Below are 57,671 nucleotides of genomic sequence, written 5' to 3'. Positions count from 1 at the left end.
CTACCCTGCCGGGGTGGGGCCACGGCAGCGCGAGCGCACCCTCGTGGTGTGCGCCGCCTTCGACGCGGGCCTGGAGGAGTCGCTGGCCGCGGTGCGCCGCTCGCTGCGCGCCGCGGGGGTGCGCGCGCCCGCCGTCCCCCGGCACCGCCCGCACCTGACCGTCCTGGGCGCCGGCTGCCCGCCGGAGGGCACGGCCGCCTTCACCTCCTCCGTCGCCGCGGCGGCCGCCGCGCTGCCGCCCGTGCCCGTGGTGCTGGACGAGGCCGGCACGTTCGGGCGCGGCGCGGTGCTGTGGGCGGGCTGCCGCGAGGCGGGCGCGCTGCGCGACTGGCACGCGGACGCCGTCGAGGCCCTGACCGCCCACGGCCTGCGCAACGGGTTCGCGACGTCCGCGCCGGGCCGCTGGGTGCCGCACTGCACGCTGGCGCGGCGGGTGCGGGCCGCCCCGGCGCTGGCGGCGCTGGAGCCGCTGCTGCCCCTGGCCGGGCGGGTGGAGGCGCTGGCGGTCGTGGAGGTCGGCGGCACCGGGGACCTGGCGCTGTCCGCGCTGGGCGGCTGAGGCCATCCTGGGGCGGTGCGCGCGGCCCGGTTGCTGACGATGGCGATGCTGCTGCAGACGCGGCCGCTGGTGACGGCGCGGGAGCTGGCCGAGCGGCTGGAGGTGTCCGAGCGGACCGTGCAGCGCGACGTCGCCGAACTGGTCGCGGCGGGCGTGCCGGTGGTCTCGGTGCGCGGCGTGGCCGGGGGTTACCGCATCGCCGACGGCCACCGGCACCGCACGAGCGGGCTGTCCGCGGCGGAGGCGGAGGCGGTCACGTTCCTGGGCCTGGGCGGTGTCGCCGAGGACCTGGGGTTCGCCGACGTGGTGGGCGGCGCGCAGCTGAAGCTGCTGGCGGGCACCACCCCGGAGGGCCGCGAGCGCGCCCGGCGGGTGGCCTCGCGCTTCCACCTGGACACCGACCGCTGGTTCGGCACGGCGGAACCGGCGCCGGCGCTGCTGGCGCTGGCGCGCGCGGTGTGGGACGAGCGCCGGGTGCGGGTGCGCCACCACCGCCGTACCGGGGAGCGCACGGAGCGGGTGCTGGACCCGCTGGGGCTGGTCCTCAAGGGCGAGTGGTACCTGCTGGCGCAGCGCGAGGGGGAACTGCGCACCTACCGGGTCTCGCGGCTGGCCGACGTGGAGGTGCTCGAGGACCGGGCGCGGCGGCCGGCGGGTTTCGACCTGCAGCGGGCCTGGCGCGAGCACCTGGCGCGGGCGGAGGCGGCGCGCGAGGCGCTGGAGGTGACGGTGCGGGCGCAGCCGTCGGCGCTGCCGGGGTTGCGCCGGGTGGCGTCGGCGGCGGCCCAGCCGCACCTGCCGGTGGTCGCCGACGGCCTGCCGGTGGACGCGGCGGGCCGCGTGGAGGTCCGGGTGGCCTTCGACGCGCGCGAGTGGGCGCTGACGACGCTGCTGGGGTTCGGCGCGGACGTGGAGGTCCTGGCGCCGGCGGACGTGCGCGAGGCCGTCGCCGCGAGGGCGCGGGCGACGGCCTCCCTGTACGAGCAGGGCCCCCCACCGCCGCAGCGGTGAGGGGCCCTGAACGCGGTGGGTCAGCTGGTGCGGGTGCGGTCGCCGGCGTGGTCGAGCCCGGAGCGCACGTCGCGGGTGTCGTCGTCACCCTCGACCTCCTTGGCGAGCAGGCCGGAGCCGATGGCCCAGATCGCCGCACCGAGGATGCCGACGTAGACGCCGATCTCCGGGGTGAGACCGTCGCCGCGCTCGAGGCCGCCCATGGGGTGCAGCGCGAAGGCGATGCACTGCAGGGTGGTGGCCAGCGCCACGGCCATGGAGGCCAGGGTCAGCCCGCGGTGCTGGCCGCGGCGGGCGCGCTTGCGGGCGTAGGCGAGCGCCAGCAGGAAGCCGAGGCCCAGGTAGGCGACGAAGGGGACGAGCGAGTCGGTCTCGTAGCCGACGCGCGCCTGGTCGGTGCCGTCGAACTGCACCCAGTCCAGGAACGGGGAGACGTTGAGGACGACGACGCCGAGGGCGGCGACGCCCAGGCCCTTGCCGCTGGAGCGGCGCGTGTCGTGACGGACGTCGAGGTCGTGCGAACCGGTGGTGGCCAAAGAGGGCTCCTGGGTGTCGGGGTGCCGCACCGCGGCGCGGTGGGCGGATCTGATCGAGGTGGAGCGCGCCGTCGCTGCCTGCGCGGCGGGGGTCGCGGGGACCGTGTCCGGCGACACCGTCCTCCGACTGCCCGCACCACCGCGCCCGGCAGCCGCTCAGCGCGGCCACGTCCTCGGACGGGCGAGCGCCCCCTGCCGGTCCAGCGGGTGTTCCACCGTGGCCGGGGCGTGTGCTCCACCACCAGTTGAGCACGGCACGAACCGGACGGCGACTCGAAGTGCCCGGCGAGCGCTGTCAGGACGTCCTGAAACACGACAGGAACTGACGGGTACCGCTCCTACTGTCGGCGTCGTCCCGCACGACGCGGGGCTCCCGCCCGACGAGGAGGACACCGTGACCGAGACCCCCACCTCCCCCGCTCCCGCGAGCACCGCCGCGGGCACCGACGAGCGCGCCGTCTTCGTGCTGGCCGACGAGGCGCTGCTGGCCGTGGTGCGCCAGGTGCGCGAGGACCAGTGGGACCTGCCCACCCGCGCCGAGGTCACCACGAGCGACCCCGACAGCGACCCGACGCTGCGCGAGCTGCTGAACTACCACGCCTACGACGACGCCTGGGTGCCGGCGATGCTGGCCGGGCGCACGATGGCCGAGGTCGGCGAGGACGCCCACAGCGGCGACCTGCTGGGCGCGGACCCGGTGGCGGCCTTCGAGCGCCTCGTCGAGGACGCGGTGGCCGCCGCGCAGGGGCTGGACGACCCGGACCGCACCGTGCACTGCTCCTTCGGCGACTACAGCGCCCGCGACTACCTGTGGCAGGTGATCTCCTTCCGGGCGCTGCGGGCGGTGGAGATCGCCCGCCTCATCGGCGCCGACGACCAGCTCGAGCCGGAGCTGGTGGAGGCGCTGCTGGCGTACCTGCGCGTGCACGCCGAGGAGTGGCGCTCGTACGGCGTGTTCGGCCCGGCGCTGCCCGCGCCGGAGGGCGCCACCGCGCAGGAGGAGCTGCTGGCGCTGACCGGCCGCCGCCCCCGCTGAGCGGCCCCGCTCGAGCACGCGGGGAAGCCTGGCGGGCCGGTCGTGGTTGCAGCGGGCATGAGCACTCAGGCACTGACCCTGGAGACGCACGACGAGACCGTCAAGGACGGCATCGTGCTGATCGACTTCTGGGCGGAGTGGTGCGGGCCGTGCCGCCAGTTCGGCCCGGTGTTCGAGCGGGCGTCCCAGAAGCACGAGGACATCACGTTCACGAAGGTGGACACCGAGGACCAGCAGCAGCTGGCCGCCCGCTACGGCATCACGTCCATCCCGACGCTGGTGGCGTACCGCGACGGCATCCCCGTGTTCGGCCAGCCCGGCGCCCTGCCGGAGACCGCGCTGGAGCAGCTCATCGAGCAGGTCCGCGCCCTGGACATGGACACGGTGAAGCAGCAGTACGCCCAGGCGATGGAGCAGCAGCGCGCCCAGCAGCAGGCGCAGGCGGCGCGGGGGGCGCAGGAGCAGCGCACCGGCACCGCGGTGCGCGCCGGCACCGACCCGGCGGCGTTCTGACGCCCTGAACGTCCCACGCACCGCGAACGGCCCCGCACCCCCCTCCCGGGGTGCGGGGCCGTTCGGCGTCGCAGGGTGCTCAGCGGCCGGCGCGCGCCCGCTGCTCGGCCGGCACGGCGCGGCGGGTCACCGCGTACAGCACCACCCCGACGGCGAGCAGGATCGCGGCCCGCAGCCACACCCCCGCCTCCTGCTGGGTGAGCAGCGCGACGCAGGCGACGATGCCGAGCACCGGCAGCGCGGTGGGTGCGCGGTAGTGCCGGTGGGCGACGTCGTCGCGGCGCAGCACGAGCACGGCCACGTTGGTGGCGATGAAGACGAACAGCAGCAGCAGCACGACGGTGGCGGCGAGGTCGGCGAGGTCGCCGGTGGCCACCAGGGCCATGGACACCAGGGTGGTCACGATGATCGCCACCCAGGGGGTGCGGCGGTTCGGCAGGACGCGGCCCAGCACGCGCGGCAGCAAGCCCTCGACGGCCATGCCGTAGGTGAGGCGGCTGCACATGATGGCGGTCAGCAGGGCGCCGTTGGCGACGGCGATGAGCGCGATCAGCGAGTACAGCCACCCGGGCAGGCCGACGTCGGCGACGCGCACGACCTCCAGCAGCGGCCCGGAGGACGAGGCGATCTCGTCCGGCGCCACCGCGGTGGAGACGGCCAGGCCGACGAGCACGTACACGACGCCGGCGACGGCCAGGCCGCCGAACAGGGCGCGCGGGTAGGTGCGCGAGGGGTCCACGGCCTCCTCGGCGATGTTCGCGGAGGTCTCGAAGCCGACGAAGGAGTAGAACGCCAGCACGGAGGCGGCGAGGATGCCGGTGACGGCGGACTGGCCGGGCGCGAACTCCAGGGTGCGGCCGGCGTCGCCGTCGCCGCGGCCCAGGATGACGACCGCGAGCGCCACGATCAGCAGCAGGCCACCGACCTCGATGACCGTCATGGCGACGTTGGCGCGCAGCGAGTCCTTGATGCCGCGCATGTTGAGCAGCGCCACCAGGGTCAGGAAGACCAGCGCGGCCGGCAGGGCCGGCACGTCCACGAGCGCGCCGAGGTAGTCGCCGGAGAACGCGATCGACAGCCCGGCGACGCTGGTGACGCCGGCGGCGAGCATGGAGAAGCCGACGAGGAAGGACACGACCGGTCGCTTGAAGGCGCGCTGCGCGAAGACCGCCGCTCCCCCGGCCTTGGGGTACTTGGTGACCAGCTCCGCGTAGGAGGTGGCCGTCAGGGTCGCCAGGACCAGGGCCACGACGAACGGCACCCAGATGGCGCCGCCGACCTCCCCGGCCAGCACGCCGACGAGGGCGTAGATGCCGGCGCCGAGGACGTCGCCGAGGATGAAGAGGAACAGCAGCTTGCCGCTGATCGCGCGTCTGAGGCCCGTGGTCTGGACCTCCGGGGTGGTCCCCGCCTGTGTGCTCACCCCGAATCCCTACCCCAAGCCCGCCCCCGCGGCACCTCGACGCCACTCCTGCGGGCGAGGGCTCCTCACAGCCTGAAGGCCTCCCGGGGCCGGGCGACGACGAGGTCCACGGCCGTCTCCGCGGCCTCGTCGAGGGTGAGGCGGTGCTGGGCGACCAGGTCGGCGAGGTAGCCGCACTCGACGCGCCGGTTGGTGTCGTGCCGGGCGGGGATGGACAGGAAGGCGCGGGTGTCGTCGATGAAGCCGGAGGTGCGGGCGAACCCGGCCGTCTCGGTGACCGCCCGGCGGTAGCGGGTGATCGCGTCGGGGGCGTCGATGAACCACCAGGGGGCGCCCACGTACACGGAGGGGTAGAACCCGGCCAGCGGCGCCAGCTCCCGCGAGAACGTCGTCTCGTCGATCGTGAAGAGGACCACCTGGAACCCCGGTGCGGTGCCGAAGGCGTCGAGCACGGGGCGCAGAGCACGGGTGAACTCCACGGTGGTGGGGATGTCGGCACCGACGTCGCTGCCGTACCGCTGCGCGGTGGCGGGGTGGTGGTCGCGGCACACCCCCGGGTGCAGCGTCATGACCATGCCGTCGTCGGCGGCCAGGCGGGCCTGCTCGAAGAGGAGGTGCCGGCGCAGCGCGTCCCCCTCGGCGGGGGTGACCCGCCCGGCGCGGGCGGCGGCGTAGAGCCGTTCCGCGTCGTGCGGCTCCAGCGGTTCGGCGCGGGCGTCGGCGTGGGCGTGGTCGCTGGAGACGGCGCCGTGGGCGCGGAAGTGCGCGCGCCGCTCGACCATCGCGGCGACCCAGCCGGCCATGGTGCCGGTGTCCACCCCGGCGACGGCGCCGAGCGCGTCGACGCGCTCGGCCCAGCCGGGCCGGCCCGCTTCGAGGTACGCGTCGGGCCGGAAGGTGGGGACGACGCGCCCGCGCCAGTGCGGGTCGTCGAGGAGGGCGCGGTGGTGGCGCAGGTCGTCGCACGGGTCGTCGGTGGTGGCGAGGACCTCGATGCCGAAGCGCTCGAAGAGCGCGCGCGGGCGGAACGGCGGGGTGGCCAGGCGCTCGGCGATCGCGTCGTACACGTCGTCCGCCGTGGCGGCGGAGGGCACGACGTCGACGCCGAAGACCTCCACGAGCTGCGCCTCCAGCCACGTCTTGACGGCCGTGCCGCGGAAGACCGGCCAGTGCGCGCACAGCAGCCGGAACGCCTGGCGCCGCTGCTGCGGGGTGGGGTCCGCCACCCCGACCCCCAGGTCGGCCAGGCTCACGCCTTGCGCGTGCAGGAGGCGGGTGACGTAGTGGTCGGGCGTCAGCAGCAGCGACGTCGGGTCCTCGAACGCGGCGTCCTCCGCGAGCCAGCTCGCCGGCACGTGACCGTGCGGGGAGGTGATCGGCAGGTCCTCGACCGCCTGGTACAGCTCGCGCGCGATGCCGCGCGTGGTGGGGTCGGCCGGCAGGAGGCGGTCCGGGTGCAGCGTCAGCGCGGTCACGCGGCCATCCTCGGCGGCGGCTGCTCCGCGCCACAACCGGTCGCCGGGGTGCTGCGACCCCTGCGCAGGCCGTGGGCGGGGCGGCTAGGCTCGCCCCGCGGGCGACCGCGAGGGCCTCTAGCTCAACTGGCAGAGCAGCGGACTTTTAATCCGCGGGTTCAGGGTTCGAGCCCCTGGGGGCCCACACGGCGTCTGACCTGCAGCCTCACCCCCTGGGAGGGCTCCTCGCCGTGATCGACTTCCTGCGGCCATGCCACGGCCACATCCGCCGCCCTGGCCCTCCGCGCGTACGCCACGGCGGCCGCGATCGCGTCGGCTGCTTCCCGCGCCACCTCGGGCACGACGTGCGTGTAGAGGCTGCTCGTGCTGTTCGCCGTGGAGTGGCCCAGTCGGGCGCTGACGACCTTGATGTCGACGCCGGCGGCCAGGGCCGAGCTGGCGTGCACGTGCCGGAGGTCGTGCAGTCGGATGCGCCCCGCACCGGCCTCGGCCACAGACCGGTCGAACAGGTGGGCAACGAAGTCGGATCGCAGCATCTTGCCGTGACGATCATGGTGGCACCCTCACGTCCACCGGCGCGCAGCGGAATCCCAGGCCGTCCCTACCCCGCCGTCCACGAGCGGGTCGGCGAAGGTCGTCACGTCTGCGACGACATCGGCCAAGTTCTCGGGGAGGTGCCGGCCATCGGCGGCCAGCGACGATCGGTAGGTCGCGTGGTTCCGGGCGCGGAGGGCCACGAGGTCGGCAGTGACCGTCGACAGAGCTACGAGTTCGGTCCCGCGGTGGCCAGCTGTGGCGGCCAGGGCCTGGGACACGGCCTGCCTCTCGAAGGCGTGGCGGCCGGTCAGCGTTCAGATGTCGGCGTAGTCCTTCATCCGGGAGTTGGCGTCGCCCAGGACGATGGCGGTGCAGATCTTTTCCGCGAACACGGCCTCCAGCGAGTAATCCAGGACGGTCACGGGCGCACTGCCCGGCCGCACGGACGGCAACTGCACCAGGCGGGGCCCGGGAGTGACGGGGTCGCCGAAGTTGATGTCGAGGCTCACCTTGATCTGCGCGGTCGCGAGCTCCGCGGTGAACGTGACCCGGACGCCCGCGTACAACCCCTCCTCGCGGATGGTGCGAGTTCGCACGCTCGACGCTTCGAAGGTGATCCCATCGGCCCCGTCGGGATCCGGCTGGGTCGCGATCCCGACGACGGCCGCGGCGATGGTGTCGTGGTCGGCGGGGCTGGTGCGGTCGACGGGGGTCACCGAGCTCCGGCGATGTCGAGGGCGGTCAGGGTGATGGTCGCGATGCGAAGGGCGCGGGCGTAGCGGTAGACCTCGGCTCGGCGCGCGTCCGGGCGTGCGAGGTAGCGGTTCAGTGCGCTGTAGGCGACGTCGTGGCCGAACCGGTGGCGCAGGCGCAGGAGGTCGACGACGGTGCGGGCCGGGTCGTAGACGGGCACGAACTCCCCTGGAGCGGCCTCGACCTCGGTGACGCCCAGCTGGTGAGTGGCCGGGTCGAACCGCAGCACGGTGGTCGGGGGCTGGGTGATCCGGGGCGGGTGCGTTCTGCTCGAGACCGCGATGTGCACCTCGAACGGTGCGACGTCGGTGAGGTCGTGGACGGCGGCCGCACTGAGGGTGCAGACCACGGCGTTCGGGGCCCGGAGGTTGACCGCGAGCAGGTCCGGGTGCGTCGGCGGGGGCGCGTCGGCGTGGCGAAACACCCCGCGGGACAGCTCGACGACCTCACCGGTGTCGCGCCAGCGGTACAGCGCACGGGTCGAGACCCCGGCCGTCCGGGCCTGGCCGGCAGTGAACGTCGGCGGGAGCGTGTCGATCTCCACGAGACAAAAGCGTACACTGGTTACGCGGCAGTGTATGGATTTGTCTCGGACTCACCCTCCGAGGCGGCCACGTTCAGCAACTCACAGGCCCGGCGCAGGACCGTCGACCGCGTGACCGGCACCCCTCCCCGGTGGCGAGCTCACGTCGAGGCGGCGTTCCGTGCGATGCCCACTGAATCCGGAGGACACGGGGAGCCCTGATGTGCCGATGCGCAGTCGAGACGCGAGTGCCCAGGGGGTCGGCCGATCGACCCGCAGGGCCCTGTGGGGTTCAGGCCCCTGGGTCTGCTGCACGTGCCGAGGGAGCAGCACCCCCGCTCCGGGCGTCAGCGCCAGTTGGGGTCCATCGTCAGCGACGCCAGCGGGTCGGCCATCCACGCGTCGAACTCCTCGACCGTCACGAACAACGGTCGGCCGGAGAAGCACCGGGTGACCTCGCTCAGCCGCTTGAGGGCCTCGTCAGGGCCGGCGCTGGTGACGGCGATCAACGCGTCGTCCAGCAGTGGGCTGACGGTCGAGGTGACGTAGGCGTTGCGCTGCTCACCGAGCGCGCACTCGGCCTGGCCGAGCAGGAGCGCCGTGGCGACCGCGGTGGCTGCCTCGTCGTCCAGGACCTGCATCCGCTCGTCGTCGAGGCGCTCGGTGCGGGCGGCGGCGAGGGCGGTGCGCAACCCCTGGGTGATGAGGGTCGCCGCCGCCTGCGCCACGAGACCACCAGCGAGCGCCCCCACGACCGGCACGGGGATCACCGTCTGGGCGACCGCGCCGCACACCCCGGTCAGCGTGGCGCGCAGGGCGGCCTCGCAGCAGCGTGCGGCGAGCTCGCCGGAGTCGATGTCGCCGCGGGCGAAGGCGATCCCGGCTTCGGTGACCTCGACGACGGCCTCCGCCGTGGAGGCCGGTGACGATCCCCTGCCCAGGGCGGCGGGCAGGGTCCCGGCCTTCGCGGCGATGCCGATGCTCTTGCCCACGCCGGCGACTGCACCGGAACGCACCGCGGCGCGTGCGGCGGCCCCGGCGGCGCTGGCGGCCGCAGCGGCCGCCGACGTCTCCCCCGCCCGCACCCGGGCGGCGTGGCCGGCGGCCTCCACGAGGCCGGCGAGAGCCGCTCCTGTCGCGGCACCGGCTGCCACCGCGGCGCCGACCTCGCGGGACGCGGCGGCGGCGGCCTGCCGGTTCCCCCACCTCACGGGGTCCGCGGCCGCCCGGTACGCCTCCTCGGTCGACACCGGGCGGCTGCGCACGTCCCCGGCGTGCAGGGCGTCCGTAACGTGCGCGCGGGCGTCGACGTAGTCGGCGTAGCCGATGCCCTCGGCGTCGAGGGTCAGGCGCCGGTCGAGCAGGTCCTCGACGGCTGCGAGCTGGTCCTGGGCGATGAGGCGCTGCATGCCCTCGTAGCGGTCGCTGGCGATGCTCCTGGCGGTGGTCGTGGCGCGGCCCATCACCTTGGCCTGAGCCGCGGCCAGCAACCGCCCGCCGTCGACGACGTGCAGGTCGGCCGCTGCGTTCTGCGAACCGCCGACGGCCCACTCGGTGGTGGGGGCACGCACCGTCGAGCCCTGGGCGATCGCGTCCCGGTTGAAGGACGCCTCGTGCATCACCTCGAACAGGTGCCCGGCACGCTGGGGCAAGCCGGTGTTGCGGTACCGCTGCGCGACCTGCTGGGCGATCCCCCGGATGCGCAACGCCTCCGCGGTCTGCTCGGCGAGCTTGCGCGTCGAGGCGTTGACGAGCGCCCAGGTCGCCGCGTCCACGCCGCTGCGCCGGAGCCTGCGGCGTCGTCCGGCGGGCTCGTCAGGACCGCCGGGCACGCTGGGGCCGTCGGGGTTCACGGGACGGGCCCGGTGGCCGGTGCGTCACCGGCGGGTTCGGGACCATCGCCCACGAGGTCCTGCAGGCGCTGCCTGGCGTCGTCGACGACCTGCCCGGACAGGTCGGTGACCGTCCCGTCCTCGTCGGTCAGCGGCGTGGACATGATCGAGATCGTCGTCGTCACCAGGGACACCACCGTGGCCACCCGGGCGCGCTGGGCCGGGGAGTAGGTGGCGTAGTCATCGTCGGCCTCGACGAGGGCCTGCAGCTGCGGCATGTGCGCACCGGCTTCGGCGCGCAGGTCGCCCAGGACGGCGCGCACCTGACGGCTGCGGGCGATCACCGCCGCGGTGCGCTGCTCGGCGCGGGTGAGATCGACGTCAGCGCGGCCGAGCTCCTGCGCGGTCTGCTGCTGCTTCCTGCGCTGCCGGCGTCCCTGCCAGGAGACCACCCCGACGGTGGCGAGCAGCACCGGCGCCGCCACCAGCCCGCCCAGGACGACGGTGCCCGCGGCCACGCCGCCGCCCCCCGCCGCGAGCGATCCACCGCCGAGCCAGGCGAGCGTGGCGCTGGTGGCGGCGGCCCCGGAGAGGGTGGAGATCGCGGTGCCGGTGGAGGCGGCCGCGAAGGCGCCCACGGTGGCGAAGGCCGTCGCACCGGCCCCGGCGCCCGCGGTCAGCCCACCGGCCAGCGCGCCGACCGTGCGCAGGGCGCTCAGCCGCACCTGGACGACCTCGACCTGCGGTGCCGAACCCGTGGTGGGCAGGTCGATGCCCGCCAGCTCGGCCAGGTCGACGTTCTTCAGCCGCGCGAAGACGTCCCGGAAGGGCACCAGGACCTCGTCGTAGACCTCCCGCCGGCGCTGCTCCTGCGCGGTGCGCTCACGCTCCGCGCGGGTGAGCAGCGCCGCGTGGCGGTCCTCGAACTCCTCGGCCTGCGCCCGGTTGGCGCGGGCCAGCCGGGCAGCCTCGACGAGAGCGATGGCCACGCTGCCTCCTTCCTCCGGTGTCAGTCCCCGACCGCACCGGCGCTGGATCCGCCGTCGTCCCCCGGCTCGTCGCCCGCGTCGTCGGCCGGGGGCATCCCGGTGGCGTCGTCGGGCAGCTTCGGCGCCGGCGGCACCCACGGGCGCAGCGGCTGCACCACGGCGCGGTAGAAGTCCTCCAGCGCATCGGTGACGGAGGGGATGAACGCTCCCCGCACCCCCGAGCGCTTGGTGCCCATCGATGTGGTGCGTGTCAGGGTGAAGGCGGCGACCTGCGCGTTCTTGTCGGGCAGCAGCATCGCCGGGGCATCGCGCACGTCGCGCAACTGCTCGCACGTGCTCTCCGCCCGCCCGGTGAAGTGGGTGTCGATCAGCAGATCGGCGGGCGCGTCGCTCAGCTGGCGCAGCAGCCAGCCGATGCGCCGCTGCCCACCACCTTCCTGCGGGGCGGCCACGCGCACGGAGGTGCGCACCCGACTGGTGCGCAGGTCGGCGACGACGGTGACCGGGCCGACGGCGCCGGGGACCCGCAGCGTCGCCTCCAGCTGCCCGTCCTCGGCCAGCTGCGCGGTGGTGGCCTTGATGCGCGCGGCCGGGTCGTTGGCGACCTTGCGCGGCAGCACGTGCGCGACGGCGACGCCCAGCTCCGCGGTCAGGCGCAGGCGCAGCTGGCGCACCAGGCGGATCCACGCCTCGGCCACCGCCGGCGCCTTGCGGTCGCTCGGGCGCAGGGTTCCCGCGGCGACCGCTTCGCGCACGGCCACCCACGCCGGGCCCATGTCCTCGAAACCCGAAGCGCCCGAGCGGGGGTGCTGCAGGTAGCGGATCAGCTCGTTCAGCAACCACGCCTGCTGGGTGTCGGCCACCCCGCGGTGGGTCAGCGTCATCTGCGCCTCGTGCACGACCTCGGCCCAGGACAGGTGGTGCAGGGCGACCTTGCCGCGCAGCTTGCGCCGGTCGACCTCCACCGGGTGCTCACCGGCGCCGGGCGAGATCTCGTTGGAGAGGGTGATGACGGCGTCGAAACCCTGCTCGCGGGCGACGTCGAGGTAGTTCTCCACCTGCGCCCGGCGCAGCTGCCCGTCCCCGGTCTTGACCTCCAGCAGCCCGGTCCAGGTGCGCCCGGCGCGCGCAACGCGGATGACGCCGTCGGGGATGACGGTGTTCTCACCCAGCGGGAAAGGCACCTCCAGGTACGTCTCCACCGCCCCGCCGGGGGCGTCGAAGTAACCGGTCAGGCTCCGGGCGAAGGCCCGCACCCCCATCATCGTGGCCAGCAGCGCGGAGGTGGCGCGCTTCTCCTGCTCCTCACCGGTGCCGACGCCGGAGATGGAGAAGACGCGGGCCGGCTGCCAGGAATCGTCCAGGCGCAGCCGCAGCGGCGGCACCGCCGGGCGGGCGGCCTTGGCCTTGCGGGTGCGCACCTCCTTGGCCCGGGCGGGCGCGGTCTCGGCGGCTGGTGCGGAGGGCACGACGGGCGGGGCGGGGTCTGTGCTGCCGTCTGCCGTGCCCGGCACGTCCACCGCCTCGGACGGTTCTGCCGGAGGTGCGCTCGGCGCAGCACCGGTCACCGGGTCCGCCGGCTCGTCCTCCTGGGGCTCGAGCACCTCGACGAGGTCGTCACCGCGATCGCCCGCGTCGTCGTGAGCCGCGCTCAGCACCTGCGGGCCCGCGGCGAGCGCACCGCTCCGCTCGGCCGGTGCCTGCCCGGTGACCTCCACGGACAGCGCTGCGGCAGCTGAAGAGGCATCGGCAGCGAACTCGTCGCCGGCCTGGTCGGCGTCGCCGGGAGCACCGTCGCCTCCGTCGACGGGTTCCCCCGTGTCGGCGCTGTCGGTCACGTCGACGCCGAAGTCCTGCGCCAGTCCGGCCAGGCCGGTGTCCCAGCCCTGCCCGACCGCACGGACCTTCCACTCCTGGTCGCGCCGGTACAGCTCGGCCAGCACGTACACGGTCTCGTCGCCGGCCTCGGCGCCCGCCACCCGCGCCAGGACCTCTCCTCCGCCGCTGAGCACCAGCCGCAGGCCCGGCACCTGCCCGAAGGTGCCCTCGTTCACGCTGGCGGTCAGCACCACGAAGGCGGCATCGTCCGGGACCTCGTCCAGGTCGACGCTGACGCGCTCCTCCGCGCCGGTCTCGGTGCTGGTGCGCCCGAGGTGGCGCACGGCGCCTTCCGGCGAGGTGGTCTGGTTGTAGAAGACGAAGTGCCCGTCGCTGAGCACCCGGCGGTCGGCACCCAGCAGCAGCGCGGAGGCGTCGATGTCCGCCGCGCCCTCCTCGCTCTCGTCCCAGCTGAGCACCGCGCGCAGGCGCCGGACCTGCGCGGGCAGCGCCCGGTTGGCACCCCGCGGCAGCGTCGTCCCCTCCACCCCTGCAGTCTCACCCAGTCCCGCGGTTTCCGCAGCGAACCAGCGCAGGACGTGCGTCTTCGAGCACCGGTGCTGCCGTCGAGCGCCGACGGCACCTCCTCCACGACTGCGGCGAAAACGCCCCCCTCGACCACCACGAGGCGTGACAATGGCGCTCTCCGGCACACACCTGAAGGAACGGCAGCATGGCGATCTTCCGTAGGCGGTCCCCGCTCGAACAGGCCCGGCACCTGCACGACGCGTGGCTGGCCGCCGCCCACGCCGAGCGCCGCTACGCGCACAGCAGCGACACCCGCGCGGAGGAGCGCACCCGGGCCCGCCTCGTCGCGCACCTCGACGCACACGGGCTCAGCGGTGGCGCCTACGACCCGCGCGGCCAGGAGCGCGACTCGCGCCCCCTGCCTGCACGCAGCAGCGTCCCGCCCGCACCGGTTCCGTCGTCGGAGCCCGAGCCGTCGGCGACCCTCCTCGTGGAGGCACCGTCCACCCCGCTGGCACAGCCCCTGAAGAGCGCGTGAGCCTGCGCCGCTGACAGCCGCCCCGCTCAGGGGCGGTCGGGCTGCTCCCGGTGGCGGGTGCGCTCCGTGGAGGTGACGTCGGCCGTGCGCGCACCGCCCTCCGCCGCGTCGGCCGTCCCGCCTGGCCCGGTCAGCGGCCTCGCGCCCTCACCACTGCCGGTGAGCACGACGCCCTTGAGCAGCGGCTGCACGCCCTCGGACTCCTTCACCGAGGAGATCCACACGTCCTCCGGGTGGGTCTGCTCGCCGGCGTGGACGTCCTCGGCGGTGCGCAGCTTGGCGACCTTGTGGATGAGGACGCCGAAGCCGACCTTGGCGGCGATGTCGGCGAAGGAGAAACCGACCTGGATGGTGGTGGTCCAGCCGGCGCCGGGGAGCCAGTTGTGGATGGCGTAGGCGATGGGGTACCAGCCCCACACGCTGAGCAGCACGATGGCGGCGTTGCGGTACGACGCGTACGCCTGCGCGCTCATCGAACCCTTCGAGGAGCGCAGCACGCGGATGAGCAGGACGTACAGGGCGGCGTAGAAGGCGGTGCTGACGAGTCCCCAGACGAACAGTTCCGTCTGGTCCGTGCCGGCGCCGTCGACCGTGGCGCCCAGGTACCCGGTGAAGATCATGAGGAACGCCGCGGCGACGAGGGCCGCCCGCATCGAGCGCGCGCGGGCGCCGACCAGGCCGGAGACGGCCAGGAACTCCACCATCAGCAGCGGCACCGTGACCGACCAGTCCATGTACCTCGGCGTGAGGGTGTTCAGCGCCTCCGCGTTCGGGAAGTACGTCCCGTCGGCGTACGTGTAACCCTGGTCGAACTTCAGCACCAGGTAGGCGTACGACAGCGCCGCCACCGCTGCGATGGCCAGCGAGGCGTGGGCCGCGGTGCGGTAGCGGGCGCCGACCTCGCCGGTGGACCTCCACGTCCACAGGAACTGCGCGAACAGCGCCAGCCCGGCGACCGTCATCGCGTACTGGATGAGGTCGTGCTGCCCGGCGCTGAGCGCGACGACCTCGGGGCGGACCACGTCGGCTGCGATCACGGGGGGCCTTCCTGGTGGTTCGACCGGCGGCGACCGTCGTCCAGGTCACCGCCGGCCACCGTACGGGCGCGTGCAGCCGGCCGCGCGCTCAACGCCCCAGCCGCTGCGCGAGGGCGAGCGCGTCGAACGGGGCCCGCCCGGCCATCGTGTTGTCGAAGTACACGAACACGTCCCACCCACCCGCCGACCACGCCCGCACCCGTTGCGCCCAGTCGTCGAGGGCGGCGTCGTCGTAACCGCTGACGTACAGCTCGGGCGAGCCGTGCAACCGCACGTAGGAGAAGTCGGCGGTCTGCTCCTGCAGCAGCGGCCAACGCCCGCCGGTGTCGGCGGTGACGAGCGCGACGCCGTGCGCGCGCAGCACGTCGGCGAGCCCGGGGTTCTCGTGGCTGCGGTGGCGCACCTCCACGGCGTGCCGCAGCGGGCGCTCCTCCACCCCGGCGGGCGCGGTCGTGGCATCGGGCGCGTCCTCGCGGGAGGCGGCGAGTTCCGCGGCGGCGGTCGTGGTTCTCGGCAGCAGGGCGCAGAACCGCGCCAGCACCTCCGCGTCGAAGCGCAGGCCCGGCGGCAGCTGCCACAGCACCGGCCCGAGCTTGTCGCCCAGGTCCAGCACCCCGGAGGCGAAGAAGGCGGCGAGCGCGTCCTGCACGCCCACGAGTCGGTGCTCGTGGGTGACGGTCCGCCAGCCCTTGACGCTGAAGCAGAAACCCGGTGGGGTGCGCCGCACCCACGAGAGGTAGTTCCCCGGGCGTTGCAGGGCGTAGAACGAGGCGTTCAGCTCCACGGTTTCCAGCCGGTCGGCGAGGTGCTCCAGCTCCCGGCGCTGCGCCAGGCCGGGCGGGTAGAACACCCCGCGCCACTCCGGGTAGGTCCAGCCGGAGGTCCCGATCCGCACGCGCCCCACGAGCCCGGAACCCGGTCAGGGGGCGGTGAGCACCACGGGGCCGTCCTCGGTGACGGCGATGGTGTGCTCGGCGTGCGCGGCGCGGCGCTTGTCGAGGGTGACGACCGACCAGCCGTCGCGGGCGGTGCGGTAGCCCTCGCCGCCGGCGAGCAGCATCGGCTCGATCGCCAGGGTGCTGCCGGGCTCCAATCGCACCGCCGGGGCGCCGGGCAGCGGGCGGTTCGGCACGAACGGCGCCTCGTGCATGCTGCGCCCGATGCCGTGACCACCGTGGTCGGGCAGGTGGGAGTAGCCGTGGCGGCGGGCCACCTCGTCGATCGCGCGCGCCACGTCCGGCAGGGTCGCGCCGGGGCGGGCGGCGGCGATGCCCGCCGCCAGGGCCTCCTCGGTGGCTCGCACCAGCCGCACGTCGGCCTCGTCCTGGTGCCCGACGTGGACGGTGATCGCCGAGTCGCCGTTCCAGCCGTCGAAGATGGCGCCGGCGTCGATGCTGAGCAGGTCCCCGTCGTCGAGGCGGCGGCCGGTGGGGCGCCCGTGCACGACGACCTCGTTGACGGACAGGCAGAGCACGCCGTTGAACGGCCGCGGCGCCCAGGAGGGGGCGTAGCCGAGGAACGACGGCAGGGCACCGGCCTCGCGGATGCTCGTCTGCGCGATCTCGTCCAGGTCGCGCAGCTTCGCGCCGGGCACGGCCGCAGCGCGCACCGCCTGCAGGGTGCGGGCCACGACGCGGCCGGCCTCGCGCATGGCGTCCAGCTCGGCGGCGGTGCGGACGGGGAAGGCGGGTGCGTCGCTCACCGCACGAGTATCGCCCCGCGCCGGGTGCGGCAGCGGCCGGTCACCCCCGGGGACGTGCCGGGCGGGCGCGGGCAGCACCCTCGCCCGGGTCGGCACCCCCGAGGCGCCGCCGCACCTCGTCGGGCAGCGCGGGGCGCGCGTGGCGGGGCATCCCGGCGACCACGAGCGCGTAGGAGTCCAGCACGAGTTCCTCGACCAGCTGCGCCGTGACGCCGGGGCCGCCGGCCACGGAGATCCAGTGCCGCTTGTCCACGTGGTACCCGGCGGTGATGCCGTCGAACTCCTGCCGCAGCGCCTCAGCGTGCTCCGGGTCGCACTTGAGCGTGGTGATCGCCCGCCCGGTCGCCTCGCCGGCGATGCAGAACACCTTCCCGGCCACCTTGTGCACGTCGTGCTCGGGACCGAACGGCCAGCTCAGGGTGACGTCGGGCAGCTCCGCCGCCACCCGGGCCGCGACCTCCTGCACCGCCGTGCCGTCGAGGGGTGCGCCACCGTCCGGGGTGGAGGGGGTGCGCTCGCTCACCCGCCCATCGTGCTGCCCCGGCCGGGTGCGGATCAACCCACCCGGGCCGCCTCGCGGTGACGGCGGGGTTCGCGCTGCGCGAGGGCGACGACGAGCACGAGGACCAGCAGGACGGCGGCGAGCCCGTCGAAACCGGCACGGGCCAGGACGGGTCCGGCGAGCGCACCCCCGGCGGCTCCGGCGCAACCCATGAGGGAGTCGGACACCCCTTGCAGGCGGGGCCGCTGCACGGGCGTGGCCGCGGAGCTGACCAGCGTGGAACCCGCCACGATCGACGCCGACCACCCCAGCCCCAGCAGGACCAGGCTGACCGTCACCAGCGTCGCGTCCTGCGCGCCCAGCAGGGCCAGCAGCAGGGAGGCCAGGAACAGGACCTGACCCGCGAGGACGACGCTGCGGGCACCGAGACGGTCGCTGAGGGCGCCGAAGACGGGCGAGAGGGCGTACATGCCGGCCACGTGCAGGCTGATCGTCGACCCCACCAGGCTCAGCGAGGCCCCGTGCTCGGTCAGGTGCACCGGGGTCATCGACATCAGGGCGACCATGGTGGCGTGGCTGCCGGCGACGGTGAGCACGGCGCGGCGCGCGGTGGGGTTCGAGCGCAGCACGCTCAACCCGCCGGAGGAGCGCCGCGCACCGGTGCTCGCCGCCGAGGCGCCCGCCCCCGCCCGTGCCGCGGCGGCCTCCGCCGCGATCGCCGTCAGGAGGGGGTCGGGCCGGAGGCCCACCAGGATCACGACGGCACCGAGCGCCTGCGCGCACGCGGAGACGACGAAACCGCCGGTGAGCGGCGGCAGGCCGAGGGCCCGCCCGACGGCCTCACCGGGTTCGAACAGGTTCGGCCCGGTCACCGCACCGATCGTGGTGGCCCAGACCACCAGGGAGAGGTCGCGCCCGCGGGTGTCCGCGTCCGCCAGGTCGGTGGCGGCGAAGCGGGCCTGGAGGTTCAGCGCCTGCGCCGACCCCATGAGCAGGATGCCCGCCAGGAGCAGCAGCAGGCTGCCCAGCACGGCGGCGGAGACGACCAGCACCCCGCCCAGCACGGCGATGGACGCGCCGGTGCTCAGCGAGGTGCGCCGTCCCCGGGTCTGCGCGAGCCGGGCCAGCGGCACCGCGAGCAGGGCCGCGCCCAGGGTGGCCATCGTGGCGGCCATCCCGGACCAGGCCGAGGAGCCGGACACGTCGGTGATGAGCAGCGCGCCCAGGCTGAGGGTGGCGCCGGTGCCCAGCCCGCCCAGGACCTGGCCGGCGGCCAGGACGCGCACGACGCGGCGCTGCAGCTCGCGGCGCTCCGGGGCGCTGCTCCCGGGACTGCCCGGGGTGGTGTTCACGGACACGTGCGGCCTCGGATCGTCTCGTGCTCGGTCGGGGGGCGGAGCCTACGACCCGGCGAAGGCGGCGGGGGCCTCGGCGGCGACCCCCTCGCGCACCGTGCAGGTGAAGCGGTGCGCCCCCGAGGCGACGGTGACCGGGTCCGACCCGTCCGGCAGGTGCACGTCCGCCTGCGTCGACGGCGGCACCACGACCTCCAGGGTGAACGCCTCCCCGTCGAGCGTCCACGACACCGCGGCCCGCCCGTACGGGGTCTCGTGCGCGGTGCGCGCCCGGGTGAGCGCCGGGTTCGGCAGCGGTGCGATCCGCAGCCGGCGGTACCCCGGTGCCGCGGGTGCCAGGCCGCCGACGCGTCGGTGCAGGAAGTCCGCGACGGCGCCGAGGGCGTAGTGGTTGAAGGACGTCATGCTGCCGGGGTTGATGGAGCCGTCCGGGAGCATGGAGTTCCAGCGCTCCCAGATCGTCGTGGCGCCCATCGTCACCGCGTACAGCCACGACGGGCACTCGGTCTGCAGGAGCAGGCGCCACGCGGTGGCGCCGTGGCCGGTGTCGGCGAGGGCGTCGCACACCAGGGGCGTGCCGAGGAAACCGGAACCCACGTGGTACCCGTCGACGGCCACCTGCTGGGCGAGCAGTTCCCCGGCGCGCTCGCGCTGCGCGGTCTCCAGCAGGCCGAAGGCCAGGCCGAGGGCGTGGGCGGTCTGGGAGGGGAAGGCCGCCCGGCCGCTGGGGGTGACGTACTCGGTGCGGAAGCGCTGCGCGACGCGCTCGGCGAGCGCCCCGTACCGCTGCTGCGCGTCGTCCTCACCGAGCACGCGCGCGGTGTCGCGCACGATCTGCGCGGAGCGGGCCAGGTAGGCCGTGGCGACGGCCTGCCACGGCAGCCGGGCCGCCCACGGCTGGTCGTCGGGGGCGGCCGCGTCGAGCCAGTCGCCGAAGGAGAACCCGCCGCTGGCGAAGTCCAGCTCATCGCCGGCGCGCGCGGCGAACGCGTCCACCCACGCGGTCATGGAGGTCCACTGCCGGCGCAGCACCCCGGCGTCGCCGGAGCGTTCGTACAGCGTCCAGGGCACCACGGTGGCGGCGTCGCCCCACCCGGCCTCGGCGCCCAGCGGCGGCAGGTTCGGGTCGACGTCGGCCCACGGCACGTAGACGGGGACGTTGCCGTCGGGGTGCTGGTCGGCCGCCAGGTCCGCCAGCCAGCCGGTGAGCATGCCGGTGGTGTCGTACAGGTACGCCGCCGTCGGGGCGAACACCTGCAGGTCGCCGGTCCAGCCGAGGCGCTCGTCGCGCTGCGGGCAGTCGGTGGGGACGTCGACGAAGTTGCCGCGCATGCTCCACACGACGTTCTCGTGCAGACGGTTCAGCAGCGGGTCGGAGGTCTCGAACTCACCGAGGCGGCGCATGTCGGTGTGCACGACGACGGCTTCGAGGGCATCCACCGTCAGCTCGCCCGGCCAGCCGGTGACCTCGGCGTAGCGGAAGCCGTGCAGGGTGAACTCCGGTTCCCACGTGAACTCCCGGCCGTCGAGGACGACCTCGTCGGTGGCCCGGGCGGCCCGCAGCGGGCGCACGCCGAGCTCACCGTGCTCGAGCACCTCGGCGTGGCGCAGGGTGATGACGCTGCCGGGTTCCCCGGCGGGCACGCGCACGCGCAGGCGCCCCACGAGGTTCTGGCCGAAGTCGACGATCGTGCGCCCCGAGGGCGACGTGGTGATCCCCACCGCTCGCAGGCTCCCCTGCCGGCGCACGGGCGGGCCGTCGGGCGCCACGAGCGTGGACGTGTCGAGGGGGACCTCCGTCACGGTGTCCCAGCCGGTGTCGTCGAAACCGGGGGCGCTCCAGCCCTCCGGGCGGCGCCGGGCGTCGAAGGTCTCGCCCGTGTAGAGGTCCGCGCGCGTGACGGGACCGAGGGTCGAGCGCCACGAGGAGTCGGTGCCCACCACGGTGCGGGTTCCGTCGGCGTGCTCGACCTCGAGCTGGACGAGGGCCGCCGTCGTGTCGCCGTAGACGTCGCGCAGCCCCGCGAAGCCGAGGTAGCCGCGCCACCAGCCGTCGGCCAGGTGCACCCCGAGGGCGTTGCGGCCCTCGCGCACGAGGTCGGTGACGTCCCAGGTGCGGTAGCGCAGGCGGGTGGCGTAGCTCGTCCACCCCGGGTGCAGCACGTCCTCACCCACCGGGGCGCCGTTGAGGTGCAGCGTCATCACGCCGTGGGCGGTGGCGCGCAGCCGGGCGCGCACCACGCCGCCGGGGACGTCGGCCTCACCGCGCAGCAGGACCGCGGGCTCGCCGCCCTCGCCCGTCGCCGGCAGCGCCGGGGCCACCGCTCGCGCGCTCCACAGGCCCGCGTCCAGCAGCCCGGTCTCCAGCACGGTCGGCTCGCTCCACGCCGAGGGCCCCCCCGCCGGCCCCCACACGCGCACGCGCACCGATCGCCGCTCGCGGCTGCCCAGCGGGGCGGCCGGCCAGGGCACCAGCACCTGCTCGGTGCTCTCGACGCGGCCGGTGCGCGACGGCTCGCCCGGGCCGTCGAGGTCGGTCACCTCGATCTCGTGACCGTGCTGCACCCAGCCGGGCTCGTCGGCGTCGACGACCCAGGACAGGCGCGGTCGGTCCTGGCCGATGCCGAAGGGTTCGCGGTGGTGCTCGACGGTGATGGGGCGGACGGTCGTGTTCACGCGTCTCCAGGTGTGGTGGGGGTTCCGTCGGCGATGCGGGTGGAGCGCTCGGTGGAGCAGCCGCGAGGCCCTGCGACGCGGCCAAGCTAGCAGGATCTGCGCGAAAATATTGACCCCTTCAGTTTTTGCGTCTAGCGTCCCCGCCAGCCCCCGGAGACGGGGCGTCAACGTCGACACCCGCCGCCGCGAGGCGGCCCCACCTGGCGAGGAAGCCCATGGACCTGACCTCCGACTCCGCCACCACGGCGCCGCACGCCGTCGACGGGGCACCGCTCCACGCATCGCCCGTGCTGCCGCCGCACCCGGGGGCCTCCACCCCCACCGCCCCCCTGCCGCGCGGGTTCGTCCTGCTCCTCGTGCTCGCCGCGGTCGGGGCGGGTGCGGCCCAGATGTCCGCGGCCCTGCTCACGCTGACCCTGAAGGCCACCGCCCTCGACGCCGCGAGCGCGGCGACGATCATCTCCCTGTCCAGCGGCATCGCCGGGATCCTCACCCTCCTCGCCCTGCCGACGATCGGGACGCTCAGCGACCGCTCGCGCTCCCGGTTCGGCCGCCGCCGGCCCTACCTCGTCGCCGGGGCGGCCTCGTTCGCCCTGGGCGGCACGCTGCTCGTCACCGCACCGAACGTGCCGCTGTTCGTGGCGGCGCACCTGCTCATCACGCTCGGGTTCATCGCGGCCGGCGTGACGACGACGGCGCTGCTCGCCGACCGGCTGCCGGCCGATCGCCGGGGGCCGACGGCCGCGTTCCTCAGCCTGGCCACCCCGATGGGCGCCCTGCTCGGCATGGCCGTGGCGCAGCCGTTCGGCGGGGACCTGGCCCCCATCGTCGCGGTCCCGACCGCGTTGGCCGTCGTCGCGATGCTCCTGCTCGCCGCCGTCCTGCGCGAGGAGCGCTCCACGCAGCCGCGCACTCCGCTGCGGCTGCGCGAGGTCGTCGGCATCTTCTGGGTGAACCCGCTGCGCTTCCCCGACTTCGCGCTCGTCTTCAGCAGCCGCCTGCTCGTCTTCTGCGGCGTGGCCGCCCTCAACGGCTTCCAGGCCCTCTACCTGCTGCAGCACCTGCACCTCGAACCGGCCCAGCTCAGCGGGGCGATCCTGCTCACGGTCGTGGTGAACTGCGGCCTGTCCCTGCTCGTCGCCCCGGCGGTCGGCAAGCTCAGCGACCGGCTGAACGTGCGCCGCCCGTTCATCCTCGTGGCCGCCCTCGTCCTGGCCACCGGCCTCGTCGTGGCCACGCGAGCGACGAGCCTGCCGTCCTACCTCGTCGCGTGCGCCGTCATCGCCCTCGGCCAGGGCGTCTACTTCGCCGTGGAACTGGCCCTGGCCACCCGCGTGCTGCCCGACCCGCAGAACCCGGCCAAGGACCTGGCCCTCATCAAGGTCGCCGACAACCTGCCGGTCACCCTCGTCGCCGCCGCGGCCCCGGCGCTGCTGGCGATCGGCGGCGGTGGCAACTACGCCGCCCTGTTCCTGGCCGGCGCGGTGTGCGCGGCCGTCGGCGGATTCCTCATCCTGTTCATCCGCGGTGCCCGTTGACCGCCCCACGACCAGAACCGCACCGAGGAGAGCACGAAGTGAACCCGTTCCCCGACGACTTCCTGTGGGGCGTTGCCACCGCCGGGCACCAGGGCGAGGGCGACAACGTCCACAGCGACACCTGGTTCCTGGAGCACACGACCCCCACGCTCTTCGCCGAACCCAGCGGACCGGCCTGCCGCACCCTGCGGATGTGGCCCGCGGACCTCGACCTCGTCGCAGGGCTGGGCCTGAACGCCTACCGGTTCTCGGTGGAGTGGGCGCGGGTGGAGCCGGTGCGCGGCGAGGTGGACGGCTCCGCGCTGGACCACTACGAGCGCCTGGTCGACGGCTGCCTCGAGCGCGGCCTGGCGCCCGTGGTCACCTTCAGCCACTTCACGGCCCCGCACTGGTTCTCCGCGGCGGGCTCCTGGCTCGCCGACGACGCCGCGGACCGGTTCGCCGCGCAGTGCGAGCGCGTCACGGCCCGCCTGGGCGACCGGATCACCTCCGCCGTCACCTTGAACGAGCCGAACCTGGAGCAGCTGCTGCAGGCCGGCGGCAAGCTGCCCCCGCAGGCCGAGCAGCTCAAGCGCGACATGCTCGCCGCCGCCGCCCGCGCCGCGGGCACGCAGCGGTACTTCGCCGCCAACGTCATCCCCTCCGACGCGCAGGACGCGTTCCAGGAGGCGACGACCCGCGCCCACCGGACGGCGCGCGCGGCCGTCAAGGCCCTGCGCCCGGACCTGCCCGTCGGCGTCTCGATCGCCATCGCCGACGAGGTCGCGCTGCCCGGCGGGGAGGAGCACCGCGACGCCAGGCGCGCCGCCGTGTACGACCACTGGCTGCGGGTGGCGCGCGAGGACGACTTCATCGGCGTGCAGAACTACGAGCGCGTGCTGCACGGCCCCGACGGCGAGGTGCTGCCGGACGGGCCCCGCAACGGCATGGGCACCGCCATCGAGCCCGCGTCGCTGGCCGGGGCCGTGCGCTACGCGCACCAGGTGTCCGGCGTCCCCGTGCTCGTCACGGAGCACGGCATCCAGACCGACGACGACACCCAGCGCGCCGCCTTCATCCCCGCCGCCCTGGAGCACCTCGGCGCGGAACTCGCCGCGGGCACGCCCGTGCTCGGGTACTGCCACTGGACGCTGCTGGACAACTTCGAGTGGATCTTCGGCTACGGGCCGAAGCTCGGTCTGGTCGCGGTGGACCGGGCGACGTTCGCCCGCACCCCGAAGCCCAGCGCCACCGCGTACTCGGAGGCGGTTCGCGCCCACCGCCCCGTCGTGGTCGGCTGACGCCGGCTCGAGGCGCTCGCGGCGCCCGGGTGGTGGCTCATCAGGAGCCACCGCCCGGGCGCTCGGCTACTTCACGGTGATGCTGCCCACGAGGTCGACGTCGGCGGCGGAGCGCCCGACGTAGACGGGGACCTCACCGGTCGGGGTGACCCACCGGTCGGCGTCCTCGTCCCAGTACGAGAAGGCTCGGCGGTCCAGTTCGATGCGGACCTCGCGCTTCTCCCCCGGCCGCAGGGCGACCTTCGCGAAACCGGCCAGCGCCTTCTCCGGCGTCTCCACCGCACCGGTGGGCAGGTGGCCGACGTACACCTGCACCACGTCGGAACCGGCGCGCTGGCCCGTGTTGCGGACCCGCACGCGGACGGACGCGGTCTCGTCCTCGCCCTTGCGCGTGTCGAGCTTGCCGGTGCGCAACTGACGGTGCTCGAAGGTCGTGTAGGACAGGCCGTGACCGAACGGGAAGAGGGGCTCCTCGTCCTGCTGGTCGTACCACTTGTAGCCGACGTGGATGCCCTCGTCGTACTCGACGGCGGCACCGGTGTCGTGAGTGGGGCCCTGGCCCTCGGTGGCGGGGAACGTCACGGGCAGGCGCCCGCCGGGGTCCGCGTCGCCGTACAGCACGTCGGCGGTGGCGGTCCCGACGGCCGCCCCCTGGTACCAGCTCTGCACGACACCCTCGACGTCGTCCAGCCACGGCATCAGCACGGGCCCGGGGGTGTTCAGGACGACGATCGTGCGGGGGTTCACCGCGGCGACGGCCTCGATCAGCGCGTCCTGGTCGCCGGGCAGGCGCAGGCCCAGCCGGTCGACCGCTTCACCGGTGAGCTCGTTGACGACCACGACCGCGGTCTCGGCCTGCTTCGCCGCCTCCACCGCGGCCGGGATGAGCGGTTCCGGCTGCCAGCCGAGCGTCAGGCGCGGACCGAAGAAGCCGGCCTCGCGGGTCGAGTACTCCACCGTGATGGGCACCGGTTCCCCTTCGGTGAGCGGGACGGTGCCGCCCAGGGTGTACTCCTGCGGGGCGAAGAAGAAGTCCCAGATGAACCGCGACCCGTCGAAGACCGTCTCGCCGCCGATCGTCACCTTCGCCGACCCGGACAGCAGCGAGGAGAAGCGCGCGAGGCCGGTGGCCGTCGGGGTGATCGTGCCGCTGAAGCGGGCCGACCACTGCGCCGGCAGGCCCTCGACGGGGGCCGCACCGCTGAAGTCGACGTTCGGGGTGGTCGTGGTCGCGACGGGCGCGCCCTGGAAGTCGGGGTTCGCGAAGAACTCGGCCCGCAGGCCCTCTTGACCGCCGGGTGCGGTGAAGGCGGACCCGGGCACGGTGGGCAGCGTGACGTCGCCGAGAGAACCCTGGGAGACCGTCGTGCGCTCAGCGCCGGCCTTGGTCCGCACGGCCTCGGCGAGCGTGGTGAAGTCGCCCGGGTCCACGTAGGAGGAACCCTCGATCCCGGTGATCGCGTCGCTGCCCGCGGGACCGATGACGGCGACGCTGTCCTGCTTGGACAGCGGCAGCGCCCCGGAGTTCTTCAGCAGGACGCTGGCGGCGGCGCCGGTCTCCCGGGCGAGCCGCTGGTGCTCGTCCGTGGTGACGACGTCCGGGATCGTGGCCGGCAGCGGGTTGTCGTAGGCACCCGAGTCGAACAGGGCGACGAGGATGCGGCGGGCGGCGTCGTTCGTCCGCTCCTCGGGGATCCGGCCGTCGAGGAACGCCTCGCGGGGCATGCCCGGGAACAGCGATTGCGAGTCGACGCCCGCGTTGATGCCCGCCACGGGATCGGTGCGGGGGTTGAAGTCTGTCGCCACGTACCCCTCGAGTCCGAGGTCCTCCTTGAGGTCGCTGAGGAGTTCCTCGTTCTGGCAGACGTACTCACCGTTCACCTTCGGGTACGCGCACATGACCGAGTCGGCACCGCCCTCGCGGATCGCCTTCTCGAACGCCGGGTAGTGCACCTCGCGCAGCGCCCGCTCGGAGACGTCGACCGCCAGGGTCTCGCGCGGGCCGCTCTCCTGGTTGTACACGGTGTAGTGCTTGAGCATGGCGATGACGTCGTTCTCCTCGAGGCCGCGGGACACCGCGGCGCCCATCTCGCCGTTGACGAGGGTGTCCTCGCCGTACCCCTCGGCGGCGCGGCCGGACAGGCCGTTGCGGTCCACGTCCACGGTGGGGCCGAGCACGACGTTCCAGCCCTTCGCGCGGGCCTCGGCGCCGACCGCGCGGCCGTAGCGCTCGGCCAGCTCGGTGTCGAACGTGGCCCCCAGGGCGTTCGGGGCGGGGAAGGCCGTCACCCCGGTGTCCCCGCGCAACCCGCCGGAGGCGTCCACGCGCCGCATCTGCGGGATCCCGAGGTGCGCCAGCGGGTCGAAGTCCTCGTCGTTCGTCGCGAGGATCAGGGTGACCTTCTCGTCCATCGTCATGGCGCTCAGCAGCGCGTCCGCGCGCCACGCGGGGGAGCGCGATGCGTCGCGCCAGGGCTGGGCCTGCTCGCCCGGGCGCGCCGTGGCGGCCGGCCCGGAAGCCGACGACGCCGCCTGGGCGCCGACGCAGGGGGTGAGGACGGCGGCGGCGCACAGGGCCGCGGCAGCGGCCCGGCGTCGGGCGGCGTGGTGGGTCGTCACGGCAGTTCCTCCTCGAACCGGGGGGAGGCGAGGAGCCGTCGAGGGCTCCGTCGCCGCATCGGACGGCGGTGAGGCTTGAAGCGCTTCAGATCGCCGTGCGACGAGTCAACCGCAAACCCACAGCGACGGCAAGGGTCGAAACCCGTCACCGTCGTCGCGCGCCGGCCCTCCCCGTCGGGGACGCACGCGGGTGGCACTGCGGCGGCGGTGACGTTGACGGCGCCGTCGTGCTGGAGCGTCTGAGCGCGGGGTTCGGGGGGTCAGCCCCCGGCACTCCCGGGTTGTGCGGCCCGGCGTGCGGGCAGGCCGCGGTCGCTGGTGCGTCGCGCCAGGAGCGCCGGCTGCAGCACCACCCGCTGGTGCTCGTGCCCGGGGCCGTCGCCGTCCTCCCGCAGGAGCAGTTCGGTGGCGCACCGGCCCATCTCCCGCTGCGGCTGCGACACCGTGCTGAGCGAGACGGCGGCCGAGCGGGTGAACGGCATGTCGTCGTACCCGACGACCGCCACCTGCCGCGGGACCGCCAGGCCGCGCTGCGCGCACTCCGCCATGACCTCCAGCGCGATGAGGTCGTTGGCGCACGCGACCGCGGTCGGTCGCCGCCGGGCCGGCGCGTCCAGCAGTTCCCCGAGCGCCGGCAACCCACCACCGGGCTGCCACCCGGAGACGTCGACCGCTCGCACGTCGGCCCCCGGCAGCATCTCCGCCAGTCCCGCGAACCGCTCGTGCACGTGGTGCGCCGACAGAGGCGCCCCGGCGAAGACGACGCGCCGGTGACCCGCCGCGGCCAGGTGGGCACCCACCTGGCGGCCACCGGCACGCTCGTCGATGGAGACCGAGCAGAACGGGTGCTCGCTGAACACGGGACCGACGAGCACCAGCGGCGTCCCCCGCTCCTGCAGCGCCCGCACCCCCTCCAGCGACGCGTCGACGGCGGGGCTGAGGAGCACTCCGCGGACCCGGCGCTGCTCCAGCGTCTCGAGCTGCCGGTGCTCTCGCTGCACGTCGTGCTCGCTGCTGGTGACCATGACCTCGAGCCCGTGCAGGGCCGCCGCCTGCTGGGCGCCGTGGACGACGTCGAGGAAGAAGGGGTCGGTGATGGTGGGCAGCACCACGGCGATGAGCTCGCTGCGGCCCCGCAGCGCCAGTTGCCGCGCGGGCTCGTTGCGCACGTACCCGAGCTGCCGCATGGCCCCTCGCACCCGCTCGGCCGTCTCGGAGGAGACGAGCTCGGGGTGGTTGAGGACGTGGCTGACGGTGCCGACGGAGACGCCGGCCAGCCGGGCGACGTCCTTGATCCCCGTGCGCATGCGACCTCCGTGCCCCGACGCGCAGAAGCGGCCACTATGCCACTGCTGCGCGCCGGGAGCCGCGCTCACCCCACCGGATCGACCGCGAGGGCCCCGCTGGTGAACCGGTGGCTGCCCGGCAGGACCCGCTGCGTGGTGCCGTCCGGCAGCACGAGGCGGCCGGTGGCGCCCGTGGGCACCTGCACCGTCACCGCGAACTCCCCGTCCTGCAGCGTCCACTCGATCGCGGCGGTGCCGTAGGGGGTGAGGTGCCGGGCGGAGGCGGAGGTCAGTCCGCCGCCGGGCCGGGGGTGGAAGAGGATCGAGCGGTAGCCGGGCTCGTCGGGCGCCAGCCCGGCCACGACGCGGTGCAGCCAGTCGGCGACCGCCCCGAGGGCGTAGTGGTTGAAGGAGGTCATCTCCCCGGGGTTGACGGTGCCGTCCGGGAGCATGGAGTCCCAGCGCTCCCAGATCGTCGTGGCACCCATCCCCACCGGGTACAGCCACGAGGGACAGCCGCGCTCCAGCAGCAGCAGGTACGCCTCCTCCAGGTGCCCGGTCTGGGTCAGGGCGTCGCAGATGACCGGGGTGCCGGCGAAACCGGTGGCGATGCGCCCGCCGGCCTCGCGCACCAGTTCCGCGAGCCGCTCGCCGGCGACCCGCTGCTGCTCCCCCGACAGGAGCCCGAAGCGGATCGCCAGCGCGTAGGCCGTCTGCGCGTCGGAGCTGAGCCGGCCGTCCGCGCGCAGGTGCTCGGCGAGGAAGGCGTCGCGGACCTCGTCGGCCAGCACCGCGTAGCGCTGCGCGTCGGCGTCGCGGCCGAGGACGCGCGCGGTCTCGGCCAGGTGGCGGGCGGACCAGGCGAAGTACGCGGTGGCCACGAGGTAGCGGTCGGTGCGGGCGTCGGCCGGCGACTCGGGCGGGGCGGCCGGGTCCAGCCAGTCCCCCAGCTGGACGCCGCTGTTCCACAGCCGGCCCGGCCCGGCGAGGCGTTCCACCAGGTCGACCCAGCGCCGGGCGCTGTCGTACTGCGCGGCGAGCACCCCGGTGTCCCCGGTCCGCTCGTACAGGGTCCAGGGCGTGAGCACCGCGACGTCGCCCCAGACCGCGCCGGGCTTCGGCGGGGTCCAGAAGTCCCCGGGGATGACGGGCACGTACCAGGGCACGGTGCCGTCCTCGAGCTGCTCCGCCTCGACGTCGCGCAACCAGGACGCGAGGAAGCCGCTGACGTCGTAGAGGAACGCGGCGGTGGGGGCGAAGACCTGGATGTCGCCCGTCCAGCCGAGGCGCTCGTCGCGCTGGGGGCAGTCGGTGGGGATGTCCACGAAGTTGGAGCGCATGCTCCACACCACGTTCTCGTGCAGGCGCTCCACCAGCGGGTCCGAGCAGGAGAACTCCCCGGTGCGCTCCAGGTCCGAGTGCAGCACCCGGAAGACGACGTCACCGGGCTCGATCGTCTCCGCCGGCCAGCCCTCCACCTGCGCGTAGCGGAAGCCGTGGATCGTGAACGCGGGTTCCCACTCCTCCACCCCCGTCCCGGCGGAGGTGTACGTGTCGCGCGACTCCGCACCCCGCAGCGGGCGGGTGTACAGCTCCCCGTCCTGCAGGACCTCGGCGTGGGTGAGCGTCACGGTCCGGCCCTCCTCCGCGCGCACCCGGATCCGCAGCCGGCCCGCGGCGTTCTGGCCGAAGTCGAGCAGGAAGCGCCCGTCGCCCTTCGCCTCCACGCTGACGGGCAGCAGCTCCTCGGTGCAGCGGATCGGGGGGCCCTGCGGGGCGACGAAGCGCTCGGCGCCGGCCGGTGCGGTGCGCACCGGGCTCCACCCGCGCTCGTCGAAACCGGGCTCGGACCACCCGCGCGGCAGGGCACGGGCGTCGTGGTGCTCCCCCTCGTACAGGCCGGCGAAGAGGATCGGGCCGAACCCGGCGCGCCACTCCCCGTCCGTGTCGATCACCTGCTCGCTGCCGTCCTCGAAGACGACGTGCAACTGCGCGATCAGGGCCAGGTCGGTGCCGTAGAGGTTGCGGTGGCCACCGTGGAAACCGAGCCTGCCGCGGTACCAGCCGTCGGCGAGCCAGGAACCGATCGCGTTGGCACCGGTCCGCAACAGGTCGGTGACGTCGTGGGTGGAACACCGGAGCCGCTCGCCGTAGACGGTCCAGCCGGGCGCCAGCTCGTCCGTGCCGACGCGGCGGCCGTTGACCTCCAGGCGGAAGACGCCGTGCGCCGTGGCGTGCAGGCGCGCGGAACGGACGGGGCGGTCCAGCGAGAACTCGCGGCGCAGCAGCGGGGGCCGGCGGTCGGAGTCGGGTTCCTCCTCCCACGCCGGGCTGACCGCCAGCGCGGTCCAGTCCTGCGGGCGCAGCAGGCCGGCCTCCACGGGGGCCGGCGCGGACCAGGACGAGGGGTCCTGCTCACCCTCGCCCCACACCCGCACCCGCACGCTCGCCGCCTCGCGGGAACGCAGCGGCTCCCACGGCCAGGCCACCAGGACGGAGTCGGGCGAGCGGACGAGGCCGGTGCTGGCCACCGCGCCGTCGCGGGTGACCTCCAGCTCGTAGCCGGCCGGCACCCACCCGGGAGGGGCGGTGGTGCGCCAGGAGATCCGGGGCGCGGCCTCACCGATGCCCAGGGCTTCGCGGTGGTGCTCGAACGTCGGGCTGGCGGGAACGGCGCTCATGCGCTTCGGGTCCTCACGTGTGTCTGGGTAGGGGCCGAGCGGTGGCCGGCTCCGGCCGCCGCTCGGCGGGGTCTGTCAGCCCTTGACGGCGCCGGAGGTCATGCCGGCGACGATCTGGCGGTTGAAGAACAAGTACAGCACCAACGGCGGGATCGTGATCAGCAAGATGTCCATGAACAACAGGTTGTAGCTGGACAGGTTCTGGCTCTGGAAGTTGAACAACGTCAACTGCACCGTCGCGCCCGCGTCGCCGGGCAGGAAGTACAACGGCGTCTGGAAGTCGTTGAACACCGCCACCGACTGCACCAGCACCACCGTGACCAGCACCGGGCGCAACAGGGGCAGGATCACCCGGAAGAACAGGCGCAACGGCCCGGCACCGTCCAGGACCGCCGCCTCGTCCAGCTCGCGCGGGATCGTGGAGATGAACGCCCTGAACAGCAGGATCGTGAAGGAGATCCCGAACGCGACCTCCACCAGGATCAACCCCGGCATCGTGGCGAACAGCCCCAGCCGCTGCAGCACCCAGATCGTCGGCACCACCGCCGGCGGCATGATCAACCCCGCCAGCACCAGGAAGTTGATCACCCCGGTCCACCGGCTGGCGCGGCGCTGCAGCACGAACGCGACCATCGAGCCGAGCACCACCATCAACGTGACACTGGCCACCGTCAGCACGAAGGAGTTGATGAACGCGATGATCAGGATGTAGTCGCGCGTCTGGACCACGTCCACCAGGTTCTGCCAGCCCTGGAACTGCCGTGGCCACGCGAAGCGGAACTCACTGGCCTGCTGCGTGTCCATCACCGCCACCAGAGCGATGAACACGAACGGCACGATGAAGACCACGGCACTGACCACGATCGCCAGGGCACCGACCCCGTAGCGGTACCACGCCGAGCGCGCACCCCCCACGCGCCCACCACCGGGCGGTGGGCCCTGCGGATCGACACCAGCACCGGCACCGGCACCGGCGCCCTTGCCGCGCCACGACTTCGGGTTCAACGCCCCGGCGGGGCTGATCGTGGAGCTCACAGCTCGACCTCCTTGCGGGCCAGGAACCGCGTCAACGGCACCACCAGCGCGGTCACCGCCAAGAACAAGATGACGTTGCCGGCGGTCGAGAGGCCGTAGAAGCCGGCCTGGTACTGCTTGTAGATCACCGAGGCGATCACGTCCGAGGTGAAGCCCGGACCACCGCGCGTCATCGCCCAGATCAGGTCGAAGGACCGCAACCCCCCGATCAACGACAACGTGATCACGGTGGAGGTCGCCGGCCACGACAACGGGAAGATCACGTTGCGGAACAGCGTCCAGGACCCGGCCCCGTCGACCTTGGCGGCCTCGTAGTACTCCTTGGGGATCGAGACGATGCCGGCCATGTAGATCAGCGTGGCCAGCCCCACGCCCTTCCACACGTCCACCAGCGCCACCGACAGCAGCGCCAGGGAGGGATCGACCAGCCAACCGGGCCCGTCGATGCCGAAGACCCCCAGCGCGGCGTTGATCGCGCCCTTGGTCGGGTTCATCAGCACCTGGAACGTGATCCCGACCCCGACGGAGGAGACCAGCACGGGGAAGAAGACCACCGCGCGCAGGTACCCGCGCCCGACGATCTGGCTGGTCAGCAGCATCCCCAGACCCAGGCCGAGCACGACCTTGGCGCCGGAGGTGATGAAGGCGTACACGAAGGTGTTCGTGAAGCCCTTCACCAACGCCGGCTCGGAGAAGAACTGCACGAAGTTGCCGAACCCGATGAACTCCGAGTCGAAGATCGTCCAGCGGGTCAGCGCGAAGTAGAACGACGCGAACGTCGGCAGCAGGAACAACACCCCGTAGACCACCGCAGCGGGCAGGTAGAACCACCCCGGGTACGGGCTGTGCTTGCGCCCAGGGCGCCGCCGCTCACCGCTCGTGGACGGGGTGCGGGACGTCGCGGGGGTCGTCGTCGCCATCGGTCACCTCTCTGGACGGGGTGCCCCGGCTCCGCGCGGGGAACCGGGGCGGTCGGCGGGTGGAGGCGTGTTCACCAGCCCTCGAGGCCCAGCTGCTGGGCCTGCTTCTCCACGTCCTGGTCGTACAGCGCCGCGGCCTCCTGCGCCGGGCGGATGCCGGAGCCGACCTCCACGAGGATCTGCTCCAGGGCCGGGCCCTTGATCGGCGAGAGGTACTCCAGCGCCGGGCTCTGCCGGTCGTTCTCGAAGTACGCGCTGACGTCCTTGGTCACCTGGGGAACGTCCTCGGGCAGCTCGCAGCCCTCGACCAGGTAAGGACCGGTCGGCACGGACTCCTGCGTGAGGATGTCGCACGCAGCCGGGGTGGTCAGGTGCTCGATGAACTGGTTGACCGCTTCGAGCTTCTCGCCGGTGGTGCTCTTCGGGACGTACACCCCGCCGGGGAACCAGGCGGTCAGGCCGTTGGTGGACGCGTCGTCGCCGGGGAGGGCGAAAAACCCGATGTCGTCGATCTTCTCGGGAGCGATGCTCAGCGCGGTCGCCACCATGCTCGAGAGCATGGGGTACTGGGCCCCGGTGCCGTCGAGCAGCATCCGGATGCCGTCCTCGTTCTTGGTGGAGGCGTAGTCGCTGTTCTGCAAACCCATGTCGTGGACCTGCTGGGTGTGCTCGAAGCCCTTGATCGCGGCCGGGTCCGTGGCGTACTTCGCCTCGCCGGCCGTGTAGTCCTCGGCGAAGGAGGGGTTGGCGGCCGCGACGTTGTGGAAGTCACCCAGGACGAGCAGCTGCGAGGTCCAGGTGTCCTGGTAGGTCTGGATCACCGGCGCGATGCCGGCGGCCTTGATCTTCTCGCTGTTGGCGATGAAGTCCGCCCACGTCAGAGGCACCTGCAGACCGAGCTGCTCGTAGACCTTCTTGCTGTACAGGACGCCCCCGCCGAACGCGGTGCCGTAGGGAACGCCGTAGACCTCGCCACCCGCGGTCGTCTGCGGCTTGAAGCTGTCGTCGACCCGGTCCATGTAGGGCTGGTCCGTCAGTGGCGTCAGCGTCGCCTGGGGGGCGATCTGCTGGAACAGCGAGCCGGAGTTGTAGGCGAAGACGTCAGCCATCGTGTCGGTCTGCAGGCGCGTCTTGACGAGGTTGTCACCGTCGCCGCCCTGCGGCCGGGTCTCCACGGTGACCTCGACGTCGTCCTGGGAGGCGTTGAAGTCCTCGGCGAGCGCCTCGGCGCCCGCGACGGTCGCGGGTGCGTTGTCCACCAGGAAGGTGATCTCGGTGGCGCCGCCGGCCGAGTCGCCGGAGGACCCGAGGCTGCCGGCGCTGCACGCCGACATCGACAGGGGCAGCATCGCGAGAGCGGCGCAGATCGCCGAGCGGCGCAGGAACGTGGTCTTCACAGTGCTCTCCTCATCGAGATGGCCGCGAACCCCGCGGCTGAGCAGTCCCGTCATTGAAACGCTTCAGGGTGAAGCGTAGGTACCTCTCCGCCCGACGTCAACGTCGGCGCGCAAGATTCTTGAAGCGCTTCACGCTCGAGCGGCGCAGGCCGCGGAGACCGCCGCTCAGGGCTGCTGCGCCGCGGCAGCCGCGGCCTCGTGCGCACGGCTGGGGATCTGGGTGGCGAGCTTGCCCCCGGAGACGTCGACGAGGGTCCCCGTGATGTACGAGGCGGCGTCGCTGGCCAGGAACAGCAGCAGGTCGGCGACGTCGTCGGCGCTCTGCCAGCGCCGCAGCGACAGCGTGTCCAGCAGGCGGTCCTGCGCGGCGGGTTCCATCTCGGCGAAACCGTTCATGGCCGTGGGGACCATGCCGGGGGCGTAGGCGTTCACCGTGATGCCCCACGGGCCGAGCTCGGAGGCCAGCACGCGGGTGAACTGCACCACCGCGGCCTTGGAGGCGGCGTACGCGGCGCTGCCGACGCTGGGCACGATCGCGGCGAACGACGCGGCGTTGACGATGCGGCCCCGCCGCGCCCGCTTCATCACCTCGGCGACCGCCTGGCTCACCAGGAACACCCCGCCGGCGTTGACGTCCATGCAGCGGCGCCACTGCTCCCAGGTCAGGTCCGCGACCTGGCCCTCGACGTTGATGCCGGCGTTGTTGACGAGCACGTCGATCGTGCCGTGGCGCTGCACCACGGTGTCGACCGCGTCCCGGACGGAGCCGGGGTCCACCACGTCGCACTCGACCTGGTCGACGTCGCCGCCGGCGGCTCCCGCCTCGAAGGCCAGGTCGAGGGCGACGACGCGGGCGCCCTCGGCGGCGAAGCGGGCGGCGACCGTCCGCCCGATCCCTCGGCCGGCTCCCGTGACGACCACCACGCGGTTCGTGAGATCGAGGTGCACGACGCCTCCCAGCGGACGCACTTCGCCCGACGTCCTGCCGGACGTACTGTCGGACGTACTGTCGGAGCATGAGCGTAGCCACTCCCACCGGTCCCGCACCGGAGCGCAAGGCCGTCTGGATCACCGGCGGCGGGACCGGCACGGGGCGCGCGGTGGCCGAGGCGGCCGCCCGCGCGGGGTGGGCCGTGGCGGTCAGCGGCCGCCGCGCCGAGCCGCTGCGCGAGACCGCGGACTCGATCACCCGCGCCGGCGGTGCCGCGCTGGCCCTGCCGCTGGACGTGCAGGACGTGCAGGCGGTGGCCGCGGCGCGCGCCGCGGTCGTCGAGGGGTTCGGCCGGCTCGACGGCCTCGTCCTGGCCGCCGGCCTGAACACCCCGCGCCGGCGCTGGGACGACCAGGACGTCGCCGCCGTGCAGGACGTCATCGCCACGAACCTGTCCGGGCCGATCACCGTGATCGACGCCGCGCTGCCCGACCTGCGCCGCAGCGGCGGTGTGGTCGTGGTCGTCTCCTCCTACGCGGGGTGGACGTCCTCCCCCGGCGCCGGGGTCGCGTACTCGGCCAGCAAGACGGCGCTCGGCCCGCTGGTGCGGACCCTGAACCAGCAGGAGGCCTCGCACGGCGTGCGGGCGTGCCACCTGTGCCCGGGGGACATCGCCACCGACTTCCTCGACCAGCGCCCCGAGGTCCCCGACGAGGCCGCCCGCGCGGTGATGCTCACCCCGCAGGACGTCGCCCGCACGGTGCAGTTCGTCCTCGACAGCCCGCCGCACGTGCGCGTCGACGAACTGGTCGTCTCACCGGTCTCCCAGCGCTGACCCGCAGCACCTCGCCGCTCGAGCGGGTCAGATCGCCGACCAGCCGCCGTCGCTCGGCAGGACCGCCCCGTTCACGTTGGCGGAGTCGTCGCTGAGCAGCCACGCGATGGCCGCCGCGAGCTGCTCGGAGGTGGCCGGGGTGGGCACGACGGTCTGCAGCAGCGGGCCGACGACGGAGGCGCCGTGCTGCGAGCGCATCGGCGCCTCCATGCCGGTGAGGACCCCGCCGGGGGCGACGGCGTTGGCGCGGATCCCCTGACCCTTGTGCATCACGGCGGTGTTCTTCGTCAGGCCGATGAGGGCGTGCTTGGAGGAGGTGTAGGCGACGCCGGCCGCCGAACCGCGCAGGCCCGCCTCGGAGGTGACGTTGACGATGGCCCCGCCGCCGGCGGCGATCATCAGCGGCAGCACCGCGCGCGTCATGCGCATCGGCGCGGTGACGTTGACGGCGAGGACCTTCTCCCAGGTGGCGTCGTCCACCTCCGACGGCGGCAGGAAACCGTCCATGATCCCGGCGACGTTCGCCAGGCCGTCCACGCGCTCACCGGCGGCGGCGACCACGCGCTGGACGTCCTCCTCGCGGGTGACGTCCCCGGCCACCACCACCAGGTCCAGGTCGGGGAACTCGTCGGCGAACTGCTGGAGCTTGTCGGCGACGACGTCGGTGACGACGACGCGCGCGCCCTCCCGGGCCAGGCGCAGGGCGGTGGCGCGGCCCATGCCGCCGGCCGCACCGGTGACGACGAGCGTCTTGCCGGCGAAGCGTTCGGTGGGTGCGGTCATGGTGGTCTCCTGGTGGGATCGGCGGGTCAGCGGGTGCGGGGCTCGGCCGCGCACCCCACCATCACAACACTCGGTGTCGAAAAGAGGCGGGCATGGAGCCGGACGTCACCCGGAAGGGCCGACCACCGGCCACGACCAGGGCGCACGTCGCCCGCACGGCGCTTGCCCTGTTCACCGAGCACGGCTACGAGGCCACGACGATGCAGGACGTCGCGGCCGCCGTCGGCATCACCCGCCGCAGCCTGTTCCGCTACTTCGACTCCAAGGCCGCCGTCGTCTGGCACGGCGAGCAGGAGGCCGCCCGGGCCGTCGCCGACGAGATCGCCGCGCTGGGCGAGGACGTGCCCTGGCCCACCGGCGTGGTGCGCGCGGTGCTGGCCGCGCTGCGCTTCCCCGACGACGACCTGGACGCGCTGCGGCTGCGCCTGCGGCTGGTGAGCGGGGTCCCCGAACTGCGGGCGCACCTGGTGGAGTCCGGGGAGGCCAGCACCGGCCTGCTCGCCTCCTACGTCGCCGCCCGCACCGGCCGCGCCGCCGACGACCTCGAACCGCTGACGCTGGCGCGGGCGGTGCGGGCCGCCAGCACGACCGGCCTGATCTGGTGGGCCGAGAACCCCGGCGCCGGCACGGACCCGCGCACGGCGGTGCGGCGCGCGCTGAGCGCCCTCGGGCTGGACGGCTAGCGAGCGTCCCCGTCCCGCACCGGCGTGTAGATCACGACCTGCAGGTCCGGGTGGTCGGCGGGGGTGAGCTGGTGGTGCTCCAGGCGCAGGTCACCGGCGTGCGGGTGGTGGAACAGGCGCTCGCGGGAGGTGAAGCCGCGCACGTCGTGGTCGGTCCACCCGGCCTCGAAGTGCGCGCTGGCCGCGCGCAGCCGCTGCACGAGCGCGGCGACGGCGGGCTCCCCCAGCAGCGGGCCGGCCTCGGCGCGGAACTCCGCCAGGAAGCGGCGGCTGTCCTCCTCCCAGCGCGGCAGGAGCTGGCGCACGAACGGGTCGGTGAACACCAGCCACAGCAGGTTGCGGTCCTCGTCGGCCACCTCGGCGATGCCGGGGTACAGCTGCGCGTAGGCGTCGTTCCACCCGACGATCTGCCAGTCGGAGGTGATCGCGAAGGCGGGCAGGCCCACCTGCGCGTCCAGCAGGCGCTGCACGTTCGCCGGGGCCGTGCGCGTGGCGGTCACCGAGGGCGCGCGAGGAGCGGGGTGGCCCGCCAGGGAGAGCGCGTAGGCGTGCTCGGCCTCCGACAGGCGCAGGGTGCGCGCCAGGGCGTCGAGGACCTGCCGCGAGGGGTGGGTGTCGCGCCCCTGCTCCAGCCACGTGTACCAGGTCACCGACACGCCCGAGAGGGTCGCGACCTCCTCCCGGCGCAATCCCGTGCTGCGGCGACGACCACCGGCCGGCAGGCCCACCTCAGCCGGGGTGAGCTGGTCGCGGCGGCTGCGCAGCAGCGCCCCCAGCTCCCGCCGCCGGGTCTCGCTGCTCACCGGCTCATCCTAGTGGTGCCACTACCAGCACCAGGGCCGTCTTCCGGCCGCTGCTCGCGTCCCGCACAGTGCTGCCATGCCCCCTCTGAGGTCCCGGACCGTCACGCACGGCAGGAACATGGCCGGCGCCCGCGCACTGCTGCGCGCCGCCGGCGTGGCGCGCGAGGACTTCGGCAAGCCGATCGTCGCCGTCGCCAACAGCTTCACCGAGTTCGTCCCCGGCCACACCCACCTGCAGCCGGTGGGCCGCATCGTGTCCGAGGCGATCCACACCGCCGGCGGCATCGCGCGCGAGTTCAACACCATCGCCGTGGACGACGGCATCGCCATGGGCCACGACGGGATGCTCTACTCCCTGCCCAGCCGCGACCTGATCGCGGACTCGGTGGAGTACATGGTCGAAGCGCACCGCGCCGACGCGCTGATCTGCATCAGCAACTGCGACAAGATCACCCCCGGCATGCTCATGGCCGCGCTGCGCCTGGACATCCCCACCGTGTTCGTCTCCGGCGGCCCCATGGAGGGCGGCACCGCCGTCCTGGTCGACGGCACCGTGCGCAGCCGCCTGAACCTCGTCTCCGCGATCGCCGACGCCGTGGCCGACGACGTCTCCGACGAGGACATCGCCCGCATCGAGGAGGCGGCCTGCCCCACGTGCGGGTCGTGCTCGGGCATGTTCACCGCGAACTCGATGAACTGCCTCACTGAGGCACTCGGACTGGCCCTGCCGGGCAACGGCTCGGTCCTCGCCACCCACACGGCGCGCAAGAGGCTCTACCAGGACGCCGGGCGCACCGTCGTGGAGATCGCGAAGCGCTGGTACGAGCAGGACGACGCCACCGTGCTGCCCCGCAACGTCGCCTCGCGCGCCGCGTTCGACAACGCCATGTCCCTGGACATCGCGATGGGCGGTTCCACCAACACGATCCTGCACCTGCTGGCCGCAGCGCAGGAGGCCGGGCTGGACTACACCCTCACCGACATCGAGCAGCGCTCGCGCGCCGTGCCGTGCCTGACGAAGGTGGCCCCGAACGGCACCTACCTCATGGAGGACGTGCACCGCGCCGGGGGCATCCCCGCGATCCTCGGTGAGCTGGACCGCGCCGGGCTGCTGGACCACGACGTCACCACGGTGCACTCCGCGTCGGTGGCGGAGTGGCTGAAGGACTGGGACGTGCGCGGCGGTTCCCCGTCCCCCGAGGCGGTGGAGCTGTTCCACGCCGCACCCGGCTGCGTGCGCTCGGCGAAGGCGTTCTCGCAGTCCGAGCGCTGGGACAGCCTCGACACCGACGCCGCGGGCGGCTGCATCCGCGACGTCGCGCACGCGCACTCCGCCGACGGCGGCCTGGCGGTGCTGCGCGGGAACCTCTCCCCCGACGGCGCCGTGGTGAAGACCGCCGGCGTGGACGAGTCCATCTGGACGTTCTCCGGCCCGGCCGTCGTCGTGGAGTCCCAGGAGGACGCCGTCGAGGCGATCCTCACCGGGCGCATCACCGCCGGCGACGTGGTCGTCATCCGCTACGAGGGACCCCGCGGCGGTCCGGGCATGCAGGAGATGCTCTACCCCACCTCGTACCTGAAGGGCCGCGGGCTGGGCAAGGTGTGCGCGCTGGTCACCGACGGCCGCTTCTCCGGCGGCACGTCGGGGCTGTCCATCGGGCACGTTTCCCCCGAGGCCGCCGCCGGCGGCACCATCGCCCTCGTCGAGGACGGCGACACCGTCGTCATCGACATCCCGAACCGCGTCCTGCGGCTCGACGTGCCCGACGCGGTGCTGGAGCAGCGGCGCGCCGCGCTCGAGGCCGACGGCGGGTACCGCCCGGCGGCCCCGCGCCCGCGGAAGGTCTCCACCGCGCTGAAGGCGTACGCGGCGCTGGCGCTGTCCGCCGACAAGGGCGCCGTGCGCGACGTCAGCCGGTTCGAGGGGGGCGCGCCGACCGGCGCGTGACCGCCCTCCCGCGCACCGCGGCGCGGGTTCCTGTGCAGGACCCCAGGAACCTGTGGATCCGGTGAATCCTCAACGGTCCGGCTCGAGCGGGCCGTCCTCGGCCCCGATGCACTCCTCGGGGCCGAGGACGGCCCGCGAGAGGAACGACGATGACCGCGATCACCACCACCAGTGCCACGTCCTCGCTCTGGCAGGACCTGGCCGTCCAGCGCGCTCAGCCGCGCTCGGGCGGTGACCTGCTGCCGCTGCTGGCCGGCGCGGACGTCACCACCTCCGGCACCGGCGTGAAGACGGTCTCCTCCTGGACACCCGCGCCTGACGCAGCCCCGGATCGCGAGCGACCTGGACCATGTGAGCACCCCATGAGTTCACTGTCAGTTGCGTACGATTCGACGCAGCGTAGCAATGCAGGGCTACCGTGGGAGCGTCCCAGCGCGACGCGACGGAGAGTGCGATGAGCCACCACGACCACAGTCACAGCAACGACCACTCGGGTTCGGCCGCTGCGCTGCGCAGCGCGGCACGGGCCGACCCGGCCTTCAGCGCCGTCGACCCGGTGCTGTTCGAGACGCAGCAGGGCCGCGACTTCGTGCGCCGCTCGTTCCTGCGCTACGCGATGGCCGGGGCCGGCGTGTCCGCCTTCGCGGTGATGCGGGCGACGTCGGCGCAGGCCGGCACGGTCCCCACCCCACCCGGGGGCGGCGCTCCCCCCGAGGGCGGCGGCGGCGGGATGGACCAGACTCTGGAGGAGTTCGTCGGCCTGACCACCGAGGGCACGGTGGTCGAGGACCTCTACTCCATCCACTCCACGGGGGTGTCCACCGAGCCGGTCGTCGACGCCGCCGCAGCGTTCCTGGCCTCGCTGAGCGAGGAGCAGCGCACCGCCACCGTGTTCGAGATCGACCCCACCGACTACACGCAGGACGAGTTCCGGCTGTGGAGCAACGTCCACGGCTACAGCCGCCAGGGCGTGGAGGTCTCCGCACTGAGCGCCGAGCAACTGCTGGCCGGCCGTCAGCTGCTGGCCGCCGCGCTGTCGGCGCGCGGGCTGGTGCTCAGCGAGAACATCCGCCGCATCAACGGCATCGCTGGTGAGCAGCTGCAGCAGACCGACCAGTTCTCCGAAGGACGCTACAACTTCACCGTCATGGGCACTCCCTCGACCACGGAGCCGTGGGGCTGGCAGTTCGAGGGCCACCACCAGGTGATCAACTACTTCGTCCTCGGGGACCAGGTCGTCATGACGCCTACCTTCTGGGGGTCGGAACCCACTACCATCACCGACGAGACCCACGGCACGATCACCCTGTTCGACGAGGAGATCGAGGCCGCCCTCGCCGCCGTCAACTCCCTGGACGACACCCAGCGGGCCACGGCGATCCTGTCCTCGACGAAGACCGGTGACGACAACGTCGCCGAAGCGTTCAAGGACAACGTCGAGGTCCCTTACCAGGGCATCCTCCTGTCGGAGCTGACCACCGCTCAGCAGGACCTGGTGCTCGAGCTGATCTGGTTGTTCGTCTACACGCAGAAGGGCGACCACGCCGAGGTCCGCTTCGAGGAGATCAAGCAGTACCTGACGCAGACGTACTTCGCGTGGAAGGGCCCGACCGACGCCGACGCGGTCTTCTGGTTCCGCGTCCACTCCCCCGTGTTCTACCTGGAGTTCGACTGCGAGACCCCGGGCCCCGTGGGTCAGGGCTACGGCGACGCGCAGGTGCCCTCGCGCAAGCACATCCACTCGATGATGCGCACCCCCAACGGCAACGACTACGGCAAGGCGCTGCTGGCGCTGCACCTGGCCACCGCCGCCCACCACAACTGACGGTCGCCTCCACCACGAGCAGACCCGGAAGACGAGGAAGATCATGACCGTCACGTTCACGCGACTGGCCGGCACCGACCGCACCAAGACCGCCGCAGCCATCAGCCGCAGCACCGGGAGCACCGGCACGAACGCCGTGCTCGTCGGTGCCGACGCCGGCGCCGACGCCCTCTCGGCCGCCTTCCTGGCCGGGCGGCTGGGAGCCACCGTGCTGCTCACCGCGCCGAAGACCCTCAGCAACGCAGCCGCCACCGCACTGACCCGCCTGGACGTCACCTCCGTGCACCTCATCGGCGGCACGGACAAGATCAGCCAGGGCATCGAGGACCTGCTGGGCTGGTCCTACGGCGCCGACAACGTCGTCCGCCACGCAGGCGAGGACCGCATCGCCACCAACCTGGCCGTCCTCGCCGCCGGTGCGGCGATCACGAAGCCCACCGAGGCGTTCATCGTGCGCGCCTACGGCAGCATCAACGACGGCGTGGCCGCCGGGCCGATCTCCTACGCCGACGGCGTCCCCGTCCTGCTCGTAGACCAGACCCTGCCCGCGGGGTGGGCGAGCACGGTGCAGGCGGCCGGCATCACCCGCGTGACCGTGCTCGGCTCCAGCGCAGCCGTGCCCGACTCGATCGAGACAGCTCTGCGCGCAGCGGATTTCACCACGAGCCCCCGCCTGGGCGGCGCGGACAGCCGGGCTACCGCCGCGCTCATCGCGGACGCGGCCCTGAACTCCTACGGCTTCAGCGCCACGGGCGTCGGACTCGCCCGCGGCGACGTGCCCGCCGACGCGCTGGCCGCCGCTCCCTACGCGGGGAACAGGAAGATGCCCCTCCTGCTGACCGAGTCCACCACCGCGCTCGGCACTGCCGCAGCCGGATTCATCACCCGGCACAAGTCGACGCTGAGCACCGGAGCGGTCTTCGGGTCCGGCAGTGCCGTCTCCGACGACGTCGTCACCGCCGCCACCGCGGCAGCTGCCTGACCGCAGCCAGACCCCGACCAGACCCAGAGAGTGAGCCCGACCCCGTGAGCACCTGCATCCCCGCCGCCCCGACACCCACGGGGCGGCGGTGGGCGCGGCGCGACACCCGGCACCTGCTGAGGCTGCTGGCCGTCGTCGTCGCCCTGCACGTCGTCGGCTGGGGCGTGTTGGGCCTGTTCGTCGTGCCCCACGGGTTCAACGTCGGCGAGCAGGTGTTCGGCTGGGGCCTCGGCCTCACCGCCTACGTGTTCGGCGTGCGGCACGCCTTCGACGCCGACCACATCGCCGTCATCGACGGCACGACCCGCAAGCTGACCGCCGACGGCCAGCGCCCGCTGTCGGTGGGCTTCTGGTTCTCCCTGGGGCACTCCTCGGTGGTGTTCGCGATGGCCCTGCTCGTCGCGACGGGATCGCGGTTCGCCTCGGGCCTGGTGACCGAGGGCAGCGCGGTGCACGACGCGCTGGGGGTCTTCGGCACGACCGCTGCGGGGGTGTTCCTGTGGGTCATCGGGCTGGTGAACCTCGTCGCGCTGCTCGGGATCCTGCGCACCGCCCGTCTGCGTCGCCGCGGTCGGCTGGACGACGCCGCGCTGCAGCGGCGGCTCGCGCTCGACGGAGCCGTCGCCAGGGTGCTGCGCCGGTTCACCCGGCGCATCGACTCGCCCCGGCAGATCTACCCGGCCGGGCTGCTCATGGGGCTCGGGTTCGACACCGCCACGGAGGTGGCGCTGCTCGTGCTGGCCGGCACCGCCGCCGTGACGCTGCCCTGGTACGCCGTCCTCGTCCTGCCCGTCCTCTTCACCGCCGGGATGTGCCTGTTCGACACCCTCGACGGGGCGTTCATGAACGTCGCCTACGACTGGGCGCAGTCCTTCCCGCTGCGCCGCCTCGCGTACAACGGGGTGGTGACGGGCGTGTCCGTGGCCGTCGCCCTGAGCATCGGCACGATCCAGCTCGTCTCGGTCCTGCACGAGGAGCTGGCCCTCGGCGACGCGGTCACGACGTGGGTCTCCGGGCTGGACACCGAACCCGTCGGCTACGCCGTCGCAGGGTTGTTCGTCGCCGTGTGGGCTTCCGCCCTGCTGTGGTGGCGGTTCAGCCGTCCCGACAGCGGCGTCGGTGCACGACTGCGCTGACCCCGGAAGACGACCGGACGCACTGCCGACGCACAGCTCCCCCACCGGTCGCACCCGGGACAGCGGTGCACCGTGGGTACCACCTTCGACACACAGGGAGTCCTCCGTGCACAACCACCACCACCACGGCGTCGACCACACCCACGGCGACGAGGCAGTCCTGCGCACGAGGGACGGGCACCGGGTCCACGCCCCGGGCAGCGCCGGCGCGCTGAACCGCCGGCGGTTCATGACCGCGATGTTCGCCACCACCGGGGTCGCCGCGTTCGCCACCCTCGCGGCGTGCTCCGGCGCCGACACCACCGGCTCCACCACCTCTGCCACCCGGGGCGGACCGCCCGCGGGCGGGGGCCCCGACGGCATGGCCGAGGGCATCACCGGGGAATTCGTCGGGCTGACCACCGACGGCACCGTCGTCCCCGACCTGTACGCCGTCCAGGCCAGCGGGGTCAGCACCTCCGGCGTGGTGGCGGCGGCGACGGCCTGGCTGTCATCGCTCAGCGACGACCAGCGCACGGCGGCGTCCTTCGAGGTGGCACCGGAGGACTACACCCAAGACGAGTGGCGGCTGTGGAGCAACGTCGACAGCTACCAGCGCAACGGCGTCAGCCTGGAGGAGATGGACGACACGCAGAAGGCCGCCGCCATGGCCATCCTCGAAGCGGGCCTGAGCGCGCAGGGCCTGGACAACGCCGAGACCATCATGAAGCTCAACACCTACGGCGGAATCCTGGTCGGCCAGGAGAGCCAGTTCAACGAAGACCTCTACTGGTTCACCGTCATGGGGACCCCCTCGGAGACCGAGCCCTGGGGCTTTCAGGTCGACGGGCACCACCTGGTCATCAACTACTTCGTCCTGGGCGACCAGGTCGTGATGACCCCCTGCTTCTGGGGTTCCGAGCCCACCACGGCGGACAAGGGGCTGGACAGCGAGTACGAGGGCCTAAGCGTGTTCGACGAGGAGTTCGCCCTGGCCGTCGCCGCGATCCAGTCCCTGAGCAGCGACGAGCAGGCCACAGCGATCCTGTCGGCCGACAAGAGCGCCGCGGAGTCGGTCGCCGGCGCCTTCCAGGACAACCTCGTCCAGCCGTACGAGGGGGCGCTGCTGACGGACCTGTCCAGCACCGCCCAGGAAGCGGTGCTGGCCTTCGTGGCCCGGATGGTGGGCAACGTCGACGACGGGCACGCCGCGATCAAGATGGCGGAGATCCGCGAGCACCTCGATGCGACGTACTTCGCGTGGAAGGGCGACACCGGCGACGACGCGGTCTTCTACACCCGCATCCAGTCCCCGGTCATCTGGATCGAGTTCGACTGCGAGGGCCCCGGCCCCCTCGGCAAGGGCGTCACCGGTTCCAGCCGCAACCACGTCCACGCCGACGTCCGCACCCCGAACGGGGGCGACTACGGCAAGTCCCTGCTGGCCCTGCACCTCGCGCTGGACCACTGAGCGCCCGGCACCGCCCGAACGCACAGGTGAGGCACAGCTCCCTCACGTCCGGTTCGCGCCCGGACCGCCGATGGTGAGGGTGTGAGCGACGAGAGGACCACCGTGAACCCCCAGGACCAGCAGGCCGAGACGCGCGCCCGGCGGGCGCTGCGCACCTACCAGGGCCGGTCCCTGCCGCGCCAGGACGAGGACGTCGACGACCAGGGCGTGGCCTTCGACATCGCCACCATGCGCCAGCGCGGGCTCGACCGCCGCCGCGTGCTGGGCGTGCTGGGTCTGGGCGCGGCCGGCCTGGGCCTGGCAGCCTGCGGCGCGGACGCCGACGCGGGCACCACCGCGTCGGCGACGTCCTCGTCGCTGAGCGAGATCCCCGACGAGACCGCCGGCCCCTACCCCGGCGACGGCTCCAACGGCGCGAACGTGCTGACGGTGTCGGGCGTGGTGCGCTCCGACATCCGCTCCTCCTTCGGCACCTCCACCACCACCGCCGAGGGCGTGCCGATGACCCTCACCCTGGACGTCGTGGACATGGCGAACGGCGACGTGCCCTTCGCCGGCGCCGCCGTGTACGTGTGGCACTGCGACCGCGACGGCAACTACTCGCTGTACTCCGAAGGCGTCGAGGACGAGAACTACCTGCGCGGGGTGCAGGTCGCCGACGAGAACGGTTCGGTCACCTTCACCAGCATCTTCCCCGCCTGCTACTCCGGGCGCTGGCCGCACGTCCACTTCGAGGTCTACCCCGACGTGGACTCCATCACCGACGCCGCCAACGCCATCGCCACCTCGCAGGTCGCCCTGCCCGAGGACACCTGCACCACCGTCTACGCCACCAGCGGCTACGAGCAGTCGGTGAGCAACCTGGCCAACGTCACCCTCGCCTCCGACAACGTCTTCAGCGACGACTCCGGCGCCACCCAGATCCCCAGCGTCACCGGGGACGTCACCAGCGGCTACGCGCTCACCCTCACCGTCGGCGTGGACACCGACACCACCCCGACCGCCGGTTCGGCCCCCTCCAGCGGCGGTGCGGGCGGCCCCGGCGGTGCAGGTGGTCCCGGTGGCGCCGGCGGGACCCCGCCCACCGGCATGCCCACCGACCGGCCCACCTCCGCCTGACGCCGGGGCGCCGGGGCGCCGGGGCGCCGGCGTCAGGCCGCCCCGGCCGCCCGCGGGCGCAGCACCGTGCGCAGCGCGAGGAAGTTGGCCAGGCCGACCAGCCCGGTCACGGCGTGGACGAGGAGCAGACCGCTCAGCGCGCTCGCCCCCGGCACGAGGTGGTGCCACGCGGTGAGCGCCGCGGTGCTGAGCACCACGCCGAGGAGCGCCGCGGCACCGCCGACGCCGTGCCCGTGGAACCAGGGCGTGCCCGCGGCGCCGGGAAAGGTGAACCGGCGGTGCATCTCGTTGGTCATGAGGGTGGAGAACACCGTGGCGGTCACGTTGACCACGGCCACGGGGATCGGCGTCCAGACCTGCAGCAGCAGGAACACCACTGCGTGGGCGAGGTTGCCGGTCAGGCCGGCGGCCACGAACCGCGGCAGGGTCCCGGCCCGCCACTGCTGGACCGGCGCCGGCCGGCTGGGCGTCGAGGGGGCGAGGGTGGCGGTGCTCACGGCTCCAGCCTGGCCCACCGGGGGCGGCGGCGCGTCATCCCCCGGCACGGTCCTCACCTGCACCCGGAGCAGTACGCGGCGGGTCGCGGCCTCCCCCGATCGGGGTGCTCGCGGCTCGCCGGTGGGGTCAGCGGGAGTCGCCGCCGTCGTCGTCGGGCAGGACGTCCTGCGACCTCTGGTGCACCTCGCCGGTGACCCGGGTGCGCTCGGGCGTGGCGGCGGCCGGCGGTGAGCCGCCGGCGGCGGCGAGCACCCCGATGAGGGCGGCGAAGCTCAGCGTGGTGGCGGTGGTGCGCACGGTGGATCTCCCGGGTGACGGCGTTGTCGGTTGCTCGTGCAACGTGGGAACGGGGTCGTCTTGTTCCAGGCGGGCTCAGCAGGTCGGCGCGCCGGCCCTCACGGGTGCAGCCGCAGCGCCGGCTCGGGCCGGTGCACCCCGCGGGGGCGGAACCCGAGCAGGTCGGACGGGCCGACCAGGTCGGCGAGCAGCCACGTGATCGCCAGCCACATCTCGGTGCCCTGCAGGCCCGGGGTGCGTCCGGCGCGGAAGGCGAAGCCCTGCCCGTCGCGCCAGCGCCCGAGAGCGTCGGCGAGCAGGCGGCGGGCCAGCGCCACCACCTCGTCGCGGCGGTGGGTGCTCTGCCGCCCTGCGAGCCACAGGGGGTGCGCGACGTCCAGCACGTTGCAGGCGTCCTGCCGCTCCGGCGCGAACCAGCGGGCGTCGGCCGCGTGCGCGAGCACGGTGTCCACGACCCGCTCCGGGAAGGGCAGCGGCACGTCGAACTGGGCGTAGGTGCCGCGGGAGGCGCGGTAGAAGCCGTTGACGACCTGCAGCGCCCCCTCGCCGGGCGGTGGGGCGCCCCACGTGCCGGTGCGCGGGTCGGCACGGGTGGTCAGCCAGCCGAACAGGGCGGGCAGGGTCCCGGGGACGCCGCCGGCGCCCAGGTCGAGGTTCCAGCGGAACGCGGTGCCCACCGCGTCCACCCAGGCGCCGGCGCTCCACGCCTGCCCGCGCCAGGGCAGCGCCTCCAGGGCGCCGACGAGGGTGGCCGCGTCCATCTCGGCGACCGGCCGCACGGGGTGCTCGAAGCGGGCGCCGTGCAGGTCGAGGGCGTACCCGACGGACAGGACGTGGTAGGCGGCGGCGCCGTCGGCGAGCTCCGGCGCGGTGGTGACCGGGTGGCCCGTCGCGTCGAGGGGTGGCACGAGTCCGGTGCGCTCGTCCTGCCAGCCGCGCAGGCGGGCGAGCTGCTCCTGCAGGGGCAGCTGGGGCGGGGCACCGTCGAGCAGGAGGGCGGCGACCTCCAGGGCGTCGCACTGCGCGCGCACCGTGGGCGCGGCGCCGGGGGTGTCGACGAACTGCCCGCCGGGCAGGTCGGGGCGCCAGGACCGGGCGAGCACGTCGGCCGCCTGGGCGCGGGCGCGGGCCTCGAAGGCGACCAGGCGCGCGGCGAGGTCGTCCGCGGGGACCGGCGCGAGCGACGGCACCCGCCAGCGCAGCACCCGGGCGGGGTTGCCCCCGACCACCGCACCCGCCGGCACGTCCTTGGTCACGACCGCGCCGGCCGCCAGGACCGCGTGGTCGCCGACGACCACCCCGTCGAGGACGACCACGTGCGAGCCGATCCACACGTCGTCGCCGACCGTGATGCCCTTCGACGTCAGCGGTTGCCGGTGCACCTCCGTGCCCGGTTCCATCCCGTGGTTGAAACCCAGCAGCGAGGTGTGGGCGCCCATCCGGACCGCGTCGCCGAGCCGGACCCGCCCGCGCACGACGGAGAAGGCGTTGAGGCTGCAGTCGCGGCCCGTGACGACGTCGCCGGTCAGGTATGCGTGCGCAGCGACGTAGCTGCGCTCGCCCAGGACGAACCGCTCCGCCTGCACGGCGGCCAGTTCGCTGACGAAGCACCCCGCCCCGATCGACCACCCCGGGTTCTGGGACACCGCCCGGCGCTGCAGCTCGCTCTGGTGCGCGCGCGCCTCGGCGGAGGCGTCCTGCCAGAAGCCCCACGGCGAGTGGTCGTGGTGGTGGCGGTCGAAGACCGGCGCCGCGGGGGGCGGTTCCGCCGCGCCCGCACCGGCGCCGGGGAGGGGGGCGGTCACGGTGCCCCGCCGAGCAGCCAGGCCACCTCGCGGCGCAGCAGCTGACGGCGCGAGGCGCTGTCGTAGGAGCGGGTGTCGTGGCCGAGCCCGTCGTACAGCACGCGGCCCGGGCCGGCGGCCTGCCACACCACCGGGTGCTCGACACCGTCGTGCTCGGTGGTGAGCAGCACCCGCGAGCCCGCTGCGCGCTGCAGCCGGCAGTAGCGCTCGTCGAACGCCTCCACGGGTTCCAGCCCCGCCACGACGGGGTGCTCCTCCCCCGGGACGGGGCGGAAGGCCGCGAGACCGATGGGCGGGTGCATGGACAGCTCGGGGACCCAGCGGCCGCCGATCAGCTCCGACCAGCCGGGGGCGTCCGTGAAGGTGTTCGCGGCCTGGTGCAGGGCGAGCAGCGGCACGCCGCCCTCGGCGACGAGCGCGGCCAGGCGCGCGTGGAACGGCGCCCACGCCTCGTCGCCGCCGTCCCAGTCGGCGTCGCTGCGCCCCGTGCCGGCGACGACGACGAGCAGGGCGAGCCCGTCGGCCCCGTCGAGCGCGTCCGGGGCCGTGCCGCGCACCTGCGGTTCCAGGCCGGCCGCGGCCAGTTCACCGGCGACGCGGTACCCGGTGGCCGCGTCGTCGTGCCAGCGGTCCTGGTAGCGGCCGCGGCCCACCAGCACCAGTGCCCTCGCCGTCGCCGTCAGTGGTGCGTTCACGCGGCGATCCTCGCCCCCGCCGGGGCCGGCCGCACGCTCCAGCGGCTGTTGGCCCACACCACGTACAGCAGGGGGGCGGCGGCCAGGCCCAGGCCCAGCGCGGGCCGGGAGGCCACCGCCGCCGCGAGCAGCGCGAGGACGGCCAGGGAGAACAGCGTGAACGGCCAGCGGCGGACCGCCACCCAGACGGAGGGACGCACGACGTCGCGCAGCCGGGCGCCGGGCCGCTCGGCGAGCTGGACGGCGGCGAGCACGGCGACCGCGACGGCCAGCAGCGCCACCACCGCCAGGAGCGGCAGGGTGAGCGCCCCCCAGGTGGTTCCGGCCAGCACCACCGCGTCCACCCCGACCACGACGAGCACCGCGCCCGCGGCCGACCCCAGCGGGACCGCCCGGCGCAGCGAGCGCGCCCACGACCGCGCGAAGGTGCGCAGCACCGCGGTGGTGCCGTCGGTGGAGAACGAGGAGAAGACCGCGGCGGCCGCCGCCAGCGCCGGAGCCCCCAGCGCACCGGTGAGGAGCACGAGCAGCGGCCAGCCGGCCGTCACGTCCGGCACGACGAGCACCGCCACCAGCAGGGGCGCCAGGACCACGGCCAGCGCCAGGTTCGTCGCGAGGGCGACGTACACGACGCCGGCGACGTGCAGGTACGTCTCGTGGGAGACCCTGTTCACGGCGCGCTCAGCCCTTCATGCCGCTGGTGGCGATCCCCTGGATGAAGTACCGCTGCCCCAGGAGGAAGACCACGAGGATGGGCACCACGGAGATGACCGAGCCCGTCATGATGAGGGCGTACTCCGCGTCGTACTGGCCGATGAACTGGCGCAGGCCGATCTGCACCGTCCACAGGTCGTTGCTCGTCAGGTAGATGAACGGGCCCATGAAGTCGTTCCACGTGTTGACGAACGTCAGCAGCGCCAGGCTCGCCAGTGCCGGCACCGACAACGGCAGCATGACCCTGCGGTAGATGCCGTACTCCGACAGGCCGTCGATGCGCGCGGCCTCCACGAGCTCGTCGGGCACGGACATGTAGTACTGCCGCATGAGGAAGACGCCGAAGGCGCTGAACGCCTGCAGCAGGATCAGCGCGGTGAACGTGTTCACCAGGCCGGCCTTCTGCATGAGGATGTACTGCGGGATCATGTACGCCTGCCACGGCACCGCGATCGTCGCGATGTACGCCAGGAACAGCCCGTCCCGGCCGGGGAAGCGGATCTTCGAGAACCCGTAGGCGGCGAAACTGCCGGTGAACACCTGCAGGAACGTGATGACGACCGCCAGGAACGTCGTGTTCCGCAGGTAGGTGAGCAGCGGGACGCGGCTCCAGATCTCCGTGAAGTTCTCCCAGTGCAGCTCCCGCGGGATCCACTGGATCGGCACGGTGAAGACCTGGGCGTTCGTCTTCAGCGACGAGGACACCATCCAGGCGAAGGGCACGAGCAGCAGGGCTGCCAGCACCGTCAGCAGCGCGTACGCCAGCGGGGTCGCCCACGGGCGGACCGGCCGCGCCCGCCGCCGGTCGGGAGCGGGCGTGGTGGGCGGCACCGGTGCGGTGGTGCTGGTCCGGGGTCCGAGGATGCTGGCCATCACGCCTCCAGCCGCTTGTTGCGGGCGTACTGCGCCACGGTGACCCCGAGGACGAGGACGAACAGCGCCAGCGCGACGGCCGAGGAGTACCCGAACCGGCCGTTGACGATGCCCTCGCGGTAGATGAGCTGGGACAGCACCAGGGTGCTGCGCCCCGGGCCGCCGTCGGTCATGACGACGATGAGGTCGAAGACCTTGAAGCTGCCGATGGTGAGCATGATGAGGACGAAGAACGTCGTCGGCCGCAGGCACGGCAGGGTGACGTTGCGGAACCGCTGGAACGCGTTGGCCCCGTCGACCTTCGCGGCTTCGTGCAGCTCCGGCGGGATGGTCTGCAACCCGGCGAGGAAGAGGATCATGTAGTAGCCCATGTCCTTCCACACGCCGGTGATGATGACGGCGGGCATGGCCCACGACGGGTCCGACGTCCAGCCCGGCGGGTCGTCGAACCCCAGCGTCAGCAGGAACTGGTTGATCGGTCCCTGAGTGGGGTTGTAGAGCATGTTCCACACCACGGCGACCGCGACGATGGACGTGATGTACGGGAAGAACGCCGCCGTGCGGAAGAAGGCGACCCCCCGCAGCTTGCGGTTCAGCGCCAGCGCCAGCAGCAGGGACGCCGCCATCGTCAGCGGCACGTGGCCGACGGTGTAGTAGACGGTGTTGAACAGGGCGACCCGGAAGTTCCCGTCCTGCACCAGCCGGGTGAAGTTGTCCAGGCCGGTGAACTCCGGCGTGGAGTACGCGTTCCACTTCGTGAAGGCGATGCCGAAGGTCGCCACCACCGGCACCAGGGTCAGCAGCGCGAAGCCGGCGAAGTTCGGCAGGATGAACGACCACCCCAGCAGGGTGTTGCGGCGCACCTGCCGGCGGTTGGAGTACGTCGTCGCCGACGGGGTGGTCGGCCGCACGACCGGAGGTGCGGGTGCGGCCATCAGCCCACCTCGTTCTCGACGCGCTCCGCCATGTTCTCCAGGGTCTCGTCGATGGAGGCGGAGCCGGTCATGATGAGCTGGTGCTCCTCGCCGAGGACCTGCTCGACCTGGGCGGTCGTCGGGCCGACCGGCATCTCCAGGGCGACCTCGTCGGGCGCGAGGGCCTCCTGCGTGAGCTCGTCGGTCGGGATGCCCTCCAGGGCGAGGTAGGCGTCCTTGATCTCCTGCGTCTGCAGGGCCGGGACGATGCCGGTGGCCGCGACGGCCCGGGCGCCCTCCTCACCGGCGGCCCACTCCAGGAAGTCGCGGGCCGCACCGGAGTGCTCGGCGTTGCGGTTCACGGCGAAGGCCGTGGGCCCGCCGAAGGTGACCGTCTCGCCGCCCGCCTCCGGCTGCGGCATCGGGGCGATGCCCCACTCGACGTCCGTCTCACCGGCGGCCTGCGCCTGCAGCAGGGCCGAGGTGAACCAGGTGCCCATGGGGACCATCGCGGCCTGCTCGGTCGTGAACATCGTGCGGTAGGTGACCTGCTGGGTCGTGGCGGTGCTGTAGTCGAGGGTGGCCCCCGACTCCTGCAGCTCAAGGGCGCGTTCGTAGTACGGGGCGAAGAACTCGTAGCCGTCGCTGCCGAGCTGGTCGCCCCCGGTCTGCGCGGCGGCGATGGCTCCGACCGCGGAGCGCCACGGCTGCGTGAACGTCCCGAAGACCTTCGTCCCCTCGGCGGGCGTGATCCCCGCCGCGGCCGCCTTCTCGGTGATGCGCTGCGCGAGGTCGACGTACTCGTCCCAGGTGAGGTCGGCCGGGTACTCCTCGCCCACCGCGTCGAAGATGCCCTTGTTGTAGTAGTTCACCCAGAAGTCCTGCCGGTACGGCAGGGCGAAGTACGTCCCGTCCTGCTCGTAGGCGTCCAGGCCCCCCAGCTCGGAAGCACCCTCGGCGAGGTCGGTGACGTCCTGCAGCTGCCCCGCCGTGGAGAACTTCGAGTAGTCCATGAGGCTCTTGACCGCGATGACGTCGGTGGAGTCGCCACCGGCGAGCATCGTCGTCACCTTCGTCGGGTAGTCGTCGGCGAGGATGTCGACCGGTTCGATCGTGACGTTCGGGCGGGCCTGCTCGTAGGCGTCGAACAGGGCCTGGAACTCGGGGGTCCCCGCCAGGTTCCACACCGACACGGTCAGGGTGACCGGCTCGTTCGGGTCGAAGGGCTCGTCCTGGGCCGCTTCGCTGCCGCCGCCGCAGCCGGCGAGCAGCAGGCTCGCCGCCGTCGTGGCGGCCAGGGCGTGCAGAGTCCTGCGCTTCATCGCGTCTCCTCTCGTCCGACGGGCACCTGGGGGCCGTCGGTGTGCGTCGACGGGACGTCCGCGTCCTCGTCGTCGGGCAGCGCCACGTGCGTGCGCGCCCCGTCCGCCCACGTGACGTCCACGTGGGCGCCCTCCCCCCGCGTCAGGCGGGGGGTCCTGCCCGCCCCGGCCGGAGAACCGGCGAGGGCCACTGCCGCGGCGAGCCACGTCCCGGCTCGGACCGGGGCCCGCAGCACGGGCACCGCCGAGTGCGGTCCGAGGGGCGAGGCGTTCTCGCGTCGCACCACCAGCGCACCCGCCACCCCGTCGAGGCCGGCGACGGTCGAGGTCGAGCGGTCGGTGCGCACCGTCACGGCCGGCGGCCCCGCGCTCGCGGCGACGTCCTCGGCCGGGGGTTCCGCCGCCGCGAGCGCCCACCCGCCGACCTGCACCTCCACCGCGTCCCCGGCGGGGCCGTCGACGCGCACGAAGCGCACCTCCCAAGCCCCTCGGACGACGGAGACGGTGGTGACCGTCCCCGCTGCCGTGGTGGTGCCGCGGAGCCCGGAGCCGTGCCGCGGGTCGGGCCCGGGTTCCAGCCAGTGCGCCGCGGCGCGCGAGCCGGCGACGAGCGCCGCGGGGGCGCCGTCACCGCCGCTCGTCCGGACGGCACGGCCGAGCGGCAGGGTGGTGAAACCCGCGCGGTGCGTGCGGCGCCCGGTGGCGTCGACGAGTGCGACGGACTGCTCGAGCGGTTCACGCCACGCCTCGGCGTCCAGCAGCGGGCCGGTGGCGGTGGAGTAGCCCAGGCGCGCGTACAGCGGGGAGTCCCCCACCTCGTCGCCCGGCCGGGCGTGGTCGGTGCCGTGGTTCGTCACGCGCACCACGCCGTCGGCGCGCGTCGTCGTCACGAGCCAGCCGGCGGCGCGGACGGCGAACGCGGTGTCGGCGACCTCGACGGGGAGGGGTTCGTCCTCGGCGGTCCACACCGGGTGCTCCGCCGGCAGGGCCAGGCCCAGCAGCCCCTTGCTGGCCCAGTACGGCGAGCCCGGCCCGGAGTAGGCCTGGGAGAGCTGTGGCCACTCGCCGTGCCAGCCCTGGGTGAGCAGACCGCGCTCGTCGGGAACGCCGTTCTCGTCGAAGTGGCCGACGACGGCGGACGCGGCGCGGCGCAGCAGCCCGGGGCGCACCGAGGGCACCTCGGCGAGGGCGCCGACCCAGAACGGCGCCGCGGCGGCGAACCGGTAGATGAGGCTGCGGCCCTGGATCAGCGGGGAGCCGTCGCCGCCGACGAGGTGCACGGCGTCCTGGAGGAAGCGGTCCAGCCGGGCGCGGTCCGCGTCGCGGCGCGGCGCGGCGAGGTCCGCGGCGCCGGCCATGCGCGCCCACAGGGTCGGGTACAGGTGCAGCGCCCAGCCGGCGTAGTGGTCGTAGGAGCGTTCCGCGCCGTCGCAGATCCAGCCGTCCTCGCGCACGAAGGTGTCGTGGGTGGCGAGGTCGTCGGCCATGTCGTCGAGGGAGTGCGGGCCGCCGACCGAGCGCAGGAACGTCTGGACCACCAGGCGGAACCACACCCAGTTGATGCGGGGGTACGTCTCGTCCCCGACGGCGGGGGCGAGCCAGTCCACGACCTGTTCCTGCACGCGCGGGTCGAGGCGGTCCCAGATCCAGGGGCGGGTGAGGTCGAGCACGAGGGCGATCGAGGCGGCCTCGACCTTGGCCTGGCCGTGCTCGGGCAGGCGCACCCACCGGTTCGCCCCGTGCGGGTCGGTCCCGGCGGCGATGCCGGCGGCGTACCACTCGGCCAGGTGCAGCGGGTCCGCGCCGCGCTCACCGGCGAGGCGGAAACCGGCGGTGAGGAAGGTGCGGGCGAAACCCTCCAGGCCGTCGACGTCGGTGCCGTAGCCGCCCGGTCCGCCGGGTGGGGTGATGCGGGCGTGGTCGGGCGAGGCGAAGGGGCGCACCGAGAGGAGGAGGTGGTCGGCGAAGGCGGCCCACCGCGCCCGGTCCCAGCCGCGCCCGGCACCGGCTGCTCGTCCCGGCGCGTGCGCGGTCCGGGCGTTCACGCGCTCACCGCCGTCGCCTCGGCGGTGACCGGTGTGCCCAGGGCTCGCCCCGCGACCCAGGCTTCGAGCTCGTCGAGGGCGTGCTGGGCCAGGCGCCGGGTCTCGGCGCCGAGGGAACCGGCGACGTGCGGGGTGACCATGACGTTCGGCAGGTGCAGCAGCGGGTGCCCGGCCGGCAGGGGCTCGGGTTCGGTGACGTCGAGGATCGCGTCGACGTGGCCCGCGGCGCAGGCGACGAGCAGCGCGTCGTGGTCGACGAGGCAGCCGCGGGCGGTGTTCACGAGCGTGGCGCCGCGGGGCAGCAGGTCCAGTTCGCGCGCGCCGATCATGTGGTGCGTCTCGGGCAGGGCGGGGGCGTGCAGGGAGACGATGTCCGCGCGGCGCAGCGCGTCGTCCAGCTCGGCGACCTCGCCGCCGGCGGCGCGCACGGCGGCCGGGTCGGCGTGGGGGTCGACGACGAGCACCGCGGCGGTGTCGAGGATCCGCAGCATCTCCACGACGCGCCGCCCGATCCGGGAGAAGCCGACGACGACGACGGTGCGGCCGCAGTTCGAGAGGTCCTCCCGGTGCAGCACCTCGTGCCACGCGGTCGGCAGGGCCCGCCCGTCCGCGGCGAGGAACGGCGCCTTCTTGCCGGCCATGATGATCGCGGCGAGCGTGTACTCGGCCACGGGCACGGCGTTGACGTCGGCGGCGGTGCTGACGACGATCCCGCGCCGGAACACCTCCTCGCCCACGAGGTCGCGGACGCTGCCGGCCGCGTGCAGGACGGCGCGCAACCGGGGGGCGCGGGCGAGCCGCTCGGGGGTGAGCGCGGGGGCTCCCCAGGAGGTGAGCAGGACGTCGGCCCGGGCGAGCCGGCGGCGTGCGGCGGGGCTGTCGAGCTCGGCGGTCCAGACCGGCTCGTCGACGTCGGCGAGCCCCGCGAGCCGCTGCAGCTCCGCCTCGTGGAACTGCAGCGCGAAGGTGCGCCGGTCCATGACCAGCAGCGCGTGGGGGCGATCGGGAAGTCGATCGGGATCGGGCACGGCGGTCCTTCGTCGTCGGAGGTCGGTGCGTCGGCGCCGGTCGGACATTGGGCCGAGTGAAGAACGAACTAGATCGCTTCTGTGCGATGCGAGGAGTCAACTGTGCGTTTTCCCCTCCTGTCAAGCACCTTTCGGAAAGAACTCACTGATACGATCAGGTTCGATCACCCGTGCAGTCACCACCGCTCGCCGAGGAGCCCACCCGTGACGACCCGCAGCGACCCGCAGCCCCCCTCCTCGAGCGCGACGGCGCCCGGCCCCCTGCGGCGCGCGTGGGGCAGCACGGCCGACCCCGGCGCGCTGCAGCGGCTGCTGCGGCCGGCGGCTCAAGCCCTGCCGGTTCCCGCGGCCACCGACCGGCGGGTCTGGCGGCTGCCCGGCGCGGACGGGGCACCGCAGCCCGGTGCCGCCGACGCCACCACGCTGCGCGCGGTCCTCGCCCGCGCGCACGAGGACCTGGGCGCGCCCTGGCCGCAGCCCACGGCCTCCGGCTTCGCGCGCTACTTCCGCGACGGCGACCGCGCCGGCCACGAGGCCGTCGTCTTCGCCCGTCAGCACCGCCTGTCCCGCGCCGTGCTCGCGGCCGCGGCCACGCTGCAGGACCGCTGGCTCGACGAGGTCCTCGACGGGGTGGTCCTGCTGTGCGAGCAGAGCACCTGGTGCTGGCCCGCCCACGACGACACCCGCGCCCGGCGCGGCTCCGTGCTGCCCACCGTCACCGACCCCTACCTCGACCTCGGCGCCGGCGAGGTCGCCGCCCAGCTCGCGTGGACGCTGCACCTGCTCGGCGACGCGCTGGAGGAGCGCGCCCCCGGGTTGCGCTCCCGCGTCGAGCACGAGGTGCGCACCCGCGTGCTCGACCCGTACCGCGCGCGCCGGGACTGGC

Annotated in this window: 50 protein-coding genes and 1 tRNA gene (1 of these 51 cut by a window edge); 17 read left to right on the top strand and 34 right to left on the bottom strand. The window is 73.8% G+C overall.

The genetic code is table 11. The features are described from left to right. The first annotated feature begins 13 nt into the window (after positions 1-13). Both ACRYR9_RS02650 and ACRYR9_RS02645 read left to right on the top strand, forming a co-directional pair. Positions 14-559 (top strand): 2'-5' RNA ligase family protein, encoded by a 546-nt coding sequence (locus ACRYR9_RS02650; protein WP_432492606.1) that lies wholly within the window; start codon positions 14-16, stop codon positions 557-559. A 15-nt stretch (positions 560-574) separates the two neighbouring features. Then, positions 575-1,570 carry a helix-turn-helix transcriptional regulator gene (locus tag ACRYR9_RS02645; RefSeq protein WP_432492604.1) on the top strand — a complete coding sequence of 332 codons (996 nt, stop codon included), beginning with the start codon at positions 575-577 and terminating at the stop codon, positions 1,568-1,570. Positions 1,571-1,590: 20 nt separating this feature from the next. Here the strand turns inward: ACRYR9_RS02645 and ACRYR9_RS02640 are convergent, their stop codons facing one another. After that, on the bottom strand, positions 1,591-2,106 hold the full coding sequence (locus ACRYR9_RS02640; RefSeq protein ID WP_432492602.1) for a hypothetical protein: 516 nt from the start codon (positions 2,104-2,106) through the stop codon (positions 1,591-1,593). Positions 2,107-2,500: 394 nt separating this feature from the next. Between ACRYR9_RS02640 and ACRYR9_RS02635 the strand changes: the two genes are divergently transcribed. Continuing rightward, complete coding sequence (locus ACRYR9_RS02635) at positions 2,501-3,142, top strand: DinB family protein (protein ID WP_432492600.1); 642 nt, start codon at positions 2,501-2,503, stop codon at positions 3,140-3,142. Between the two features lie 57 nt (positions 3,143-3,199). Next, on the top strand, positions 3,200-3,655 hold the full coding sequence (gene trxA, locus ACRYR9_RS02630) for a thioredoxin (protein ID WP_432492598.1): 456 nt from the start codon (positions 3,200-3,202) through the stop codon (positions 3,653-3,655). 79 nt (positions 3,656-3,734) lie between these two features. Here trxA and ACRYR9_RS02625 read toward each other — a convergent pair whose 3' ends face one another. Together ACRYR9_RS02625 and uxaC are read right to left on the bottom strand one after the other, a co-directional pair. Then, positions 3,735-5,078, bottom strand: a complete 1,344-nt coding sequence (locus ACRYR9_RS02625) for an APC family permease (RefSeq protein ID WP_432492596.1) — start codon at positions 5,076-5,078, stop codon at positions 3,735-3,737. Between the two features lie 65 nt (positions 5,079-5,143). After that, positions 5,144-6,553: a glucuronate isomerase gene (gene uxaC / locus ACRYR9_RS02620; protein ID WP_432492594.1), complete on the bottom strand. Its 1,410-nt coding sequence runs from the start codon at positions 6,551-6,553 to the stop codon at positions 5,144-5,146. A gap of 111 nt (positions 6,554-6,664) precedes the next feature. Between uxaC and ACRYR9_RS02615 the strand changes: the two genes are divergently transcribed. Beyond that, positions 6,665-6,737 (top strand) — tRNA-Lys (locus tag ACRYR9_RS02615). Here the strand turns inward: ACRYR9_RS02615 and ACRYR9_RS02610 are convergent. The 6 genes from ACRYR9_RS02610 to ACRYR9_RS02585 all read right to left on the bottom strand — a co-directional run bounded on the left by ACRYR9_RS02610 (position 6,712) and on the right by ACRYR9_RS02585 (position 13,553). Then, positions 6,712-7,089 (bottom strand): tyrosine-type recombinase/integrase, encoded by a 378-nt coding sequence (locus ACRYR9_RS02610; protein WP_432492592.1) that lies wholly within the window; start codon positions 7,087-7,089, stop codon positions 6,712-6,714. The two genes, ACRYR9_RS02615 and ACRYR9_RS02610, sit on opposite strands and share 26 nt — an antisense overlap. 315 nt (positions 7,090-7,404) lie before the next feature. Beyond that, positions 7,405-7,806 (bottom strand): nucleotidyl transferase AbiEii/AbiGii toxin family protein, encoded by a 402-nt coding sequence (locus ACRYR9_RS02605; protein WP_432492590.1) that lies wholly within the window; start codon positions 7,804-7,806, stop codon positions 7,405-7,407. Further along, positions 7,803-8,387 carry a type IV toxin-antitoxin system AbiEi family antitoxin domain-containing protein gene (locus ACRYR9_RS02600; RefSeq protein ID WP_432492588.1) on the bottom strand — a complete coding sequence of 195 codons (585 nt, stop codon included), beginning with the start codon at positions 8,385-8,387 and terminating at the stop codon, positions 7,803-7,805. Before ACRYR9_RS02600 ends, ACRYR9_RS02605 begins: the two co-directional genes overlap by 4 nt. A gap of 326 nt (positions 8,388-8,713) precedes the next feature. Beyond that, positions 8,714-10,141 (bottom strand): hypothetical protein, encoded by a 1,428-nt coding sequence (locus tag ACRYR9_RS02595; protein ID WP_432492586.1) that lies wholly within the window; start codon positions 10,139-10,141, stop codon positions 8,714-8,716. A gap of 74 nt (positions 10,142-10,215) precedes the next feature. Continuing rightward, entirely contained in the window at positions 10,216-11,187 is a 972-nt protein-coding gene (locus ACRYR9_RS02590) for a hypothetical protein (protein WP_432492584.1), read from the bottom strand. A gap of 20 nt (positions 11,188-11,207) precedes the next feature. Continuing rightward, entirely contained in the window at positions 11,208-13,553 is a 2,346-nt protein-coding gene (locus ACRYR9_RS02585) for a TerD family protein (RefSeq protein WP_432492582.1), read from the bottom strand. 185 nt (positions 13,554-13,738) lie between these two features. On the opposite strand from ACRYR9_RS02585, the gene ACRYR9_RS02580 reads away from it, so the two are divergent. Beyond that, the gene (locus tag ACRYR9_RS02580; RefSeq protein ID WP_432492580.1) at positions 13,739-14,071 is read left to right on the top strand and encodes a hypothetical protein; all 333 of its coding nucleotides are present in this window, start codon (positions 13,739-13,741) and stop codon (positions 14,069-14,071) included. Between the two features lie 26 nt (positions 14,072-14,097). On the opposite strand, the gene ACRYR9_RS02575 is transcribed toward ACRYR9_RS02580, so the two are convergent. The 6 genes from ACRYR9_RS02575 to ACRYR9_RS02550 all read right to left on the bottom strand — a co-directional run bounded on the left by ACRYR9_RS02575 (position 14,098) and on the right by ACRYR9_RS02550 (position 21,343). Beyond that, complete coding sequence (locus tag ACRYR9_RS02575) at positions 14,098-15,108, bottom strand: bacteriorhodopsin (protein ID WP_432492578.1); 1,011 nt, start codon at positions 15,106-15,108, stop codon at positions 14,098-14,100. An 88-nt stretch (positions 15,109-15,196) separates the two neighbouring features. Next, positions 15,197-16,003 (bottom strand): DUF72 domain-containing protein, encoded by an 807-nt coding sequence (locus tag ACRYR9_RS02570; protein WP_432492576.1) that lies wholly within the window; start codon positions 16,001-16,003, stop codon positions 15,197-15,199. Between the two features lie 24 nt (positions 16,004-16,027). Further along, positions 16,028-16,810: a type I methionyl aminopeptidase gene (gene map, locus ACRYR9_RS02565; protein ID WP_432492574.1), complete on the bottom strand. Its 783-nt coding sequence runs from the start codon at positions 16,808-16,810 to the stop codon at positions 16,028-16,030. A 40-nt stretch (positions 16,811-16,850) separates the two neighbouring features. Then, complete coding sequence (locus ACRYR9_RS02560; RefSeq protein WP_432492572.1) at positions 16,851-17,333, bottom strand: MmcQ/YjbR family DNA-binding protein; 483 nt, start codon at positions 17,331-17,333, stop codon at positions 16,851-16,853. Between the two features lie 32 nt (positions 17,334-17,365). Next, on the bottom strand, positions 17,366-18,670 hold the full coding sequence (locus ACRYR9_RS02555; protein ID WP_432492570.1) for an MFS transporter: 1,305 nt from the start codon (positions 18,668-18,670) through the stop codon (positions 17,366-17,368). A gap of 42 nt (positions 18,671-18,712) precedes the next feature. Next, the gene (locus ACRYR9_RS02550; RefSeq protein WP_432492568.1) at positions 18,713-21,343 is read right to left on the bottom strand and encodes an alpha-L-rhamnosidase; all 2,631 of its coding nucleotides are present in this window, start codon (positions 21,341-21,343) and stop codon (positions 18,713-18,715) included. Positions 21,344-21,558: 215 nt separating this feature from the next. Between ACRYR9_RS02550 and ACRYR9_RS02545 the strand changes: the two genes are divergently transcribed. Both ACRYR9_RS02545 and ACRYR9_RS02540 read left to right on the top strand, forming a co-directional pair. Then, complete coding sequence (locus tag ACRYR9_RS02545; protein WP_432492566.1) at positions 21,559-22,881, top strand: MFS transporter; 1,323 nt, start codon at positions 21,559-21,561, stop codon at positions 22,879-22,881. 38 nt (positions 22,882-22,919) lie between these two features. Further along, positions 22,920-24,161, top strand: coding sequence for a family 1 glycosylhydrolase (locus ACRYR9_RS02540; protein WP_432492564.1), 1,242 nt, complete (start codon positions 22,920-22,922; stop codon positions 24,159-24,161). Positions 24,162-24,227: 66 nt separating this feature from the next. Here ACRYR9_RS02540 and ACRYR9_RS02535 read toward each other — a convergent pair whose 3' ends face one another. The 7 genes from ACRYR9_RS02535 to ACRYR9_RS02505 form a co-directional block, all read right to left on the bottom strand. Next, positions 24,228-26,780 (bottom strand): beta-glucosidase, encoded by a 2,553-nt coding sequence (locus ACRYR9_RS02535; RefSeq protein ID WP_432492562.1) that lies wholly within the window; start codon positions 26,778-26,780, stop codon positions 24,228-24,230. A 260-nt stretch (positions 26,781-27,040) separates the two neighbouring features. Beyond that, on the bottom strand, positions 27,041-28,087 hold the full coding sequence (locus ACRYR9_RS02530) for a LacI family DNA-binding transcriptional regulator (RefSeq protein WP_432492560.1): 1,047 nt from the start codon (positions 28,085-28,087) through the stop codon (positions 27,041-27,043). A gap of 65 nt (positions 28,088-28,152) precedes the next feature. Beyond that, positions 28,153-30,747 (bottom strand): family 78 glycoside hydrolase catalytic domain, encoded by a 2,595-nt coding sequence (locus ACRYR9_RS02525; protein WP_432492558.1) that lies wholly within the window; start codon positions 30,745-30,747, stop codon positions 28,153-28,155. A gap of 75 nt (positions 30,748-30,822) precedes the next feature. Continuing rightward, positions 30,823-31,662: a carbohydrate ABC transporter permease gene (locus tag ACRYR9_RS02520; RefSeq protein WP_432492658.1), complete on the bottom strand. Its 840-nt coding sequence runs from the start codon at positions 31,660-31,662 to the stop codon at positions 30,823-30,825. A gap of 116 nt (positions 31,663-31,778) precedes the next feature. Further along, entirely contained in the window at positions 31,779-32,702 is a 924-nt protein-coding gene (locus ACRYR9_RS02515) for a carbohydrate ABC transporter permease (RefSeq protein ID WP_432492556.1), read from the bottom strand. Positions 32,703-32,773: 71 nt separating this feature from the next. Next, positions 32,774-34,099: an ABC transporter substrate-binding protein gene (locus ACRYR9_RS02510; RefSeq protein ID WP_432492554.1), complete on the bottom strand. Its 1,326-nt coding sequence runs from the start codon at positions 34,097-34,099 to the stop codon at positions 32,774-32,776. Between the two features lie 165 nt (positions 34,100-34,264). Then, entirely contained in the window at positions 34,265-35,047 is a 783-nt protein-coding gene (locus ACRYR9_RS02505; protein ID WP_432492552.1) for an SDR family NAD(P)-dependent oxidoreductase, read from the bottom strand. A 68-nt stretch (positions 35,048-35,115) separates the two neighbouring features. Here ACRYR9_RS02505 and ACRYR9_RS02500 point away from each other — a divergent pair, with 68 nt between their 5' ends. After that, positions 35,116-35,865 (top strand): SDR family oxidoreductase, encoded by a 750-nt coding sequence (locus tag ACRYR9_RS02500; protein ID WP_432492550.1) that lies wholly within the window; start codon positions 35,116-35,118, stop codon positions 35,863-35,865. A gap of 27 nt (positions 35,866-35,892) precedes the next feature. On the opposite strand, the gene ACRYR9_RS02495 is transcribed toward ACRYR9_RS02500, so the two are convergent. Continuing rightward, positions 35,893-36,648: an SDR family NAD(P)-dependent oxidoreductase gene (locus ACRYR9_RS02495; protein ID WP_432492548.1), complete on the bottom strand. Its 756-nt coding sequence runs from the start codon at positions 36,646-36,648 to the stop codon at positions 35,893-35,895. A gap of 92 nt (positions 36,649-36,740) precedes the next feature. Between ACRYR9_RS02495 and ACRYR9_RS02490 the strand changes: the two genes are divergently transcribed. Continuing rightward, positions 36,741-37,331: a TetR/AcrR family transcriptional regulator gene (locus ACRYR9_RS02490; protein ID WP_432492546.1), complete on the top strand. Its 591-nt coding sequence runs from the start codon at positions 36,741-36,743 to the stop codon at positions 37,329-37,331. Here the strand turns inward: ACRYR9_RS02490 and ACRYR9_RS02485 are convergent. After that, positions 37,328-38,134, bottom strand: coding sequence for a helix-turn-helix transcriptional regulator (locus ACRYR9_RS02485; protein WP_432492544.1), 807 nt, complete (start codon positions 38,132-38,134; stop codon positions 37,328-37,330). The genes ACRYR9_RS02490 and ACRYR9_RS02485 overlap by 4 nt on opposite strands. Before the next feature lie 76 nt (positions 38,135-38,210). Between ACRYR9_RS02485 and ilvD the strand changes: the two genes are divergently transcribed. The 6 genes from ilvD (at position 38,211) to ACRYR9_RS02455 (ending at position 46,594) form a co-directional block, all read left to right on the top strand. After that, the gene (gene ilvD, locus ACRYR9_RS02480; protein WP_432492542.1) at positions 38,211-40,082 is read left to right on the top strand and encodes a dihydroxy-acid dehydratase; all 1,872 of its coding nucleotides are present in this window, start codon (positions 38,211-38,213) and stop codon (positions 40,080-40,082) included. Positions 40,083-40,536: 454 nt separating this feature from the next. Continuing rightward, the gene (locus ACRYR9_RS02475) at positions 40,537-41,907 is read left to right on the top strand and encodes a DUF3500 domain-containing protein (protein ID WP_432492540.1); all 1,371 of its coding nucleotides are present in this window, start codon (positions 40,537-40,539) and stop codon (positions 41,905-41,907) included. 43 nt (positions 41,908-41,950) lie between these two features. Continuing rightward, the gene (locus ACRYR9_RS02470) at positions 41,951-42,889 is read left to right on the top strand and encodes a cell wall-binding repeat-containing protein (protein ID WP_432492538.1); all 939 of its coding nucleotides are present in this window, start codon (positions 41,951-41,953) and stop codon (positions 42,887-42,889) included. 44 nt (positions 42,890-42,933) lie between these two features. Next, on the top strand, positions 42,934-44,025 hold the full coding sequence (locus ACRYR9_RS02465; RefSeq protein WP_432492536.1) for a HoxN/HupN/NixA family nickel/cobalt transporter: 1,092 nt from the start codon (positions 42,934-42,936) through the stop codon (positions 44,023-44,025). A gap of 106 nt (positions 44,026-44,131) precedes the next feature. Beyond that, positions 44,132-45,475: a DUF3500 domain-containing protein gene (locus ACRYR9_RS02460; protein ID WP_432492534.1), complete on the top strand. Its 1,344-nt coding sequence runs from the start codon at positions 44,132-44,134 to the stop codon at positions 45,473-45,475. 147 nt (positions 45,476-45,622) lie between these two features. Further along, positions 45,623-46,594, top strand: coding sequence for an intradiol ring-cleavage dioxygenase (locus ACRYR9_RS02455; RefSeq protein ID WP_432492656.1), 972 nt, complete (start codon positions 45,623-45,625; stop codon positions 46,592-46,594). Positions 46,595-46,626: 32 nt separating this feature from the next. Here the strand turns inward: ACRYR9_RS02455 and ACRYR9_RS02450 are convergent, their stop codons facing one another. The 10 genes from ACRYR9_RS02450 to ACRYR9_RS02405 all read right to left on the bottom strand — a co-directional run bounded on the left by ACRYR9_RS02450 (position 46,627) and on the right by ACRYR9_RS02405 (position 56,737). Beyond that, positions 46,627-47,091: a GtrA family protein gene (locus ACRYR9_RS02450; RefSeq protein ID WP_432492532.1), complete on the bottom strand. Its 465-nt coding sequence runs from the start codon at positions 47,089-47,091 to the stop codon at positions 46,627-46,629. A 127-nt stretch (positions 47,092-47,218) separates the two neighbouring features. Further along, entirely contained in the window at positions 47,219-47,389 is a 171-nt protein-coding gene (locus ACRYR9_RS02445; RefSeq protein ID WP_432492530.1) for a hypothetical protein, read from the bottom strand. A gap of 98 nt (positions 47,390-47,487) precedes the next feature. Beyond that, a complete protein-coding gene (locus ACRYR9_RS02440) occupies positions 47,488-49,194 on the bottom strand; it encodes a DapH/DapD/GlmU-related protein (protein ID WP_432492528.1) in 1,707 nt (568 codons plus the stop codon). Continuing rightward, positions 49,191-49,889 (bottom strand): ThuA domain-containing protein, encoded by a 699-nt coding sequence (locus tag ACRYR9_RS02435; RefSeq protein ID WP_432492526.1) that lies wholly within the window; start codon positions 49,887-49,889, stop codon positions 49,191-49,193. Before ACRYR9_RS02435 ends, ACRYR9_RS02440 begins: the two co-directional genes overlap by 4 nt. Beyond that, complete coding sequence (locus ACRYR9_RS02430) at positions 49,886-50,563, bottom strand: ferredoxin-NADPH reductase (protein ID WP_432492524.1); 678 nt, start codon at positions 50,561-50,563, stop codon at positions 49,886-49,888. The genes ACRYR9_RS02435 and ACRYR9_RS02430 overlap by 4 nt, the downstream gene beginning before the upstream one ends. Positions 50,564-50,570: 7 nt before the next feature. Then, entirely contained in the window at positions 50,571-51,476 is a 906-nt protein-coding gene (locus ACRYR9_RS02425; RefSeq protein WP_432492522.1) for a carbohydrate ABC transporter permease, read from the bottom strand. Continuing rightward, the gene (locus tag ACRYR9_RS02420) at positions 51,476-52,411 is read right to left on the bottom strand and encodes a carbohydrate ABC transporter permease (protein ID WP_432492520.1); all 936 of its coding nucleotides are present in this window, start codon (positions 52,409-52,411) and stop codon (positions 51,476-51,478) included. Before ACRYR9_RS02420 ends, ACRYR9_RS02425 begins: the two co-directional genes overlap by 1 nt. Further along, entirely contained in the window at positions 52,411-53,712 is a 1,302-nt protein-coding gene (locus tag ACRYR9_RS02415) for an ABC transporter substrate-binding protein (protein WP_432492518.1), read from the bottom strand. Before ACRYR9_RS02415 ends, ACRYR9_RS02420 begins: the two co-directional genes overlap by 1 nt. Next, a complete protein-coding gene (locus ACRYR9_RS02410) occupies positions 53,709-55,757 on the bottom strand; it encodes a DUF2264 domain-containing protein (RefSeq protein WP_432492516.1) in 2,049 nt (682 codons plus the stop codon). The genes ACRYR9_RS02415 and ACRYR9_RS02410 overlap by 4 nt, the downstream gene beginning before the upstream one ends. Further along, positions 55,754-56,737 (bottom strand): hydroxyacid dehydrogenase, encoded by a 984-nt coding sequence (locus tag ACRYR9_RS02405; RefSeq protein ID WP_432492654.1) that lies wholly within the window; start codon positions 56,735-56,737, stop codon positions 55,754-55,756. Before ACRYR9_RS02405 ends, ACRYR9_RS02410 begins: the two co-directional genes overlap by 4 nt. A gap of 252 nt (positions 56,738-56,989) precedes the next feature. Between ACRYR9_RS02405 and ACRYR9_RS02400 the strand changes: the two genes are divergently transcribed. Continuing rightward, positions 56,990-57,671: the 5' end (the start) of a heparinase II/III domain-containing protein gene (locus ACRYR9_RS02400; protein WP_432492514.1), read on the top strand. It continues 1,295 nt past the right edge of the window; the window shows 682 of its 1,977 coding nt (coding positions 1-682); the start codon lies at positions 56,990-56,992; its stop codon lies off the right edge, out of view.

Source organism: Kineococcus auxinigenes (genome assembly GCF_050871525.1).
GTDB lineage: Bacteria > Actinomycetota > Actinomycetes > Actinomycetales > Kineococcaceae > Kineococcus.
Note: the sequence above shows the minus strand (reverse complement) of the source record. Positions and strands in the feature narration are given on the sequence as shown.

What these genes read in the sequence shown, in the direction of transcription:
- ACRYR9_RS02580 (WP_432492580.1), top strand. Translation starts at nt 13,739, where the DNA reads ATGGCGATCTTCCGTAGGCGGTCCCCGCTCGAACAGGCCCGGCACCTG.
- ACRYR9_RS02415 (WP_432492518.1), bottom strand. Translation starts at nt 53,712, where the DNA reads ATGAAGCGCAGGACTCTGCACGCCCTGGCCGCCACGACGGCGGCGAGC.
- ACRYR9_RS02495 (WP_432492548.1), bottom strand. Translation starts at nt 36,648, where the DNA reads ATGACCGCACCCACCGAACGCTTCGCCGGCAAGACGCTCGTCGTCACC.
- ACRYR9_RS02610 (WP_432492592.1), bottom strand. Translation starts at nt 7,089, where the DNA reads ATGCTGCGATCCGACTTCGTTGCCCACCTGTTCGACCGGTCTGTGGCC.
- ACRYR9_RS02500 (WP_432492550.1), top strand. Translation starts at nt 35,116, where the DNA reads ATGAGCGTAGCCACTCCCACCGGTCCCGCACCGGAGCGCAAGGCCGTC.
- ACRYR9_RS02470 (WP_432492538.1), top strand. Translation starts at nt 41,951, where the DNA reads ATGACCGTCACGTTCACGCGACTGGCCGGCACCGACCGCACCAAGACC.
- ilvD (WP_432492542.1), top strand. Translation starts at nt 38,211, where the DNA reads ATGCCCCCTCTGAGGTCCCGGACCGTCACGCACGGCAGGAACATGGCC.
- ACRYR9_RS02545 (WP_432492566.1), top strand. Translation starts at nt 21,559, where the DNA reads ATGGACCTGACCTCCGACTCCGCCACCACGGCGCCGCACGCCGTCGAC.
- ACRYR9_RS02515 (WP_432492556.1), bottom strand. Translation starts at nt 32,702, where the DNA reads ATGGCGACGACGACCCCCGCGACGTCCCGCACCCCGTCCACGAGCGGT.
- trxA (WP_432492598.1), top strand. Translation starts at nt 3,200, where the DNA reads ATGAGCACTCAGGCACTGACCCTGGAGACGCACGACGAGACCGTCAAG.
- ACRYR9_RS02425 (WP_432492522.1), bottom strand. Translation starts at nt 51,476, where the DNA reads ATGGCCAGCATCCTCGGACCCCGGACCAGCACCACCGCACCGGTGCCG.
- ACRYR9_RS02525 (WP_432492558.1), bottom strand. Translation starts at nt 30,747, where the DNA reads ATGAGCGCCGTTCCCGCCAGCCCGACGTTCGAGCACCACCGCGAAGCC.
- ACRYR9_RS02490 (WP_432492546.1), top strand. Translation starts at nt 36,741, where the DNA reads ATGGAGCCGGACGTCACCCGGAAGGGCCGACCACCGGCCACGACCAGG.
- ACRYR9_RS02405 (WP_432492654.1), bottom strand. Translation starts at nt 56,737, where the DNA reads ATGGACCGGCGCACCTTCGCGCTGCAGTTCCACGAGGCGGAGCTGCAG.
- ACRYR9_RS02530 (WP_432492560.1), bottom strand. Translation starts at nt 28,087, where the DNA reads ATGCGCACGGGGATCAAGGACGTCGCCCGGCTGGCCGGCGTCTCCGTC.
- ACRYR9_RS02420 (WP_432492520.1), bottom strand. Translation starts at nt 52,411, where the DNA reads ATGGCCGCACCCGCACCTCCGGTCGTGCGGCCGACCACCCCGTCGGCG.
- ACRYR9_RS02475 (WP_432492540.1), top strand. Translation starts at nt 40,537, where the DNA reads ATGAGCCACCACGACCACAGTCACAGCAACGACCACTCGGGTTCGGCC.